Here is a 56,750-nt window from a genome sequence, read left to right on the forward strand (position 1 = left end):
CCCGGGGCTGGTGCCGGCCCCCCCCCCCGCCCCCCCCCCCCCGCCCCCACCCCCCCCCCCCCCGCCCCCCCCCCCCGCCCCCCCCCGGGCCCCCCCCCCCCCCGCCCCCCCGCCCCCCCGCCGGCACCCGCACCTCGGCCACGTGCGGCCACCGCACCTTGGCCACTTGCAGCCACTGCACCTTGGTGCCACGGGATTCCCTTGAGGGCCCGGCCGTCGGCTGACAGATTCATCAGGGCGAGGGCGGCCGGAATAGCCGCCGAAAAGCCGGGCGCGTCGAAACGTCGAGAATTCCGAAATCTCCGCTCCATGACTGGGAAAGGCTCCACGTCTATGAATCCTGGTGCGATGTCCAGCGAATCGCTCGACGATTCGCTCACCCTGCACGAGAACTTCGAGCGGATCGCCGCGCGGTTCCCGGAGTCGGTGGCGGTCACCGACGCCCGGTCGCGACTGACGTACCGCGAACTCGACGCGAAGGCAGCGCAGTTGGCCCAGGTCCTGCGCGGGGCCGGCGTCGGCCGGGACCAGCGCGTCGGACTCTGCCTGGAACGCGGCGCGGATCTCGTCGTCGCCCTCCTCGGCATCCTCAAGGCCGGCGCGGGCTACGTCCCGGTCGACCCCGCCTACCCCGCCGAGCGCCGGGACTTCGTCCTCGACAGCTGCGACGCGCCCGTCGTCGTGGCGAGCACGGCGACCGCCGCACTGGCGGCCGGCCGCACCGCGGTCCTCGTGGACGCGCTGCCCGAGAGCGCCCCAGACGCCCCCGCCGGGCACCGGGGCGCGGACGCGTCGAGCCTGGCGTACACGATCTTCACCTCCGGATCCTCCGGCGAGCCCAAGGGCGTGCTGGTCGAACACCGCAACGCGGTACGGCTGTTCACCTCCACCGCGCCCGTCTTCGGCTTCGACGAGACCGACGTCTGGTCGAACTTCCACTCCGCCGCCTTCGACTTCTCCGTCTGGGAGATCTGGGGCGCCCTGCTCCACGGCGGCCGTCTCGTCGTCGTCGACAACGACACGGCCCGCGACCCGCAGGCCCTCCACGCGCTGCTGCGCCGCGAGCGCGTGACGGTCCTCAACCAGACGCCGTCCGCCTTCCGCAACCTCATGAACGCCATGGCCGCCGACACGGAGCCCGGCTCGCTCAGCCTGCGGTACGTCGTCTTCGGCGGCGAGAAGCTGGACTACCGGGCCCTCACGCCGTGGACCGACCGGCACGGTCTGGACGCGCCCGTGCTGGTCAACATGTACGGCATCACCGAGACGACCGTGCACGTCACCTGGAAGCGGATCTCGGCCGCCGACCTGACCGCCGAACCGGCGCCCGAGGGGCTCAGCCCCATCGGCGAGGCCATCCCCGACCTGCGGATCGACATCCGTGACGAGGACGGCACCTCCCTCCCGGTGGGCACGGAGGGCGTCATCCACGTCGCCGGAGCCGGTGTCGCCCGCGGCTATCTGAACCACCCCGAGCTGACGGCGGAGCGCTTCTCCGAGCGCACCGAGGCCGACGGCACGACCGTGCGCTGGTACGACTCCGGCGACCGCGGTGTGCAGACCGCCCCCGGGGAGTTCGCCTACGCCGGCCGCGCCGACCGCCAGCTGAAGATCCGCGGCTACCGCATCGAGCCCGGCGAGATCGAGGCCGTGCTGAAGAAGCACCCCGACGTCAGGGACGCCGTCGTCCTGGCCGCCGACTTCGGCTCCGGCGAGCCGCGGCTCGTCGCCTTCCCGGTGACGTCCGCCGCGCCGGACCGGCTGACGGCGGAGCTCAAGGACGCCGTGGGGACCGCGCTGCCCGCCTACATGGCGCCCTCGGCCTATCTGCCCCTCGACGAGCTCCCGGTCACCGTGAACGGCAAGCTCGACGAGAGCGAGCTGCGCAAGCGCCTGGAGCTGAGGCTCGCCGAGGCCACCAAGGGTTCCGCCGACGTCCCCGTCGCGGCGGACGCGTCCGTCGAGGAGCTCCTGCGCGGGATCTGGGCCGAGGTCCTCGGCACCGACGACATCGCCGACACCGACGAGTTCTTCGACCTCGGCGGAACCTCCTTCTCGCTGATCCACATGCTCAGCGTCGTCAACGACCGCTTCTCGCTCTCCCTGAACGTCGGCACCCTCGCCGAGGGCGCGAACATCCGCGCCCTCGCCGCCGCCGTCAAGCACCAGCTCGCCCTCATCTCCCAGTAGGAGCGCCGGACATGACCACGGACAACCCGCAGGCACAGAAGTCGTTCGCTCTTTCCGAGGAGGAGATAAAGCAGTTCCACCAGCAGGGGTTCATCGGCCCCTTCACGGCGTACGAGCCCGACGAGATGCGGGAGATCTGGCGCAGGACCCGGCTGCAGATGCTCGACCGCAGCCACGCGGTCTACCCGGACGACGAGCTCTCCGGCGCCACCAACATCTCCAACTACGACCGCCACCTCGACAACGACTTCCTCGCCGCCCACGTCGGAAAGCGCGAGATCGTCGACCGGGTCGCCTCCATCCTCGGCCCGGACGTCATCTGCTGGCGTACGGAGTTCTTCCCCAAGCACCCCGGCGACGAGGGCACCGACTGGCACCAGGCCGACACCTTCGCCAACGCCTCCGGCACCCCGCAGATCCTGTGGCCGGACAACGCCGAGTTCGGCGGCACGATCACCGTCTGGTCCGCCTTCACCGAGGCGAAGGTGGAGAACGGCTGCCTGCAGTTCATCCCCGGTACGCACCAGCAGATGAACTACGACGAGACCAAGCGGATGCACTACGACCCGAACTCGATCAACGGGGTCGACAAGGAGGGCGTGCGCCGGGGCTTCTTCGGCTACGACTACCGCGAGCTGCAGGTCGACCCCGACTGGAAGCCCGACGAGGACGCGGCCGTCTCGCAGATCATGGAGCCGGGCCAGTTCATCATCTTCTGGTCGACCCTGATGCACGCCTCGCACCCGCACGAGGGCCTGACCAACGACATGCGGATGGGCTTCGCCACCCGCTACGTCCCCTCCTCGGTCTCCGTCTACCCGGGCAGCGACCACATCGAGGAGTACGGCGGCCGCATCAGCCTGGAGCGCTACGGCTCCGTGCTGGTCAGCGGCGAGAACAGGAACCCCGGAAACCGCATGGTCACGGAGACCACCCGGGGGAAGAAGTTCTGAGATGACCACGAAAACCCTGAGCGTGGTCGAGGTCCTGGAACTCTGCCAGCCACTGCTGGGCGCGGCCGCGGAGACCCTGCGGGTCTTCCCGGCCGGCGAGCGGGCCACCGAGGAGTACGGGCCGGAGGCCGTCGCGCGGTGCAACGAGGTCCTCACCGCCGTCGGCTCCGCCTACGGCCTGACGGTCCCCCGGTTCGTCTCGCCCGCGCCGGAGCGCCCGACCAGCCTCGAAGTCGCCCTCAGCACCTACTGCGACCTGGAGCTGGGCAGCTGGCGGCCGGTGGCCGAGAGCTCGGGGGAGTGGGACGTCCCGGCGGACGGCCTGGCGGGGCTCGCGGCCCTGCCCGGCCACCGCCGGATCGAGTCCGAGGGCGTTCCCGCCTTCGACTCCTTCGCGGCGGGGCCGGCCGGGGACGAGGCGATCGTCCTCGTCCTGCCCTCCGGGGTGCCCGCCACCCTCTTCCGGCCCTGGCTGGAGGAACTGTCCACGGACCGGCTCGTCGTCACCTACGAGAACCCGTACCTCTTCGGGCAGTGGCGGACCCTGGACACCCCGGAGGCGGACTTCGCCGAGGAGACCGCTCTGGTCGGCGCGCTGCTCACGGCCTACGGACTGCGGCGGGCGCACCTCGTCGGGATCTGCGGCGGAGCGCCGGTCGCCCTCGACGCGGCCGCCGCGTTCGGCGACCGGGTGGAGACGCTGACCGTGCTCCACCCCGACCTGAACTTCGGTGCCGGGGTCATGCGGACCCCGTTCCAGAAGCAGTTCCAGAGCGTGCTCGCCGGCGCGGCCTCCGGACCGCGCCGCGCAGGCGAGACGCTGAACCTGTTCCTCGACCCGAACATGCTCTTCGGAGTGCCGCCGCGCCTCGCCCCCTACGTCCTCTATCCGTACGGGGACGTGGAGCTGTTCCACCGGTACGCCAAGCAGAACCACGCGCTCATGGCGTACGACGCGAACGAGGCGGCCCGACGGGTCGGGCAGCGGGTGCTGATCGCCACCAGCCGCACGGACCGGATGACCCACCCCGAGACGGCCCACCACTTCGGTGAGCTGGTCGCGGGCGAGGCCACGGTCGTGGAGCGCGACTCCGGGAACCACCACGACATCCTGATCCCGGACGCGGAGGTCTACACGATGCTCCGGGAGTTCGTCGGCGGTGGGCTGTGAGCACGCCCGCGCCGTCGGCCGGGCGCGTCGCGGTGGTCACCCACGCGACGCGCTACGCCGGCCCCGGCTCCGTCGACGGCCTGCGCAAGGCCGGCTACACCGTCCTCTGCCACGACGAGGACTTCCTCGACGAGGCCGCGCGGACGGCCTTCGAGGAGGGCCGTGACGGGGCGGTGGCCTGCGACGCGAAGACACCGGCCGGGGCGGTCGGGCAGGCCGTCAAGCGGTACGGCCGGCTCGACCTCGTCGTCAGCAACGACGTCTACCCGGCCCGCTATCTGCCGGTGGACCAGGCCGACCCGGCGGAGCTGCGGCGGGCCGCGGAGGCGCTGCTCGTCGCCCCTGCCGGGGTGATCGCGAAGGCCGCCGCCCATATGAAGCGCCGGGGAGGCGGGCACATCGTGCTGATGACCTCCGCCGCGCCGCTGCGGCCGGAGAGCGGGTTCGCCGTCTACAGCTCGCTGCGCGCCGGGGCCTCCGCCTACGCCCGTGCGGCGGCCCGTGAACTCGCCCCGCACGGCGTCACCGTGCACGCGGTCGCCCCCAACTTCCTGGAGAGCGAGACCTACTACCCCGAGGAGCTGTGGGGGACGGAGGAGGGCCGGGAGCGCCTCCGCGGCCTGCTGCCGGCCGGCCGGCTCGGCACGGCGCGGGAGATCGGCGACCTGGTCGTCTTCCTCGGCAGCGGCTCGGCCGACTTCCTCACCGGCGACGTCATCAACTTCACGGGCGGCTGGGCCTGAGGGTGCCCCGCCCGGGAGCGTTCCGCCGCCCCAGTCCAGCCCGGCAAGCGACCAGAAAGAGAGTTCCGCTGTGAGTACTCGGCCGACAGCGCCCGAGGAGTGCGAGGTCACATCCGGGCACAGCCTGGTGGAACAGACCCTCGTCGAGATCTGGAAGACGACGCTCGACCGGCCGTCCGTCGGCCTCGACGACGACTTCTTCGCGACCGGAGGCGACTCCCTCCTGGCCCTGGTGACCATCGAGCAGATCAACCAGCGCCTGGGCTGGGCGCTCAACATGGGCGACCTGCTGCGGCACCGTACGATCGGCGCGCTGAGCGCGCACAAGGCGTCGGCGAAGGCCGCGAACACCGAGCGGGCCATCATCCGGATGAGCAACCAGGGCTCACGGACCCCGCTGCTCTTCATCCACCCCGGCCTCGGTCTCGTCGACGGCTACGCCCGTCTCGTACGGCTCCTCGGGACCGACCGGGGCTGCTACGGCCTGCAGTCCCCGCACATCAGCGCGATCGACGTGCCGGACGACATGCGGGAGCTCGCCGCGCTCTACGCGGACCTGATCGAGGACGAGTTCGGCGAGGACGACTTCCATCTCGTCGGCGCCTGCGCGGGAGGGGTGATCGGCTACGAGATCGCCCGCATCGCCGAGGAGCGCGGGCTCGGCCTGCGGAAGCTGGTGATCGTCGACGGCTATCTCGACGGCTCGGCCCCCGAGGTGGACGAGGCGCGGCGGCTGGTCGACTACCGCGACGACGTGCTGCGGATCGTCGCCCCGCACACCGCCCACCCGCCGCTCGCCCCGGCCGACGCCACCCCCGAGGGCGTCTACCGCGAGATCGCCGCCGCGCTGTTCGGCACCGGCTGGGAGGCCCACGGCGACAGCGGGACCCAGTTCGCCGAACGGCTGCACAAGGCGTTCCGCACCACGGCCCGCGCCTTGGAGACCTACCGTCCCGAGCCGTTCGACATCGACGCGCTGATGCTGCTCGCGCAGGACAACGAGACGCTTCCGGACTGGCGCGAGGCGATCACCGGCGAGCTGACGGCCGAGGTCATGGACTCCGAGGAGCACGGCCTGCGGCTCTGTGTGACCGACGCGGCGCACATCGCCGCGCGCATCGACGACTTCGTGGGCGAGGGACAGTGACGATGGACCAGTCAGGAACCAACCCCTTCGAGAACGAGTCGGGCGTGTACCGCGTCCTGACCAACGCGGCCGGTGAGCACTCGCTCTGGCCGGACTTCGTCCCCGTCCCCGAAGGCTGGGACACCGCCTTCGGCCCGGACGCACGGACCGCCTGCCTCGGCTACGTCGAGGAGCGCTGGACGGCCCTCGCCCCCGCCGGCTCCCGGGGACGGGACGCGCGCTCATGACCGCCCCGGTGGAGAACGCCACGGACACCGGCGCCCGGACCTCGGGTCTCGTGACGCGGTTCGAGGAACAGGCCGGCCGGGCGCCCGGCGCCGTCGCCGTACGGTGGGGCGCCACCTCGCTCTCGTACGCGGAGCTGAACGCCCGGGCCAACCGGATCGCGCACCGGCTCATCGCCCGGGGCATCGGCCCCGAGGACATCGTCGCCGTCGCCCTGCCGTCCTCGCCCGAGCTGGTCGCGGCCCTCCTCGGCACGCTCAAGGCCGGCGCGACCTACCTCCCGCTCGACCCGGGCTATCCGGCCGAGCGCCTCGCCTACATGGCGGCCGACGCCCGCCCGCGCGCGCTGATCACCAGCCCCGGGACGGCGGCCGCGCTCGGGCCGGTGGAGGCCGCCGCGGCCACGCTGTACGTGGACGAGGAGGGCACCGAGCCCGACACGAACCCCGTCGGCCGGTCCGCCGGGCCGGACACGGCCGCGTACACCATCTACACCTCCGGTTCGACGGGCCGCCCCAAGGGCGTGGTCGTCCCCCACGGCTCGCTGGCGAACTTCCTCGGCTTCATGTCCGCGCACCACCGGGTGCGGCCGGACGACGTCGTGCTGTCCACGACCCCGGTCTCCTTCGACATCGCGGGACTCGAACTCTTCCTCCCGCTGGTCTGCGGAGCCACGCTCCACCTCGTGCCGCGCGGCACCACCGTCGACGGCGCCGCGCTGCGCCGCCTGCTCGCCGAGGCCCGCCCCACGCTGATCCAGGGCACCCCCGCCCTCTGGCAGCTGCTCCGCGAGGCCGGCTGGACCCCCGCCGAACTGGAGCGCGGCACACGGGTGCTGTGCGGAGGCGAGGCGCTGCCGCAGGACCTGGCCGACTTCCTCTCCGCCGACGGTCACGCGCAGGTGTGGAATCTGTACGGCCCCACCGAGACGACCATCTGGTCCCTGCTCGCCCCCGTGCGCGCCGGTGAACCGGTCACCATCGGGTCCCCGCTGTGGAACACCGGCGCCCACGTCCTCGACGAGCGCCTCACCCCCGTCGCCGACGGTGAGCCGGGCGAGCTGTACCTCTCCGGCGACGGCCTGGCGCGCGGCTACCACGGCCGCCCCGCGCTGACCGCCGAGCGGTTCGTCGCCTGCCCCTTCGGTGTCCCCGGCGCCCGGATGTACCGCACCGGCGACATCGTGCGCCGCCGCCCCGACGGCGCCCTCGACTTCCTCGGCCGCGTCGACGAACAGGTCAAGATCCGCGGCTACCGCATCGAACTCGGCGAGATCGAGGAGGCGTTGCGCCGCCTCCCGGAGGTCGCCCAGGCACGGGTGGTCGTCCGCGCGGACGCGGGCGACCACCGGCAGCTCGCCGGCTATGTCGTCGCCGCACCCGGCCGCACCCCCGAACCCGGGGCGCTGCGCGCCGCGCTCGCCGCCTGGCTCCCCGACCACATGGTCCCGGCCGGCATCGCCGTCCTCGACCGCTTCCCGCTGACCCCGGCCGGCAAGGTCGACCGCAAGGCCCTGCCGCCCCTGGAGTTCGCGCACTCCACCCCGTACCGCGCGCCCGGCGACGACCGCGAGCGGGCCCTCGTGGAGCTCTTCCAGGAGGTCCTGCGGGTCGAGCGGGTCGGCGCCGACGACAGCTTCTTCGACCTCGGCGGCAACTCGCTGCTCGCCACCCGCCTGCTCGCCCGCGTCCGCGCCACCCTCTCCGTCGAACTCCCCATCCGTACGGTCTTCGAGGACCGGACCCCCGCCGCGCTCGCCCTCCGCCTGGCCGAGGGCGCCCCCGCCCGGCCCGCGCCCCGGGTCATGGCACGCGCAGAGCGCGTCCCCGTCTCGTACGCCCAGCAGCGCCTGTGGTTCCTGCACCGGCTCGAAGGGCCCAGCACCACCTACAACCTGCCCATCGCCGTCCGGCTCACCGGAGAGCTGGACCTCGACGCGCTGCGCGCCGCCGTCGACCACCTGCTCGCCCGCCACGAGAGCCTGCGGACCTACTTCGCCGAGGGGCCCGGTGGAGCCGAGCAGATCGTGCTGCCCGCCGCCGAGGCCCGTGTCGACGTCACCGTCCACGACGTGCCCGAGCGGGACGTCCAGGCCGCGATCGACTCCGCCGCCGGGTACCTCTTCGACCTGGCGGCCGAGATCCCGACCCGCGTCGACCTCTTCCGCACCGGCCCCCGCGACCACGTCCTGCTGCTCTGCATCCACCACATCGCCAGCGACGGCTGGTCCCTCGCCCCGCTCGTGAAGGACCTCTGCGAGGCGTACGGCGCGCGGCGCCGGGGCGAGGACCCCCACGCGCCCCAACTCGCCGTGCAGTACGTGGACTACACGCTGTGGCAGCGCGAACTCCTCGGCTCCACGGACGACCCGGCCTCCGCGATGTCCCGGCAGCTCGGCTACTGGCGCGAACGGCTCGCGGGCGCCCCCGAACTGCTCGACCTGCCCACCGACCGGCCCCGCCCCGCGCTCGCCACCTTCCGCGGCGACGTGGTCCGCTTCGAGGTCCCCGCCGGGCTGACCGAGAGGCTCCAGGACCTCGCGCAGCGGGAGCGGGCCAGCCTCTTCATGGTGCTCCAGGCCGCCGCCGCGACCCTGCTGACCAAGCTCGGCGCGGGCACCGACATCCCGCTCGGCTCCCCGCTCGCGGGCCGCGCCGACAGTGCGCTCGACGAGCTCGTCGGCTTCTTCGTCAACACCCTCGTGCTGCGCACCGACACCTCGGGAAACCCCGCCTTCACCGAACTCCTCGCGCGGGTGGGCGAGTCGAACCTCGCCGCGTACGAGCACCAGGACCTGCCCTTCGAGTACCTCGTCGAGGTGCTCAACCCGGCCCGCACCACCAGCCACCACCCGCTGTTCCAGGTGATGCTGGTGCTGCAGAACAACGTCGAGCCCGAGTGGCGGCTCGACGGACTGGCGGCCGTCCACGAGACCGTGCCCACGCACACCGCCAAGTTCGACCTGACGATCGAGCTCACCGAGCGCTTCGACGCGCGGGGCGGGCCCGACGGGCTGCGGGGCGAGATCGAGTACGCCACCGACCTGTTCGACCGGGAGACCGTCGAGCGGTTCGCCCGCTACCTGCTGCGGATCCTCGACGCCGTCGTCGCCGACCCCGCCCGCCCGCTGGACACCATCGACCTCCTCGACGAGGCCGAGCGCACCGCGCTCCTCGACAGCTGGAACGCGACCGAGCGGGAACTCTCCGACGACTGCTTCCCCGCCCTCTTCGAAGCGCGGGTCGCCAGGACGCCCGACGCGCTCGCCCTCGTCCACGAGGACACCGAGCTGAGCTACGCCGAGCTCGACCGGCATGCCAACCGGATCGCCCACTGGCTCATCGAGCGGGGCGTCGGCCGGGACGACGTCGTCGGCCTGTCGCTGCGCCGCTCGCCCGAGCTGCTCGCCTGCCTCCTCGGCATCCTCAAGGCCGGCGGCGTCTATCTGCCGCTCGACCCGGAATACCCCGCCGAGCGGCTGGCGTTCATGGTCGAGGACACCCGGCCCAAGGTGCTGATCACCACGGGCGACGTCCTCGCCAAGCTGCCCGCGGAGGCACAGGACGTGCTCCGGCTCGCGGTCGACGACCCGGGCCTGCGGGAGGAACTGGCCGCCCTGCCCGACCGGGCCCCCACCGACGCCGAGCGGCGCGTCCCGCTGCGGCCCGAGGACCTGGCGTACGTCATCTACACCTCGGGCTCGACCGGCCGGCCCAAGGGCGTCGCCGTCACGCACCGCGGTATCCCGAACCTGGCCCGCAGCTACATCGAGCGGTTCGCCCTCGACGAGGAATCCCGCTTCCTGCAGTTCTCCTCGATCAACTTCGACCCGACCTTCTGCGAGATGTGCTGCACCCTGCTCTCGGGCGCGGCCGTGATCCTCACCTCGCCCGAGGAGCTGCTGTCCCCGGACCGCCAGCGCGCCCTGACCGCCCGCCACCGCCCCACCCACATCACCTTCTCGCCGACGATCCTCGGCTCCATGGCCGAGGACGCGCTCGCGGACGTCCCGTACGTGATGGTGGCCGGCGAGGCATGCCCGCCGGGCCTGGCGGCGACCTGGTCGCGCGGCCGGACGATGATCAACGCCTACGGGCCGACCGAGGCGACCGTCGACACCCTGTACTGGGAGTGCGGCAGCGCCGGGCCCGCCTTCGAGGCCGACTCGGTGCCGGTGGGCCGCCCGGTGCACAACACCCGGGTGTACGTCCTGGACGCCGCGCTGCGTCCCGTCCCCCCGGGTGTCACCGGCGAGCTGTACATCGCGGGGCACGGCCTCGCCCGCGGCTACCTCAACCGGCCGGGCCTGACCGCCGAGCGGTTCGTCGCCTGCCCGTACGGTCCTCCGGGCTCCCGGATGTACCGCACCGGCGACCTCGCCACCTGGCGGACCCTGCCGTCCGGAGAGGGCGTCGTCGACTTCGTCGGACGCGCCGACGACCAGGTCAAGATCCGCGGGATGCGGATCGAACTCGGCGAGATCGAGGCGGTGCTCGACACCCACGAGGGCGTCTCCCAGGCGGTCGTCGTCGTCCGCGAGGACACCGCGCGGCACCAGCAGCTCGTCGGCTACGTCGTGCCGAAGGCGTCCGACGAGGCCGGCCGCGCCCGCGACCTCGCCGACGACATCGCACACGTCGACCGATGGCAGGAGATCCACGAGCAGGGCTACAGCGAGCAGCGGGACCTGGGTGTCGAGCAGGACTTCACCGGCTGGAACAGCAGCTACGACAACCGGCCCATCCCGCTGGAGGAGATGCGCGAGTGGCAGGCCGCCACGGTCTCCCGCATCCTCGACCTGAGGCCCCGCCACGTCCTGGAGGTCGGCGTCGGCTCCGGCCTGATCCTGTGGCAGGTCGCCCCGCACGTCGAGACCTACGCGGGCGTGGACTTCTCGCCCTCGCTGATCCAGACGCTCGGCGGCCGTGTCGAGGCGTCGGAGCTGCGCGACCGGGTGCTGCTGCGCAGCCTCGCCGCCCACGAGATCGGGGACCTGGCCGGCCGTCGCTTCGACACCGTCGTGATCAACTCGGTCGCCCAGTACTTCCCCAGCGTGTCGTACCTGATCGACGTGCTGAGGCAGGCCATGGACCTGCTGGAGCCGGGCGGCCGGATCTTCCTCGGCGACATCCGCCATCTGCGGCTCCTGCACCCCTTCCTCACCGCGACGGCCCTGCACGGCGGGGCACACGCCGACGAGCCGGTCGCGGCCGTGCGCGACCTCGTGGCGCACACCGTGGAGCTGGAGAGCGAACTCCTCCTCGACCCCGCCTTCTTCAGCCGGATCGGCGAGGAGCTCGCGGACGTCGTCGGCGTCGACATCCAGCTCAAGCGCGGCCACCACGCCAACGAGCTGACCGACTTCCGCTACGAGGTCGTGCTCCACAAGCGGGGCGCGCAGGTGCGCTCCGTACGGGACGCGGCCGAGCTGCTCTGGCAGGAGGCGGGCGGCCTGGACGCCGTCCGCGCGTTCGTCGAGTCCGCGCGGCCGGCGACGCTCCGCGTCACCGGCATCCCGAACCGACGGGTCGCCGCCGAGGTCGCCGCGGCCCACCGGATCCGTACCGATTCGGCGGGCCGGGTCGCCGACCTCGGGCTCGACGGCGCGCAGCGCCCAGGCATCGACCCGGAGGCCGTCCACGCCCTGGCCGAGCGGCTCGGCTACCGCGCGAAGGCCACCTGGACCGACGCCTCCGAGGGCGACCTCTTCGACGTCGTCCTGATCCAGGACGGCGCCGAACAGCCCTTCCTGACCGACCTGTTCCTGCACAAGGCGACGGGCGGGCAGTCCCTCCACGACCAGGGCAACGACCCGCGCGCCGAGGACCACGGCCGCAAGCTCGCCCTCGACGTCCGCCGGCACGCCGCCCGGCAGCTCCCCGAGCACATGGTGCCCGCGGCCGTCGTCCTCCTCGACAAGCTGCCGCTCACGCCGAACGGCAAGCTCGACACCCGCCGGCTGCCCGCCCCGGACTTCACCTCCCGTGCCGTCCGCCCGCCGCGCACCGAGCGGGAGATCGCCCTCGCCCGGCTCTTCGCCGAGGTCCTGGGCCTGGAGAGCGTCGGCGTGGACGACCAGTTCTTCGACCTCGGCGGCGACTCGATCCGCTCGATCCAGCTGGTCAGCCGGGCCCGCGCCGAGGGCTTCGTGATCACCCCGCGGGACGTCTTCCAGCACCAGACGGTCGAGGCGCTGATCGCCCGCGCCGCGCAGGCGGCCGAGACGCTCGACCCGACGGCCGTGGCCGCCGGCGAGCTGCCGCACTGGCTGAAGACCCTCGAAACCCCCGACCCCTCCTACGGCGAGCCCGGCGGCACGTACGCCTGGTCGACCCGCACGCTCCCCGCCGGGCTCGCGGACGCGCTGCTCACCGACCTGCCCCGGATGTTCCACGCCGGACCCGAGCACATCGCGCTCGCCGCGCTCGCCCCCGCGCTGATCGAATGGCGCGGCCGGCGCATCCCGGAGGCCCGGTCCGCGCTCCGGGTGGATCTCGCGACCGCGGCCGTCCCCGGGCCGGTGCCGGTCCGGCTCACCCCGGGCCTCGCCGACCTGGAGAAGAGCCTGGCGGACCCGCGCGGACTGGCCCGCGCGCTGAAGCGGGTGAAGGAGCAGATCCGCGCCCTGCCGGCCGACGGCCGCAACTACGCGGAGCTGCGGCAGGGCGGCGAGGACGTCCGCCGGCAGCTGGCGGAGTTCGCGCCCTCGCAGGTCTGCTTCCGCCACGAGGGCTCCGGCGACACCCCGCCGTACCCGCTGCTCGTCGACGTCCGGCGAGGGGAGGACGGCTCGGTCGCCACCCGCTGGCAGTGGGACACCGCGCTCTTCCACGAGACGGACGTCGCCGCGCTCGCCGACCGGTGGACCCGGACCCTGACCGCCCTCGCCGGCCTGACCGCCCACCCGGAGCTGGGCGGCCTCACACCCTCCGACGTACGGCTGCTCAGCCTCAAGCAGTCCACCCTCACCGACCTGGAGCGGACCTACCCGGGGCTGCGGGACGTGCTGCCGCTCGCCCCGCTCCAGCAGGGCCTGCTGCTGCACGCCGGCGCCGCCGACCCGGAGACGGACGACGATCCGTACCAGGGACAGACCGTCTTCGACCTGGAAGGACCGCTGGACGCCGACCGGCTCCGGCGGGCCGCGCACGGCCTCCTCATGCGCCACGACAACCTCCGGGCGGGCTTCGCCGTCCGCGGTCTGGAGACACCCGTCCAGGTCGTACGGGACACCGTCGAGGTGCCCTGGACGAGCCACGACCTGTCCGCGCTCGACCCCGCCGGGCAGGCCGCCGAGCGCGCACGGATCGTCGCCGAGGACGCGGCGCTCCGCTTCGACCTGACGACCGGTCCGATGCTCCGCTTCTCCCTGCTGCGGTTCTCCGGCACCCGGCACGAACTGCTCGTCGCGGACCACCACATCCTCCTGGACGGCTGGTCCATGCCCGTGGTCTGGCACGACCTGTTCGCGCTGTACGAGGGCAGGGAGCTGGCACCGGTCACGCCGTTCCGGGACTACCTGGCCTGGCTGGCCGAGCAGGACAGGGACGCGGCCGCCGAGTCCTGGCGGACGTACCTGAAGGATGTCGGCGCGCCGAGCAGGGTCGGCCACGCCGGCCTCTCCCCGCACGTCCTGCCGCGCACCTCCTCCGCCGTCCTCCCGGCCGGCCTCACCCGCGAGCTGACACGGGCCGCCGCCCGGCTCGGCGTCACCCTGAACACGGCGCTGCAGACCGCCTGGGGCCTCCAGCTCGGACGCCTGACGGGCGGCGGGGACGTCCTCTTCGGCACCACCGTCTCGGAGCGGCCGGCCGAGATCGACGGCATCGAGTCCGTCGTCGGCCTGCTCATCAACACCGTGCCGCTGCGGGTCCGTACCGAGCCCGGCGAGCCGCTCGCGGCGACCCTGAGCCGGGTCCACTCCGCCCAGCTGGAGGTCTTCCCGCACCGCCACCTCTCCCTGACCGAGATCCAGCGTCTGGCCGGTGCGAGCGAGCTGTTCGACGCGTACTACGTTTTCCAGAACTACCCCGACCAGGAGGATCCGGCCGACGGGACCGGCGGGCTGGTGGTGAGCGAGCGGACCGACGGCGCCAAGGGCGTCTCGCACTATCCGCTCGGCATCACGGTCCTGCCCGGGCATCGTCTGGAGATCCTCTTCGGTTACCACCCCGATCTGTTCGACGAGCGGCGGATCGACACCATCAAGGAATCCCTCATCGAGATCATCGAGGCCATCGCGGCGGAGGGCTCGGCATGAAGAGCTTCTTCCGTCTGATCCGCGAACTGCCCATCCCCGTGAAGATCCTGCTGCTGTGCGCGATGGCGCGCGCGGTCAGCTTCTTCGCGATCCTCGCCTACCTCCCGATCTACCTGCACGACGCGCTCGACATGAACGGCGCCACCATCGGCTACGTGCTGGGGGTCTGCCTGATCGTCGGCACCGTGGTCAGCGTGTACGGCGGCTATCTCGCCGACCGCTTCGTGAAGGTCCACTTCATGATCGCGCTCGACGTGGTGCTCACCCTCCTGTACGGCGGGCTCCCGCTGATCGGCTCGCCCGTACTGGTCATCGGCGTCCTGCTGGCCGCCAACATCGCCTCCTCGTCGATGAGCGTCACCGCCAACGCGCTCCTCGCCGATCTGCTGCCCTCGGAGAACCGCGCCAAGGTCTTCTCGCTGCGGTACTCGCTGCAGAACATCGGCGCCGCCGTCGGCCCGTTCCTGGGCGTCTGGACCGTGCAGGCCGGCCAGGGCGGTCCGTTCCTGCTCTCCGCGGGAGTGATCTTCGCGGCCCTGCTGCCGCTGCTCGTCTTCCGCAGGCTGTTCACCGGAGCCGCGGCCCAGGAGGCCGCGGCACGGCGGGAGAAGCCCGAGGAGGCGGCGGACGACGAGTCGATGAACTTCCGCGAGGTGCTGCGGGTGATGCGGGCCGACCGGCGGCTCGGGCTCTTCACCCTCGGCGGCATCCTCAGCATCGTCGTCTACGGCCCGCTGCTGACGTACATGTCGCAGTACCTGGTGACCGTCGAGTCCCGCGACACCGCCTACCAGCTGGTCGCCTACATCTCGGCCGCCAACGCCATCGTCGTGATCTCCACCCAGTACGTCATCGGCAGCAGGCTCAAGGAGAAGACGCTGCTGCGCTGGCTGACCTGGGGCACCGGGGCGTTCGTGCTCGGGCTCGTCGGCATGGCCCTGTCCACCGAGGCGTGGATCATCGTCGCCGCGATCGTCGTCTTCACGATCGGCGAGGTGATCGTCGTACCCGCCGAGTACATGTTCATCGACGCCATCGCCCCCGACAACCTGCGCGGCAGCTACTTCGGCGCACAGAACCTCGTCCACATCGGCGTGGCCATCGGCCCGATCATCTGCGGCTTCCTGCTCGTGCACGCCACGCCCGCGGCGATGTTCGCCGCGCTCGTCGCGCTCGCGATCGCCGGCTGGTGGTTCTACGTCCTCGGCTGCCGCGCCACCGCACCCAGCACCGCCACCGCCGTCGGTGCCGACGCTCAGAAAGTGAATCCGTGAGGTAGACCATGAGCTTCGACGAGATCGTCCGCAAGACCCTCTGCCCCTTCGCCAAGCCGTCGAGAATGGGACCGGCCCTCACCGTCACCACGGCCGACGTCGAGCGGGAGCTGGGTGACCACAGTGCAGCCATCGCCGACTTCTTCCGGACGGCGAGGGAAGCGCGGCTCGACGGCATGGTGATCACCTTCGAGGACGAGACCCTCGGCGCGTCACTGGCGTCGCTGACCCGGCTGACCAGGCGGTTCTTCGAAACGCTCTGCACGCTCTGGCCGAGCGTCTACATCCAGGACTCGCCCGAGCCGGACGAGACCTGGTACGCCATGATCGAGGGCGAGCGGTTCTTCGTCGTCTCCTTCGCCCCCTGCTATCCGGAGCACTCGCCGCGCTACAACCACGGAAGCCCCCACACGTACTTCCTGCTCCAGCCGGCCTCCACCTTCGAGCGGCACGCGGAGGCGATCGACAGGCGCAGGCAGCGGATCCACCGGGCGTTCACGGCCGTGGGAAAGCCCTACGACGCCCAACTCGCCAACGTCGAGAACGACATGTTCAAGTCCGTCATGCCGATCGCGCCGATCGACCGGCACATCCCGTGGTGGGAGGCCGCCGTTCCGGCGGAGCCCGGCGGGGCGAGGCGGGCGGGGTAGATGATCGAGACGCTCCTGCCCCGGCCGGTCGCGACCGCGGAGGCGTTCGGCGACCCGCCGGGGGAACCGGTCCCCTTCCCCGGGGAGGAGCATCTTCTGCCCGGCGCCGTGCCCTCGCGGCGCCGGGAGTTCATCACCGCGAGGGACTGCGCGCGGCGGGCGCTCGACCGGCTCGGCGTGCCGCCCGTACCCCTCCCGTACGACTCCTCCCGCGCCCCCGTCTGGCCGGCCGGCTTCGTCGGCAGCATCACGCACTGCACCGGCTACCGGGCCGCGGCCGTCGCGCGGGCGACGGACGTGGCCGCCCTCGGTGTCGACGCCGAGCCGCACGGCCCGCTCGACGGCACCGGCGTGCTGTCCATGGTGAGCGGTGCCGAGGAGCGGGCCCACCTCGCCGAGCTGGCTGCCGTGCGGCCGGACGTCCACTGGGACCGGGCCCTGTTCAGCGCCAAGGAGAGCGTGTTCAAGGCGTGGTTCCCGCTGACCGGGCGGTGGCTGGACTTCTCCGAGGCCACCGTCGCCTTCCAGCCGCGCACGGAGACCTTCACCGCCCGCCTGCACGTCGAAGGACCCCTGGTCGACGGCGTACGGACGGCCGTCTTCGAGGGGGGTTTTCTGGTCGGCGACGGGCTGGTGATCACCGCGACGGCGGTGCGCCGGGCGACCCTGACGGGGCGGGGTGCGGAGAATGACCCCGATCCGTCACGACCGAGAGGGCCCCGATGACGCGTGTGACGCTTCCGGCCTATGGGTGGGACTCCGACTGGGCGGACGCGTTCGCGCCGTACGAGGGAACGGGTCTCGTGCCCGGCCGGGTCGTACGGGTGGACCGCGGGCGCTGCGAACTCGTCCTGGACGGCGCCGAGGTGGGGGAGGTGGCGGCCGAGGACGCCGCCGTCCGTACGGTACGGGCCGACACCGAACCGGTCCTCGGCTCCGACCCGCGCGACGCCCCCTGTACGGGCGACTGGGCCGTGGTCGACACCGCTCCCGCGAGCGGCCCCGTCGTCCGCGCGCTGCTGCCCCGCCGTACCCGCTTCACCCGTTCGACCTCCTCCGCCCGCTCGGAGGGGCAGGTCCTCGCGGCCAACATCGACCTGGCCCTGATCGCGGTCTCGCTGGCCGTCGAACTCGACCTGGGCCGGCTGGAGCGCTTCCTCTCGCTGGCCTGGTCCAGCGGAGCCCAGCCCGTCGTCGTCCTGACCAAGACGGACCTCGTCCCCGACATCACCCATCTCGTGAGCGACGTCGAGCGGGCGGGCCCGGGGGCCGCCGTCTTCCCCGTCAGCGCGGTCAGCGGCGCCGGTCTCGACGTCCTGGCCGGCGAACTGACGGGCCGCACCTCCGCGTTGCTCGGCCAGTCGGGCGTCGGCAAGTCCACGCTGGTGAACGCCCTGCTCGGTGTCGCGGAGCAGGAGTCGGGCCCGGTCCGGGGCAGCGACGGCAAGGGCCGCCACACCACCACGACCCGCGATCTGCTGCTCCTGCCCCGCGGCGGGCTGCTGATCGACACCCCGGGGCTTCGCGGGGTGGGGCTGTGGGAGGCCAACGAGGGTCTGTCGCAGGTGTTCGCGGAGATCGAGGAACTGGCCGCTCACTGCCGCTTCCACGACTGCGAGCACCATGCCGAGCCGGACTGCGCGGTGCTCGCGGCGGTCGAGGACGGGACGCTGTCGCACCGCCGGTTCGAGAGCTATCGCAAACTCCTGCGCGAGAGCGCCTGGATCGCCTCACGCACCGACGCGCGACTGCGCGCCGAACTGAGCCGGGAGTGGAAACGCCGGGAGGCGGCAGGTCGGGAGATGTACGAACGCAAGCGTGGCGGGAAACACCGTAAGGCGTTCTGACGGTGGTCCGAGCACCGTCGGAGCCGTGGATCTGGCCACTTGCAGCCACTGCACCATGGTGCCATCCGAACTTCTTGTAGCGCCCGTTCGGCCCCTGGCAGATTACTCAGCGGCGGCCGCCGGCCGACAGCCACACAATGGCCAGCTCGCCGGCCCGCCTGCGGAATTGAGTATTTCACTCAGGTCACTTCGATGGAATCGGACGGGAAAATGCGAAGCAAGGCATTCGTCTACCTGATCTCGTGCGCCGCGGCCGTGACGACGACGGTCCTGGGGGCCACCACCGCGCAGGCGGCGCAGACCCACGAGGTCGCGTCCGCTCCGGCGGCCGGCACGACCGCAGTCACCCCCGTTCCGAACGGCGACGGCGGCGACAGCTGGGGCTGGGACTGACGGCCGGATCCCCAGGCCCCGACACCCATACCCCAGAGAGGGCGAATTCCGTGACCATTGACCAGGGCGTACTCCACTACGACTTGTCCGCCGACGAAGTCGCCCAGCTGGACGTGCTGATCGCCGGACTGGCCGGGACGGGCTGCGATCCGGGCGGCCCGCGCTTCCACGACGAGGCATGGGAGCTCGCCGCGCGACTCCCGGTGGGCGTGCGGAAGTTCCTCGCGGAGTTCCGGCGCGACGATCCGGCCGCCGCTTTCAAGATCAGGGGATTCGCGGTCGACGACAGTGCCGTGGGACCCACTCCGCGGAACTGGGCGGAAGCCGCCGCGTCGCTGCGCACCCGGCGTGAGGAACTCTTCCTTTCCTTGATCGGCAAGTGCCTCGGTGAGGTCTTCAGCTGGCCGACTTTGCAATCCGGAAGAATGATCCAGAATGTGCTGCCGATCGCCGGTGAGGAGAACGAGCAGAGCGGCCACGGCAGCGACGTCCTGCTCGAATGGCATACCGAGGACGGGTTCCACCCCTATCGTTGCGACTATCTCGCCCTGTTCGGAATCCGTAACCACGACCGAGTTCCGACCACCGTCGCCTCCATACGCGATGTGACGCTGAGTGCGGAAACGCGCAGGGTCCTCGGTGAGCCGCGGTTCTACATTCTTCCGGACGACGAGCACCTGCGGCAGCTCGCCGCGCAGCAGCCGGACCACCCGGGCCTGTTGCGGATGCGGGCGATGCGCGAGACGCCGGAGCCGGTGGCGGTGCTGTTCGGCGCGCCGGACTCGCCGTACCTGCGGATCGACCCCTTCTTCATGCGCTGCGTGGAGGGGGACGCCGCGGCCGAACAGGCGCTCAAGGAGCTCGTGCGCGAGCTGGAGGCGGCGACCCGCGACGTGGTCGTGGAGGCGGGCTCGCTCCTCGTCGTCGACAACTACCTCGCCGTGCACGGCCGCAAGGCGTTCACCGCCCGCTACGACGGCACCGACCGGTGGCTGCAGAAGGCGATCATCACCCGTGACCTGCGCAAGTCCCGCGACACCCGGGACACCGCCGCCGGCCGGGTGCTGATCTGATGCCCGTGGAGCGAAGCGGAAGAGAGGTGTGATGGCGGCGTCCGAAGGTGTCCCCGTGGACGCGATCGTCCTGGCCGACGTCGCGATCGTCCTGGTCGTGGGTGCCGTGATGGTCCGGCTCGGCCGGCGACTGCACCAGCCGCCGGTGGTCGCGGAGATCGCGGCCGGTCTGATGCTCGGCCCCAGTCTGCTGGGGCTGCTGCCCGGTGACCTGCCCTCGCTGCTGTTCCCGCCCGAGGCCCGGCCGGGCCTCTCCGCCCTCGCGCAGCTGGGACTCGCGCTCTTCATGTTCCTGGCGGGCTGGGAGCTGGACCTGGGCGTACTGCGCGGCCGGATCAGGTCGGTGGGGTCGACGGCCTTCCTCGCCATGGCCGTCCCCTTCGTGGTGGGGGCAGGGGCGGCGGCGCTGCTGTACCGCTCGTCGGCGCCCGAGGGCGTCGGCTCGGAGATGTTCGTGCTCTACATGGCGACGGCGTTCTCCATCACGGCGTTCCCGGTCCTCGCCCGCATCATCCGGGACCGTCGGCTCGGCCACACCCGCGTGGGCACGACGGCGATGGCCTGCGCGGCGGCGGGCGACGTGGTCGCCTGGTGCGTGCTGGTCCTGGTGGTGGCGCTCGCGGGCACCGGCGGTGCCGGCGACTCCGGCGGCGCGGCCGACGGCATGGGCGGGCTGCTCACGGTCATCGCCCTGACCATCGCCTACGCGGCCGCCATGGCCCTCGTCGTCCGACCCCTGCTGCACCGGGCGCTGCGCCTCGCGGCCGGAGGCCGGCAGGAGACCGGCGTACGGCTCGTGCTGATCGTCGCCGGTGTGCTGCTCTCCTCGTACGCCACCACCTGGATCGGCATCCACGCCATCTTCGGGGCCTTCGCCTTCGGCCTGGTCATGCCCCGCAAGGACGCTCCGCGGCTGCACCGGCAGATCGGCGCGCCGCTGGAGAAGGCGGCCGGGCTGCTGCTCCCGGTCTTCTTCGTCATCACCGGCCTCTCCGTCGACATCGGCGGCCTCGGCTGGTCCGGGCTGCTCGCGCTGCTGCTCATCCTGGTGACCGCGGTGGTCGGGAAGTTCGCGGGTGCGGCGATCCCCGCGCGACTCTCGGGGATGAGCTGGCGGGACGCGGGCGCGTTCGGAACGCTGATGAACACCCGCGGTCTCACGGAGATCGTGATCCTCGGAATCGGCCGGGACCTGGGCCTGATCGGACCCGAGCTGTTCACCGCCATGGTGCTCATGGCCCTGGTGACCACGGCGATGGCGGGCCCGCTGCTTCGCCTGCTGGGGATCGGGGAAGCCTCCTCGTTGTCGTTGCCGGAGCAGCCGGCAGGAGACCGCAAACAGCCGATCGGAGCCAAGGGATGAACCCCGCACGGTACTTCGGTTACGAACTCCGCCCCGACGGCACGGTCGTCCTCACGCGCCGCTGCCGGATCATCGGGGTGGTGCGGGGCGACGCCGAGGTCGGGCGGTTCCTCGACGAGATGACGGGTGCGGGCGACAACCGCCAGGAGGCCCTGGCCCGCTGGGCGGCCCGGATCTCGGTCTAGGGCCGCCGTCGATCCGGTCCCCGTCGGCGTGGGCCGTTCGCCGCGGGGCTCAGTCGGGCAGGAACTCCAGTTCCAGGCGGTGCAGATGGACCGTGTCCATCAGGATGTCGACGGCCGTGACACGGGCGTCGAGGACCGTGAAGGTGAGCACCGAGGCCGCGGTTCCGGTGGGGGACACCAGGCCCGCGGCGCCGTCCACCAGCGCGACCCGTGCCGACCCGGCCCGCTCCGCGAGACGGGCCGCCACCGCCTGGGCCCCGTGCGCGGTGGTCGCCCCGTTCCGTATCGCCTCCGGGTCCGCCCGCAGCACCGCGTCGGGGTCGAGGAGCGCGAGCAGCGCGTCGGCCTCGCCGGCCCGGGACGCGTCGCGCACCGCCACGACGACCTCGCGCTGGTGCGCCAGGTCCGGCTCCGGCATCTCCTCCGTGCCCTGCATCCGCCGCCTGGCCCGGGCCGCCAGCTGCCGAGCGGCGGCCGGGGTGCGCTCCACGACCGGGGCGATCTCCTCGAAGGGCACCTCGAACATGTCGTGGAGCACGAAGGCCACCCGCTCGGCGGGTGTCAGCGTGTCCAGGAATTCGAGCAGCTCCCGCTCCTCGGGGTCGACGCTCCGTCCCGGCTCGGCCGCGCCCCACGGGTTCCAGGGGTCCTCGCGCTGCGACTCGCGTGCGCGGAGCCGGTCCAGACAGACCCGGGCGACGGCCGCGGTCGGCCGGCGGCCCGGATCGACGTCGTCCTCGTCGGTGTGTTCGGGACCGGTGCGGCCCAGCCGCTGCTCCGCCTCCCGCACGGCGTCGTCCGCCGAGCCGAAGGAGCCGAGGAGCCGGTGGGCGACGGCACGCAGTCGCGGCCTGTGTTCCTCGAAGCGGTCCGTCAGGGACGCATGCCCGTCTTTGTTCACCGCGTGATCGGCCACCTGTCGCAACCTCCGTGAGGCAGGGCGTCACGGTCATCGGGCCCGGAAGGAGCGGCACCCGCTCGTCGGGCCGTGTCGGGCGGAGCCGGGGGGCGCCCCGGGGGGGCGTCCCGCGCGACATCCCGTCCGCGACGGAGTTCAGTCGCCGTGCCCCGTTCCGCCGCTGCCGAAGCCCCCGCTGGAGATCCCGCCCCACTTGCGCTTCTCCTCGCTGGGCGGGTCCGGCGATTCCTCGCCGCCGTGCTTCAGCTCGTAGGGCATGAGCCGGTGCTCACCGTCGGTGTGCGGCATCTCGTGGGGCCTGCGGTACTCGGACGTCTCACCGGGCAGGCCGCCCTCCGGCCGGTGTGGCTGCTCCTCGGGCTTGGGCGTCGGGGACTCCTTGTCCCTGACCCGCATCCCCAGCCAGAACGCACCCATCAGTACGGCGACCAGGACCAGGCCACCGAGAACCTGTGCCATCCCCGACTGCCAGACTCCGGCCGCCGTGGTGACCTCCGCGGAATCCAAGAGAAAAGCGTTCATGCTTCAGGGATACCCCCTTTCGGCCACTATGGACATTTCAAGCCACTCGAACTCGTGTGAAACATTTCCGCGCCCCCGTCGCGTCAATGAGGTGAAGGACGACAGCGACGGGGGGAAGGGGTATGGGACATGCCCGAGCGGAGGAGTTCCTGGAGTTCGCATCCGCGCGGACGGGGCACCTGTTCAGGTCGGCATGCCTGCTGACCAGCGGTGACACCCACCTCGCGGAGGACCTGGTGCAGGAGACGCTGGGCCGGATGTACGCGCTGTGGGGACGCGTCCAGCGGATCGGCAATCCCGCCGCGTACGCGCACACCGTTCTCGTGCGCACCTTCCTCAGTCATCAGCGGCGACGCTCCGCGACCGAGCGCCCCCTCGGCGAGCTGCCCGACCGCGCCCCGGAGACGGGGGACGACCCGGCGCTGCGGATCGCGCTGCTCGACGCCCTGGCCTCACTGGCGCCCAAGGACCGGGCGGTCGTGGTGCTGCGGTACTGGGAGGACCGCAGCGTGGAGGAGACCGCCGAGGCGCTGCAGGTGAGCTCTGCCGCGGTACGCACCCGCTCCGTACGGGCGCTCGGCCGGCTCAGGGAACGGCTCGGCGGCGGCATCGCCGAGTTCGCACGCCTCTGACCAGGCACGTCAGAACTTCTGGACCTTTCATTCACCCATGGATCGGAGACGGTGATTCGGCATGCCCCTGAACGAGGGACACGAACGCTTCGAGGAGGAACTCGGCGCGGTCCTGCGCCGCACCGGCGAGGGCTTCGCCACCGACGACAGCCGCGGCCTGGTGGCCGGCGGGCTCGCCCGCGGCAGGCGCCGCCTGGTGCGCCGCCGCGTGGGCGCGATCACGGGCAGCGTGCTGGCGCTCGCGGTGGTCGCCGCCGGCGGCGCGTACGGCGGCGGCCTGCTGGGCCGGGGCGGGGGAGCCGAGGGCTCCTCCGTCGCCGCGCCGGCGCCGCCGCGGGACGGGGGAGGTCAGGACGGCGCCGGGGGCCGGGCCGTACCGGTGGAGACGCACGCCCGGGACAAGGCCGCACCGGCCGACAACCCCACGGCCACGGCGCCCGCCGACGGACCCACGTCCACGGCACCGGCCGGCAAGCCCGAGGCCACGACGCCCGCCGACAAGCCGGGAGCCACCGCGCCGGGCACCGACACCGCACCGCCGGTGCCGAGCGGCCAGGGCGTCACGGCCACGCTCCGCTCGCTGCTGCCTAAGGGCCTGAGGGTGACCTCGCAGGGCGGCGACGGCGAGTACGGATACGTGGTCGTCGACGACGGCAAGGGCAAGAGCCTCGTCCAGGTCAACGTCCAGCACGACATGGGCGACCAGTCCTGCGCGCTGTACTGCGAGGGCTCCACCACCCTGCCCGACGGGGGTTTCCTGAAGCTGACCCAGCAGCGCGGCGAGAAGGGCGGCGCGGGCGTGGTCTGGTGGTCGGCCGACACCATGGACAAGGACGGCTTCCGCGTCGTGGTCTCCGCCTTCAACTCGGGCGCGCAGAACACGAAGGCGACGCGGGCCGAGCCCGCGCTGACGATGGCGCAGCTCAAGGCGATCGTCCTCGACCCGAAGTGGACGAAGACCTACGCGAACTAGGGAGCGTCCGGAACGTATCGTCCTCCGCCCGCAGGGCGTCGCGGGGCGGGCGAGACTCTCCGGACGACACGCCCAGGGCGTCGATCCCCGATTCGGCGGCCGGCCGGACCCCGGCGGGGGCCCGGCCGGCCGCTCCTTCCGGCCGCGTGACGGCCGAAGCGGGCCGTCGGACCCCCAGCGGCGTGACAGGCGCGGAAGGGCCGGTGGACCTCGCGTCGCACACCGTCCGGCCCGGGGCGGGACCCGCGAGCCGGCCCGCTCCGCCCGGCCGCTACTTCGCGTCCGCGTACCGCTCCACCGTCGCCGTCGTGAAAGGGAAGCGCACCGGCGTCGTGCCGAACGCGATCCGGCCCGCCTCGTCCCCCGCCGCGCGGATCGCCGCCGTGACCGCCTCGGCCTCCTCCGCCGGACAGTGCACGATCACCTCGTCGTGCTGGAAGAAGACCAGCTCGGCCCGCATCCCCGCGGTGGCGCGCCGCAGCGACGCCAGCATCAGCAGCGCCCAGTCCGCGGCGCTGCCCTGCACCACGAAGTTCCGGGTGAACCGCCCACGCGCCCGCGCGTTTCCGGAGGCGTACCCCGGAGTGAACCCGTCCTCCGCCACGACCTCCTCGGCGCCCTCCTGAGGGATCCCCGCCTCCTCGTCCTCGCCCGCGCCGACCGCGCGCGGACTGGTCCGGCCGAGCCACGTCCGCACGAGCCGGCCCTCCTCGCCGGCCTTCGCCGCGTCGTCCACGTAGGCCACCGCCCGCGGGAAGCGGCGGCGCAGCGCGGCCAGGTTCTTCAGGCCGTCCCCGCTGGTCTGGCCGTAGATCGCGCCGAGCAGCGCGATCTTCGCGTGGTCGCGGTCGCCGGAGAACGCGCGGTCCGACAGCCGGGTGTACAGGTCGTCCGGGTGCCCGGCGACCTCCATCAGACCGGGGTCGCGGGAGATCGCGGCCAGCACCCGGGGCTCCATCTGGTCGGCGTCGGCGACGACCAGCCGCCAGCCCTCGTCGGCCACGACCGCGCGCCGGATGACCTTGGGGATCTGCAGCGCGCCCCCGCCGTTGGTCGTCCAGCGGCCGCTGACCGTCCCCCCGGGCAGGTACTCGGGGCGGAAGCGGCCGTCGCGCACCCAGTCCTGGAGCCAGGACCAGCCGTGAGCCGTCCAGATCCGGTACAGCTTCTTGTACGCGACGAGCGGCGCGACCGCCGGGTGGTCCAGCTCCTCCAACTCCCAGCGGCGCGTGGACCGCACCCGGATACCGGCCTGTGCGAAGGCTTTGACGACATCGGCGGGCAGGTCGGGTCGGACGCGCCGGCCGAACGCGGCGGAGACCTCGTCGGCGAGTTCGGCGAGCCTGCGCGGCTCGCCGCCTCCCGCGTACCGCTCGCCCAGCAGCTCGTGCAGCACCTCCCGGTGCACATCGGCTCGCCAGGGGAGCCCGGACCGGTGCATCTCGGCGGCGACGAGCATTCCCGCGGACTCGGCGGCCGTGAGCAGCCGCATCCGCCCCGGATGCTCGGTCAGGTCGTGCCGGCGCTGCTGCTCCGCGTACACCGCGAGGAGGTCCTCGAAGGAGACGGCCGTGGCGCTGGGTCTCGCCTCGAAGAGGGAGTCCTGCGAGCCGGGCTCCGCGGCCCGCTGCGGCGGGTCGGGCGGCACGGGACCGTTCCGCAGGCGCGCGAGGGCGGCGGCAGCGGACCGGGGCTCCCCGAGGCGCCCCTCGTGGCCGAGGAGGAGCTGCTCGGCCACCTCGATGTCGTAACAGCGCTCGACGCGGACGTCGGCGGCGAGGAGCCGTGGATACACCTCGGCCGTCGACCGCCACACCCAGCGGGTGACACCGGGCCGCGCCCGGACGGCCTCGGCGAGGTCCGGCTCGCGGACGACGGGCCCGGTGGGCAGCCCGTCGGGGCCGAGCGGGACGAGCCGCGCCCCGTCCCCCTCCGCCTCGGCGGCCAGCGCCCACCTCTCGCTCATGGGTGCGAGTCTGGCACCCGCCACTGACAGCGGCCCCGATCACGCGCCGCGCGCGCTCAGGCCGCCTTGTGGAACAGCGCCGCGGCCTCCCCGCGCGAGCCCACCCCCAGCTTCGTCAGGATCTTGGCGACGTGGAACTTCACCGTCGACTCGCTGATGTGGAGTTCCTGGGCGATCTGCCGGTTGCGGTGGCCGAGCGCGAGGTGGGTGAGGACCTCCAGTTCGCGTTCACCGAGGTCGGCGAGCGGGTTCACCGCGCCGTGCGGAGCGTCCGGGGTGGCGAGCGGGATCACGGCCGTCATGGTCGTGCCCCAGCCCCGGACCGCCTCCATGTCCAGGTGTCCCCCCAGCACCTCCAGCCGGTCGGTGACGCTGCCCGCCCCCAGGTCGCAGCGCTCCAGCGCGCCCGACCCGTCGTCCCGCACGGTCGCCCGCAGCTCGTGCTCGGTGAGCTGCCAGCCGACATGGACCCGGCGCACGGAGTCCTGCTCCAGCACCACCAGCAGCAGCGCCCGCACGATGGCCCGGGCGCTGTGCGCCACGTCCGCGGCGAGGGAGCGGCCGGAGTCCGGCGGGCCGAGTTCGAGCCCGACCGGCGTGTGCCGGAGCATCGGCCGCAACTCCTCGGCGAGCCGGGCGAAGGCGTCCGGGGCCGGCTCCTCCGCGATCGCCCGCTCGCGCGTGGTGGCGGCACGCATCTCGATCAACGCGGAGGCCGCGAGGTCGGTGGCGGTCGCCCGGGCCGTCGCGTCGTCGAGCGCCCGGCTGCGCAGCACCCCGAGAACACCGGAGACGGCGGCGGCGTGGGCCGTCGAGAGCTCCGCGACGACCCGGGCCCGGGTGTCGGCCGCGGCGCGCGAACGCGCCAGCGCCCCCGGCATCGCCTCCACCGCGAACCGGTCGAAGTGGCTGGTCACCAGGTCCCAGAGCGCTTGCACCACGCCGAGCCGGTCCTCGTCGACGCGCACCGAGCCCTCGTCCCGGACGAGGACGAGGACGGAGCGGCGCGCCGTCGCGTCGCTGGTGACCGCGACGACCTCGCGCTCCCGCCCGCCGATCGTGGCCCGCCCCTGCCACGGGCTTCCGGGGGTGCCGGTGGCCAGCATCGTGGTGAGTTCGGCCGCGACGAGCAGCTCGGTCTCGCCGACGGTCTTGAACGGCGAGTGGGCGCAGTGCGTGGAGAGTTCGGCGGCTCCCCGGTGTGGGATCAGGGGCGCGAGGGCGGCCGAGAGGCGGGGCAGGATCTCCCCGAGCGGCTGCCGGATGATCTCGTACGCCGTGGTCAGCGTCGTCGCGTCCATGGACGCAGCGTAGTCAGGGGGCTGGTCCCGGGGACTGTCCTTTCGGCCAGGTGGGACTGGCCGTTGGGAGGGCGGAGCGGGGGCGGTGGCGATCGCAGGCTTGGTCCATCGAAGCAGCGAGCGTTCGACGAGGGTCCACGGAGGCGGAGATGGAAGCGATCACGTACGAGGAGTTCGGCGGACCGGAGGTCCTGCGCCACGAGGCAGGGGTGACCGTGCCCGAGCCCGGTGCCGGCGCGGTACGGGTGAAGGTGGCGGCTGTCGGCGTCAACCCCGTCGACCACAAGCGGCGTCACGGCTGGGTCGAGGCGTTCTACCCGACGACGTTCCCGGCCGTGCCCGGCCTGGAGTTCGCCGGCACGGTGGACGCGCTCGGGGAGGGCGTGACGGGGGTCGAGGTCGGTGACGAGGTCTTCGGCTGGACGACGACCGGCGCCTACGCCGAGTACGCCCTGGCCGAGGTCTTCGCCCCCAAGCCGGCCGGTCTGACCTGGGAGCGGGCCGCGAGCCTCCCGGTGGCCGGCGAGACCGCCCAGCGGGTCCTGGACCTGCTCGGGGTGGAGCGGGGCGAGACGCTGCTGCTGCACGGCGCCGCGGGCGTCGTCGGCTCGGTGGCCGTCCAGCTCGCGGTGGCGGCCGGGGTGACGGTGGTCGGCACCGCCTCGGAGCCCAACCACGCGTACCTGCGCTCGCTGGGCGCGATCCCGGTGGCGTACGGCGACGGGCTCGCCGACCGGGTCCGCGCGGCCGCGCCCCAGGGCGTCGACGCGGTCTTCGACGCGGCGGGCCATGACACGCTGCCGGTCTCGGTCGAGCTGACGGGCGGCGCGAAGGAGCGCATCGTCACGATCGCGGCGGTGGACGCGGAGGAGCACGGCATCGTCTTCAGCGGGGTCACGGTCGCCCCGGAGACCGCCCGCACCTGGCTGGCCGCCCACGCCCGGCTGGCGGTCGAGGGCACCTTGGCGGTCCGCGTCGCGGAAACCCTCCCGCTGAAGGAAGCGGCACGGGCGCAGGAACTCAGCGAATCGGGCCATGCGCGCGGCAAGGTGATCCTGCTGCCTTAGAAGATCACTGCAGGACTGCCTCGGCCCGCATGGAGAGGAAGTTCGCCTTGTAGGCGTCGTGTGCCGCCGCGCCGGCGAGGCGGATCAGTGCCTCGTCGTTCTCCCGCAGGGAGGAGGTGTCCAGGTTGTGCGAGCCGGTGAAGGTCCACTTCGTGTCCGGGTGGCCCGCGTAGTTGCCCTCGACGAGCAGGTACTTGGAGTGGACGAAGTAGCCGCCGGCGTCGAGGCGGTAGGGCTTGATGCGGGGGTGGCCCTGCAGCGTCGCGAGATCGTTGGAGTCCTTGTAGACGATCTCGATCCAGCAGTCCTGGTCGGCCAGCGAGCGCAGCTTGGTAGCGATCTCGTCCCGGTGCAGGGCCCACGCGGCGATCCGCACGATGGTCTTGTGGGAGGTCGTGCCGGTGGTCGTGTTCCCGGTGCAGGAGACGTTGTTCAGGAAGCCGAGCACGATGTCGCCGCTCTGCTGCGGGAAGAAGTAGTACTTCGCGTCGCCGGCTTCGCCCGTCCGGTAGTAGTCGCTCGTCTTGCTCATCGCGGCGAGATCGTTGAAGTAGTCGGTGTACGCCGTGTAGAGGGCGGTGTTGCCGACCACGGTGTACGCGTTGTTCCACTGCCGGGTGGTGGCCGACGCCGTCTGGTTGGCGGAGCTCTGGATGACCACGTCCTCGGCGACGCCCTCATCGCCGACGCGGGAGAAGGTGAAGAACTTGTTGTGGTTGATCGGGTTCGTGCCGCCGGCCGCGATGCAGGCGCCGCCTGCGGTGCACACCTGAACCCAGGAGCGCTGGGACCTGTCGGTCCCCAGGGCGGCGATCAGGTTCTGCGCGGGTGCCGGGGTGGGCGATTCGACGGACTTGTGATCCAGGACCACGCGGACGTTGACGCCGCGCAGGTGCGCGGCGACCAGGGCATCGGTGAAGTCCTGGTCCTGCATGACGTACAGGGCCGCCCGCAGGGTGCGATCCCCTTGGGTGCGGTCGATGGCCTGGATGATGTGGTTCTTCACGGCGTCCTGTTCGGCCGCCGTCCCCTTCGGGTTGTTGAAGACGGCACCGGTGACGACGGGTGGCGCGTCGTCGGCGGCGGCGGGGGCGATGCCTGAGATCACAAGGGCGAGGGCGACCGCAACGGTCGCCCAGAAACGCTGGTGTATGACTCCTCCTGGGCTCGATGGTGGCATGAGCCTGCCATGCGTCCTCCGTGAGTGGGAACGAAAGGCTCCGCTGGGTGCGGGGTCAGGGGGACAGGAGGAGATCCGGACGCCGTAGCCCTTCGTGGCAGCGAGCGCCGCTCCGGCGGCGGCTCCCGCCTTGCTCCCGGAGCTGGGTTGGGGCGAACGTTGCCTGATGCGGCACTAGGCGGCCTCTCTTCGTTCGGCGTCGCAGTCGCGGCAGCGGCCGGGCTCCGGGGAGCGGAAGGCCCGGTCGCACTCCTCGCAGGTCTGGAAGGGGTCGGGTGCCGGTGGCCGGGCGGGCAGGGGTGGCGGCAGCAGGGCCGTGAGTCGGTGGGCGACGAGCCCGGCCGGGCTTCTGAGCTGGTCGGGGAGGCAGGCGGAGAGGGTGCGGCGGACGGCGTCGGGGTGGGCACCGCGCTCGAACCAGGCGGTGACACCGGGGGCGAGGCGTCGGACGTCCCGCTCGGCGAGGAGAAGCCGGGGTTCGTACAGGCGCAGCCCGGCGAGGAGTTCGGCGGCGGGGCGGTGCGCCTGAGGAAGCGCGGGCGGGGGCGGCGGGGGCGGCGGCGGAAGTTTCGGGGCCGGGCGCGGGGCGGGGGCCGGAGGCGACGGGGGTGTCTCCGGTACGGGCTCCTGGTGCGCCGGCGGCGTGGGTGGCACCGGCGGCGTGGGTGGCGTCTCCGGCGGGGGCTCCGGTTCAGCCCCTGGTCGGTTGTACGAGACCGTGCGCGGAACCAGCCGCCCGTTGGGCAGACGCTCGTTGAAGCGCTTCAGGTAGCCCGCCGCCTCCAGCTCGCGCATGGCGGCGGCGACACGCAGCTCTCCCTCCGGGAAACGGTCGGCGATGGCCTTGATGCCGACGGAGGCCCCGGCGGGCAGCGACTGGATGTGGACGGCGAGTCCGATCGCCAGCAGCGAGAGCTCGTGGTGCTGGGCGAGGTGGTTGCCGACGACCGTGTAGCCGGTCGTGAGGCGGACATTGACGTGAATGAGTCCGGCGGGGCGCGAGGTCGCGCTAGGCTGCTGATAAGCCATCGGGAAGCTACTACTTCCTACTGGTAAGCCATCGGGGAAGCTACTACTTCCTCGTTGGTCAGGCCCTCGGTCGGGATCGCTAGTCCCGTCGAGGGCCGACGTCTGTCTGGGGTCGGCGAGAGCATATGCCAGGCAACCAGTCCCAAATCCAGCCCAGTTGGCACAGATCACCCGTGTGAGTGACCGGTGATCGACGGGGAGGCTGGAGGGGTGGGGTGGGTACTTTCCCCCGGTTTCTTTAAAGCTTTTCCGTCGTGGCCTGCCGCGTCGCGGCCCCCCGCTACGCGGCGGGAACGTCCTCACGGGAGCCCGATCACCGCCCAGACCGTCTTGCGCGGCACGGGCCCCGACGACACGCCCCACTGGTCCGCGAGCGCCTCGACGAGCAGCAGCCCCCGCCCCGACTCGGCCACGCCCGCACCCCTCAGGACCGGGACGCGGTCGCCCCGGGTGTCGGTCACCTCGATACGGAGCGTGGTCGCCGTCGCCGAGAGCGCCAGGTGGAAGTCCCGTCCGGGCACCCGACCGTGGGTCACCGCGTTGGCGGCGAGCTCGGCGACGACATGGGCCGCCTTCTCCGTGACGGCCTCCAGATCCCAGGACCGGAGCTGTTCGACGGCCAGGAGCCGGGCGAGGCGGGCGCCCCTGCGCGTAGCGGAGAGCTGAATTCCGAACTGGCGTACAGACGCCAACACTTGGGGGGTTTCTTGATTCATGTCACTCAGCGTGGTGGGCCGTACGTACGCTGCCCAGCGAGGACGCCCTTACGTACGGTGATTGTCCCGAGACTGTCCGGTGCTGTCCCGGCTGTCCCGCGCGGCCGTCGGGTACGGCGGCGCTGAGCACAGGTACGGCATCACGGAGGTGGGCGGGCGTGAGCGTGAGCGTGGACGAGACGGAAGAGCCGGGCTGGGAGGTCGACCCGGAGGACGAGCCGGGCGCGGCGGTGGTCGCGGCGGTGGGGCGGCAGATCAGGAAGTGGCGCGAGTCGAAGGGGCTACGGGCTGCCGAGCTCGGCGAACGGATCGGATACGGCGAGGACTTGATCCGCAAAGTGGAGCGCGGCGCCCGCATTCCTCGCACCGAGTTCCTGGACAAGGTGGACGACGCCCTGGGGGCGGGCGGGCTCATCTCGGCGATGAAGCAGGACGTGGTCGAGGTTCGGTATCCGAAGAAGCTGCGAGATCTGGCGAAGCTGGAGGCGCGGGCCGTCGAGTTCGGGCTCTACAGCAACTACAGCATGCACGGTTTGCTGCAGACCGAGGAGTTCGCGCGGGCGCTGTTCCGGACGCGACGGCCGGCGTACGGGCCGGAAGAGCTGGAGCGGCTCGTGGCGAACCACCTGGCCCGCCAGTCGGTCTTTGCCTGCCCGCCGGGGCCCGATCTCAGCTTCGTCCAGGAAGAAGTGACGCTGAGGCGGCCGGTCGGAGGGAGAATGGTGCTGCGACGTCAGCTCGAACGTCTGCTGGAGGTGGGTGAGTTGCCCAACGTCGAGATCCAGGTGATGCCGACCGAGCGCGCCGACCACCCGGGCAACGGTGGGCTGATCGAAGTGTTGAAATTCGAGGACGGTACCGCCGTAGGACGCTCCGACGGTGCTTTCAACGGCCGTGCGGTGTCCGACCCAAAGCGGCTCCGGATCTTGGAGTTGCGCTATGGCATCATCCGGGCTCAGGCTCTCACCCCCGGGGAGTCGCGGGCCTTCATCGAGGAACTGCTGGGAGAGACATGATCCGCAAGTCCGAGCTGGAGTGGTTCAAGAGCAGCTACAGCAGCAACAGCGAAGGCGATGACTGCGTCGAGGTCGCCACCACCCCCGGCGCCGTCCACGTCCGTGACTCCAAGGACACCGACCTCCCCCACCTGGGCCTCGCGCCCTCCGCCTGGGCCGCCTTCGTCCCGTACGCCGCGCAGGGCTGAACAGGGCGGGGCGGTGACCCGGCTCCGACCCCGGTCACCGCCCCGTCCACCCACCTTCGCCGGTCAGCGCGTGGCGCGCCACGCGGGGAGCGCCGAGGCGGTCATGGCGACCGCCGCGCACACCCCCGCGGCGGTGCCGACCGCCGTCCACGGCACCGAGAGGGACACCGGTGCGGACAGGGCCGCGAGGCCCGCGCCGAGGGCCCCCAGATTGACGGCCGTCACGGCCAGGCCGAGGGTCGCCCCGATCGCCACCGCCAGGGCCGCCTCGCCGGTCACGACCCGGATGATCTGCGTGCGCGTGGCGCCGGCCAGCCGGAGCGCGGCCAGCTCCGCGCCCCGTACCGATGTCGCCATCAGCAGGGTGTTGGCGAGCGCGATCACGGTGTAGACGAGGGCGATACCGAGGACCAGGAGCAGCCCGAGCCGTGTCTGCGGGCTGGTCGTGGGGTACGTGGCGGCAGCCCACTCCGCCACCGTCCGCACCGTCCCGCCCGCCGCCGCCAGCGCTGCGGGATCGGACGCCTCGATCCGGTCCACGGCCGCGCCGGGGGCGTTCGCCCGCGTCACGTACGGGCCGTTGTCGCCCGTCCCGAGTGCCAGGACCGCCACCACCCGCAGCCTCACCGGACCGCTGCCGTCCGCGAGCCACACGTCGACGGAGTCGCCGACGGACCGCCGCTCCCACTCCTCGTTGACGACGATCGACCGGTCGTCGAGATCGGCCACGTCGCCGGCGACCACCGGCAGCCGCGCCAGGTCCGCGAAGGCGGCCGGGTCCAGGACCGCCCGTGCCCCGTACTTCACCAGGGCCGCGTCCCCGTCCCGGGAGAAGACGGACGTCGTCGCGGTCGCCGAGGTGCCGGGGACCGGCCGCAGGTTCTCGCCCGTGACCACGTACCGGGCGGCGGTCTGTTCCCGCGCCTCGGCGGCCTTCGTGCTCGTCACCGTCGCCGCCGAGCCCAGGAGCGAGCCGGCCAGCGCCACGGTGACGAGGACCGGCGCGGCCACGGCGGCGGTACGGCGCACGGCGGCGGCGCTGTTCTCCCGTACGAGCAGGCCCGTCGCCCCGGGCAGCCGCAGGGCGCGCGCCACCGGGCGGACGAGCAGCGGGGAGAGCAGGGCGACGCCTGTGATCAGGAGCATCGGCAGCGTCGTGTACGTCTTGCGCTTGAGCAGCGACGACGGGTCGGTGACCCCGGTCCACACGAGCAGCCCGGCGCCGGTCAGGAGCAGCCCCGTGCCGAGCAGCGCCCGGCCGAGCGGGAGCACGTCGGTGTCGACGTCCGCCTCGCGCAGCGCCGCCGTCGGGCCCACCTTCCCGGCCCGGCGCGAGGCCGCCACCGCCCCGGCGAGGGCGACGGTCACCCCGGTCCAGAACGCGGCATGCAGGGGCCAGGTGGCGCTGCCGATCGCGAACCAGTCGGGGGCGAGGGCCCCGTCGACGAGCACCCCCGCCAGCCGGGGCGCGCCCCACGCGCCGAGCGCGCAGCCGGCGGCCGAGGCGACGACGCCGACGCCCGCGGCCTCGGCGAGCAGCATCCGCCGGACCTGGCCGGGGGTGGCACCGGCGGTGCGCAGGAGACCGAACTCCCTCCGGCGCAGCGCGACCGCGAAGGCGAACGTGGAGGCGACGACGAAGACGGAGACGAAGGTGGTGACGCCGCCGGCGGTGCCGAGCAGCGAGTTGAGGGCGATCAGCGCCTCGGCGTCCCGCTCGGGCTCCGGATCGGCGAGCCGCCGTTCGTTCCCCGTGAGGACCCGGGCCCGCTCGCCGACGAGGGCACGGACGTCGTCGGCGGGGCCATCGACCCCGACGGCGTCGGGGCCGCCTGCCGTGGTGACGGTCCAGCGGGCCTTCAGCTCGGCGAGCAGTTCGATATCCACAGGCTGTGGACGGTCGAGCGGGCGGGATACGGAGGCCGTGCCCGGCCCCCGCCGGACGTCGACGGTGACCGCGTCCTTCCCCTTCACCACCACGGGCGCGGAGGCGAACCTCCGCGGTTCCCGCTCCGGTGCGTCGAAGGTCGAGGCGAGGCCGAGGCCCATGGTGGTGAGGAGCCCGACACCGAGGGCGAGGGCGACGAAACTGCCGAGGAAGGCGGCCCAGCGGGCGCGGAGACCGGAGAGGACGACGGTCAGCACGGGACGGCCTCCGTCCCGGACGTGTCCGCCGCTGCGGTCTCCAGACCCGCCATCCGGGCCGCGACCCGCTCGACCGTGGGCCCGTACAGCTCGCCCTCGACCCGCCCGTCGACCAGGAACACCACCCGGTCCGCCCGCGCGGCCGCCACCGGGTCGTGCGTCACCATGACGATCGTCTGGCCGTCCCGGTCCACCAGCTCCCGCAGCATGGTCAGCACCTCGCGGCTGGTGGTGGAGTCCAGCGCGCCGGTCGGCTCGTCGCCGAAGAGCACCGCCGGCCGGGTGATCAGCGCCCGGGCGATCGCGACCCGCTGCTGCTGTCCGCCGGACAGCTCCCCGGGGCGGTGCGACTCCCGCCCGCCGAGCCCGACCCGTTCCAGTGCCGCGCGCACCTCGCCCCGGGACACCCGGCGCCCGGCGAGGCGCAGCGGCAGTGCCACGTTCTGCGCGGCGGTGAGCGAGGGCAGCAGGTTGAACGACTGGAAGACGAAGCCGATCCGGTCGCGGCGCAGCAGGGTGAGCCGTCGCTCGCTCAGCCCGTCGAGCGCGACCCCGCCCACCTCCACGCTCCCGCTCGTGGGCCGGTCGAGACCGGCCGCGCACTGGAGCAGCGTGGACTTGCCGGAGCCCGAGGGGCCCATGACGGCGGTGAAGGTCCCGGTGCGGAAGTCGAGGTCGACGCCGTCCAGGGCGCGGACGTCACGATGGTGGCGGTGGAGGTCGGTGAGCCGAACGGCGGTGTCGGAGTTCGTCGTTGGTGACATGGCTCAAGCGAACCGTCTCGCGCGCCGGTGATCACGACCGCTGGAGGGCGTCTTGGGGGTATGCCTGGCCCTACCCCGGCCGTACGCCCGGCCCCCGCTCCGCCGTGCGCGTCACCCCTTGCGTACGGCCGCCGCGAACACGGCGAGCGGGTCCAGCGGCTCGCGGCCCAGGAGCTCGCGCAGGCTGTTCCTCACCCCCGTGCCGTCCATGAAGCCGTGCGCGATGGCCGAGTACGTGCCCGTCAGCATCGGGACCTGGAACGCCTCGGCGCCGGACGCGGCGTGGGCGGCCCGGGCCCCGGCGAGCGTGCCGGGGGCGTACTCGGCGCCCAGCGCCCGCGCCAGGTCGGCACCGCCCAGCGGGCGCTCGCCGACGAGCTCGTACGTGCGGCCCGCGTGGGCGGCCGGGTCGGTGGCGACGGTGACGGCGACCTCGGCGAGGTCCTCGCGGGCCACCGCGGCGAGCCGGCCCGTGCCGAGGGGGCCGGTGACGCGGTTGTCGGCGTCAGGGGCGGCGATCCAGGTGAGGAACTCGGCGTACAGCCCGTTGCGCAGGACGGTCCATGCCACGCTCGACCGCCGGAGCCGCCGCTCGGTCCAGCGGTGGGCGAGCGCGTACGGGAGGTGGTCGCCGTCGCCGGAGAGGCTGGTGTAGACGATGTGCCCGACGCCGGCCCGCTCGGCGGCGGAGACGGCGGCCTCGTGACGGGCGACGACCGTGTCGTCCTCGCCGTATCCGGCGGAGATCAGCAGCAGGGTCTCGACCCCCGCGAAGGCGTCCGGCAGCGTCCCGGGCTCGTCGAAGTCGACGAGACGGGTGCCGGGCAGACCCGCGCGCGTGCCGAGGACGACGTCGTCGCGACCGGCCAGACGCTCCGCGACGAGCGAGCCGAGACCGCCGGAGACACCGGTGACGAGCAGCATGATTCCCCCGATTTCGTGATCGTGTGCGGTGACACTCATTCTTGGACCAGCGCGCGGATCCCGTAAGGAGGCACATTCATGTCAGTGGGGCACACGGAGGTAACCACCGACCCGGTCGTGAGCTGCGCCGAGGAGTGCGGGGTACGGGATGTGCAGGACCGGCTGGGCGACAAGTGGACCGTCCACGTCGTCGTCGAACTGGCCGCGGGGGCACGCCGGTTCAAGGAGCTGCAGCGGCTGGTCACCGGCATCTCGCAGCGGATGCTCACCCTGACGCTGCGCCGCCTGGAGCGGGACGGTCTGGTGACGCGGACGGTGTATCCGACGACGCCGCCGCAGGTGGAGTACGCGCTGACGGAGACCGGCCACAGCATGACGCACCTGATCAAGCAGCTGGTCGACTGGTCGCTCGACCACCGCGCGGTGATCGGCCGGGCGCGCGAGGAATGGGACGCCAAGCAGTCGTGAGCGAGACGAGAACGACGGTCGAGCGGGCCTTCGAGGCCCTGTACACGGACGACGACACGGCCCTGGACTCGGCGGCGTCCCTGCTCGCGGCGGACCGGGCGGCGGACGCGGAACTCGCCCTCCGGGGTGAGGAGTTCGTGCGGCGGGCATGGGAGCGGGGCTGGCAGCCCGCGGACCTCGTACGGCTGGTGCGGCGGGATCTCGCCGAGGAGCACGTGCGACGGGCGGGGGCCCTGATCGCCTCGGAGACGGGGCGGTACGAGCGGCTGCCGCACCGCTGGGCCGCGCAGCTGGCCGACCTCGACACCGGCCCCGTCCGCGCGGACCGCTTCTCCTCGGCGACGACGACCCTGGAGCTGTACCGGCTGCTCGTCAGGCTGCCGTCCCTCGAACCGGTGGGCCCGGTGCCCGGTGACGTGCTGCCGGCCGCCGTGGCGGGGGAGCCGCGGATGCTGACGCGCGTGCGGGCCCTGCTCGCCAAGGCGGAGGCGACGGGCTACCCGGAGGAGGCGGAGGCGCTGACGGCCAAGGCGCAGGAGCTGATGGCCCGCCACAGCCTGGACGAGGCGGCGCTGGAGTCCCGTACGCCCTCGGGGGACGTGCCGGGAGCGATCCGGATCGGGGTGGAGCCGCCGTACGAGCAGGCCAAGGCGATCCTGCTGGACGCGGTGGCGACGGCCAACCACTGCCGGGCGGTGTGGAACGAGCCGTACGGCTTCTCGACGGTCGTCGGCTTCGAGGCGGACCTCGACCCGGTGGAGCTGCTCTACACCTCGCTCCTGGTGCAGGGCACGGCGGCGATGACGCGGGCGGAGGCGGAGCAGCGGGCGGGCGGCCGGAAGCGTACGAAGTCCTTCCGGCAGTCGTTCCTGCTCGCGTACGCGAACCGGCTCGGCACCCGCCTGGCGTCCACCTCGCGCCGCGTGGCCTCCGAGACGCCGACGCTCCTCCCGGCCCTGGCCTCCCGCGAGGTCGCGGTCACGGCCCGCGCGGAGGAGATGTTCCCCGAGACGCGGACGACCCGCGTCCGCGCGATGTGGGACGAGGCGGGCTGGACCCACGGCACGACCGCCGCCGACGCGGCGGGGCTGGGGCGGGGACGGAAGGAGATCGAGGACCGTCCCTGACGGGCTCCCGGTGCCGCCCGCTCCGCCCGAGGACCTCGGCCCTCACCACTCCTTCAGCGCGGCCAGCCCCGCCGCGCAGTCCGGGTATCCGGGAGTCCAGTCGAGCTCGGCCTCGGCCCTGGCGTTGGAGACCCGCATGCTCGTCGTCGAGATCTTGTGCGCGTACGGCATCGGGCGCGTCACCCACGCCGGGACCGTCATCGGCTTCGGGGTGCCGAACACCTCGGCCACCGCGCGCACATGCGCGCCGAAGCCCATCGGGGCGTCGTCCACGATGTTGTACGCCGACCCCGGCCGCCCGCCCTCGACCGCGAGCGCCACCGCGCGCGCCGCGTCGTGCAGATGGACCCAGGGCAGCACCCTGCCCCGGTCCGCGACCGCCGGCAGCTTCCGCTTCCGCAGCAGATCCACGATGGCCTCGGTGCCACCCGGCCCGTAGAACAGCCCGAACCGCAGCGCGACGCCCTCGATCCCCTCGGCGCCGAGCATCAGCTCCTCCTTGGTCCGCATCGCGTCCACGTGCCGCTGCGACGGCGCGTCCAGGCCGGCCGGTCCGAAGACGTCGTCCTCCGTGATCACCCGGTCGCCGAAGTCCCGGTATCCGTAGCCGAAGATCATCGACTCGGCGATCATCCGCCGCGCCCCGACCACGCGCGCCGCCTCCACCAGATGGGCGGTCCCGACGACGCGCAGCGCGTCGGTCGCCGCCATGTCCTGGTGCCTCATCGGGGCCTCGCGCAGCGCGGTCGCCGCATGGACGACCGTGTCGACCTCCAGCCCGTCCACCGCCCGGAGCAGGCCGTCCCGGTCCATGAGGTCGGCGACGACCTCGCTCTCCGCCCCGCGTCCCAGTCCCAGCACGGTGTGTCCGGCCGCGGTGAGCTCCTCGGCGATGTGGCGTCCGAAGACCCCGCTCGCCCCTGCCAGCAGCACGTTCCTGGATTCAGTCATGCTCATGGGACGAGCATGGGCTCCCGGACGTGACATCGCGGGGAGGTGACCCGGGACACAGGGCGCCCGGGTGAAACATCCCTTTCGCCCACGCGCCGCGGCGGACGGCGCCGGGCACGCCCTCGCCCAGCTGAGCCGGGCCGCGATGCTGATGGAGGCCCATCTGCCGGAGCGTGGCGCGCCGCCCGTCCCGGAGGCCGCGGCGCTCGCCGAGGCGCTGCGCCGGTCGACGGAGCGCGGCGCGAAGGCGGTACGGGAGCGCCGGGTGCCGGACTGGGAGGAGCTCCGCGGGGCGGTGGCGAGCGGGCGGGTGCCGGGCGACCCGCTGCTGCGCAAGGGCGCGGGCCTGCTTCTGGACGCCCTGGACGAGCTGTCGCGCGCCCTGGCCGAGGAGGACGGCGACCGGCCATGACCGATACTCGCCGGTAGCACACACAGTCGCGTAGTCGCTACGCCACCCCGCGTGCACGTGCATCTGCTCACGCATTGGCATATGAACACAGCTATGATCCGAGGAAGTTGACACCTGCACCAAGCAACTCGGGGAGCTACCAGTGCATCATGCGCATCACGCGTACAACGGCATGGCGGCCACCGAACTCGACGGTGTCGTGTGGCAGAAGAGCCGGCACAGCAACTCCCAGGGCTCCTGTGTGGAGTTCGCCAAGTTGCCCGGTGGCAACGTTGCCGTTCGCAACTCGCGCCACCCCGACGGGCCCGCTCTCGTCTACACGCCCGCCGAGATAGAGGCGCTGCTGCTCGGCGTCAAGGACGGGGAGTTCGACCACCTGGTGTGAGCGGCCGCGGTGAGCGGTCGCGAGGAGAAGGGCCCCGGCCGGAGCCGGGGCCCTTCTCGTGTACGTCGGGTGCGCCGCGTGCGCCTCGTGGGCGGCCGTCACTCGGGTCCGAGCCGGAACAGCGCCCAGACCACCTTGCCCTGGAGCGTCCCGGCCAGCGGGTGCCATCCCCAGCCGTCGCTGAAGGAGTCCACCAGGAACAGCCCCCGGCCCGACTCCGCCGCGAAGTCCTCGTCGCCCTCGCGCGTCTCGGGGCTGCGGTGGCTGGGGTCGCGTACCGCGCACACCAGTCGGCTCGTCCAGCGCATCAGGTGCAGGCGGACCGGGGGAGCGTGCCGGCCGCCCTCGCCCTGGGGGGCGTCCGACGGCAGCGCGTGGCGCAGGGCGTTGGTGACGAGTTCGGAGACGACCAGCGCGACATCGTCGAAACGCTCGGTCAGCTCCCACTGCGCGAGCGTCGCCTGTGTGAACTTCCGGGCGCCGCGCACCGCTTCGTAGCGAGGTGGCAGTGCGCAGGAGGCGGAGGTGGAGACGGCCGCGGGATCGATCGGCGGAAGCCCCTGCCGTAACGGCTCGAGCATGGTCGATCCATTCGTCCCCATGCGAGGCACTCCCGGGAATCGCGACTGTGGTGCGACAACACGAACGAGTACGCAGCTGCGCGGGGTCCATGGTTCCGAATGCGACCAAGGGATGCAAGGGCAGATGCACGTGCACGCGCCCGTCCTGTCCGACCCCGTGCCGATTCTGTCGCATATCTTCTGCCGGGTGATTTCCCTCTGATCGTGAAGTCGCCCTGAACGTGCCGCCTTTCCGTAATCGAATGTGTACGGGCTGAAGCGTTTAGTGGCACAATCCGGGGGCCCGAGACCCGCGAAGGAGAGGCTGGAGCCGTGACCGCAGTCGAATCGAGCGGAGCGAGCGGGAGCGTGGTGCGGCGCATCCTGCTGGGTTCGCAACTGAGGCGGCTGCGCGAGTCGCGCGGCATCACCCGCGAGGCGGCCGGCTACTCGATCCGCGCGTCCGAATCCAAGATCAGCCGTATGGAGTTGGGCAGGGTGAGTTTCAAGGCCAGGGACGTCGAGGATCTGCTCACGCTCTACGGCGTGAGTGACGAGTCGGAGCGCGGCTCACTCCTCGGACTGGCCCGCGAGGCCAATGTCGCCGGCTGGTGGCACAGCTTCGGCGACGTCCTGCCCGGCTGGTTCCAGACGTACATCGGCCTGGAAGGCGCCGCCTCCCTCATCCGCATCTACGAAGTCCAGTTCGTGCACGGCCTGTTGCAGACCGAGGCGTACGCGCACGCCGTCGTCACCCGCGGCATCCCCGACGCCCCGCATGCCGAGATCGAGCGCCGCGTCGCGCTCCGCCTGGAGCGCCAGAAGGTCCTCGTCTCCGAGAACGCCCCGCACTTCCACGCCGTCCTCGACGAGGCCGCGCTGCGCCGCCCCTACGGCGACCGGGCGGTGATGCAGGGACAGTTGAGGCATCTCATCGAGATCTCCGAGCACCCCAACGTCACCCTCCAGGTCATGCCCTTCAGTTATGGCGGGCACGCCGGCGAGAGCGGCGCGTTCACCATGCTGAGCTTCCCGGAGTCCGACCTCTCCGACATCGTCTATCTGGAGCAGCTGACCAGCGCCCTCTACCTCGACAAGCGCGAGGAGGTCGCCCAGTACGCGCGCGTGATGGAGCGGCTGCGCGAGGAGAGCCCCGATCCGGCCGAAAGTCGCGACCTTCTCCGAGGACTCCTCCAACTCACGTAGCACGTAAGTACGATGACGTGACATCAGTGTTGCCACAGTGTCCGCCACCGCGGGTTAAGGGGTCTCCGTACATGTCCTACTTCACCGACCTGGCCCACCAGTACATCGACGGCGAGTGGAAGCCCGGCAGCGGCTCGTGGGACATCATCGACTTCAATCCGTACACCGGTGAGAAGCTCGCCTCGATCACCGTCGCCACCGCCGACGAGGTCGACCGCGCCTACCGTGCCGCCGAGCGCGCCCAGCGCGAGTGGGCCGAGACCAACCCGTACACCCGCCGGCTCGTCTTCGAGCGCGCCCTGCGGATCGTCGAGGACCGCGAGCAGGAACTGTCCGAGACGATCATGGCCGAGCTCGGCGGCACGCGCCTGAAGGCGGCCTTCGAGCTCCACCTCGCCAAGGAGTTCCTGCGCGAGGCGATCCAGCTGGCGCTGCGCCCCGAGGGCCGGATCCTGCCCTCCCCGGTCGACGGCAAGGAGAACCGCGTCTACCGCCTGCCGGTCGGTGTCGTCGGCGTCATCTCCCCCTTCAACTTCCCCTTCCTGCTGTCGATCAAGTCGGTCGCCCCGGCGCTCGCCCTCGGCAACGCGGTCGTCCTCAAGCCGCACCAGAACACCCCGATCTGCGGCGGCACGCTCGTCGCGAAGGTCCTGGAGGAGGCCGGTCTGCCCGCCGGGCTCCTCAACGTCGTCGTCACCGACATCGCCGAGATCGGCGACGCGCTGCTGACCCACCCGGTCCCGAAGGTCATCTCCTTCACCGGCTCGGACAAGGTCGGCCGCCATGTCGCCACCGTCTGTGCCCAGAACTTCAAGCACGCCGTCCTCGAACTCGGCGGCAACAGCGCCCTGATCGTCCTCGACGACGCCGACGTCGACTACGCGGTGGACGCCGCCGTCTTCAGCCGCTTCGTGCACCAGGGCCAGGTCTGCATGGCCGCCAACCGGATCCTGGTGGACCGCACCCTGGCGGCGGAGTTCACCGAGAAGTTCGTCGCCAAGGTGAAGACGCTGCGGGTCGGCGACCCCGCCGACCCCGCCACGCACATCGGTCCCCTGATCAACGCCCAGCAGGCGGAGTCGGTCTCCTCCGTCGTCGAGCAGGCGGTCGCGGGTGGCGCGACGGCCCTGCTGCACGGCTCGGTGGAGGGCAACGTCGTCTCCCCCTCGGTCCTGACCGACCTCCCGGCCGACGCGCCCGTGCTGAGCCAGGAGATCTTCGGCCCGGTCGCGCTCATCCTGCCCTTCGACGGCGAGGAGGAGGCGATCCGGATCGCCAACGACACGCCGTACGGCCTGAGCGGCGCCGTCCACACGGGTGACATCGAGCGGGGCGTACGAGTGGCCCGGCGCATCCACACCGGCATGATCCACATCAACGACGGCACCGTGGCCGACGAGCCGATCGTGCCCTTCGGCGGCGAGAAGCACTCGGGCATCGGCCGGCTCAACGGCGACGCGATGATCGACGCCTTCACGACCCAGAAGTGGATCTCGATCCAGCACGGCCGGAGCCGGTTCCCCTTCTAGGACAGAAGCTGTCCTCAAGTCTGCATAACGTGGTGGGTGTCGGGAGAGGAAGCCTCCCCGACACCCACCATCTCTTTCGCGCCAGGAAGGCGGACAGCATGGTTGCTCTTGTTCCCGCGGAGGCCCAGGGTGACGAGCGCGGAGCGTTCCTCAACTTCATCGAGGCCCAGCGGGCCGCGATCCGCCGCGCCGCCCTCGGTCTCACCGAGGAGCAGGCGGCGAGCCGCCCCAGCGCCAGCGAGCTCAGCCTGTCCGGGCTGATCAAGCATGTCGCGGAGGTGGAGCTGAACTGGCTCCGGCTGGCCCAGGGGCGCCCCAACGAGAAGCAGCGCTCGCGGGACACCTGGGGCGACGGCTTCCGGCTGGTCGACGACGAGACCGTGCCGGAGATGCTGGCCTTCTGGGCCGGCGTGGCCAAGGAGACCGAGGAGTTCGTCCGCTCCGCACCGAGCCTGGACGACACCTTCCCGCTGCCCCCGGCTCCCTGGTTCCCGAAGGACGGCCGGGTCTCGAACCGCTGGATGCTGCTCCACCTGGTCCAGGAGCTGGGGCGGCACGCCGGGCACGCGGACGTCATCAGGGAGTCGCTGGACGGGAAGGACTCCTTCACGCTGATCGCCGAGGAGGGCTGACCGGCGAGGAGGGCCGGCCGGCGAGGGAGGCTGACCCGGCGAGGGACCGGCGGGGAGGGCTGACCGGCGGGGAGGGCTGACCGGCGGGGAGGGCTGACCGGCGGGGAGGGGGGACGGGGAGGGCAGACGCGCGTACCTTAGTCAAAATTGACTAGGAGGTACCAGGATGTCAGCGATCCGGCTTCTCGTCCTCGGCGCGGTCCGCCAGCACGGACGGGCCCACGGCTACCAGGTCCGCAACGACCTGGAGTTCTGGGGCGCGCACGAGTGGTCGAACGCCAAGCCCGGCTCGATCTACCACGCGCTCAAGCAGATGGCGAAGCAAGGTCTGCTGCACGCGTACGAGATCGCGCCGAGCACGGCGGGCGGCCCGCCGCGGACCGAGTACGAGGTGACGGAGAAGGGCACGGAGGAGTACTTCGCGCTGCTGCGCGAGGCGCTGACCACCTACGACCAGAAGATGGACGTCCTGTCGGCGGGGATCGGGTTCATCGTCGACCTCCCGCGGGCGGAGGTCGTGGAGCTGCTGCGCGCGCGGGTGCGGGCGCTCGACGAGTGGCGCACCTCCGTCACCGAGTACTACACGCCGGAGGGCGGCCCGCAGCAGCTCGGGCACATCGGCGAGATCATGCACCTCTGGATCCACTCGTCGGACGCCGGCAAGGAGTGGACGCTCGGCCTGATCGAGCGGATCGAGGCGGGGGCGTACTCCTTCGCGGGCGAGGGCGGGGACCCCTTCGTGGGCGTGCTGGCCGAGGGTGAGGAGAACCCGTTCGCGACGGGCGACCCGGACCCGGAAAACGACTAATCAAGTTTGACTAATCGATCGAACGGGCATACCTTCATCGAGTGGTCAAGTTTGACTACTGGCTTGGAGGGCTGGAAATGACTGACGCGATCGTCGTAGCAGGCGCGCGGAAACGGTACGGCGACAAGTCCGCGCTCGACGGTCTCGACCTGGCCGTCGGTGCCGGCACGGTGCACGGCCTGCTCGGCCCCAATGGCGCGGGCAAGACCACGACGGTGCGGATCCTGGCCACGCTGCTGCGGCACGAGGAGGGCCTGGTGCGGGTCGCGGGCTTCGACGTCCGGACCCAGGCGGCCGAGGTGCGGCGCAGGATCGGGCTCCTCGGGCAGCACGCGGCCGTCGACGAGGAGCTGGGAGGCCGGCAGAACCTGGAGATGTTCGGCCGGCTGTACCACCTGGGAGCCCGGCGGGCGGGCGCGCGGGCCGACGAGCTCCTGGAGCGGTTCGGGCTCGCGGACACCGGCCGCAAGCCCGTCAAGCAGTTCAGCGGCGGCATGCGCCGCCGGCTGGACCTCGCGGCCTCGCTGATCACGGAGCCGGAGGTGCTCTTCCTGGACGAGCCCACGACCGGACTCGACCCGCGCGGCCGCGGCGAGGTGTGGGAGTCGGTGCGCTCCTTGGTGGGCGGAGGCACGACCGTGCTGCTCACCACGCAGTACCTGGAGGAGGCCGACCAGCTCGCCGACCGGATCTCGGTCGTCGACCACGGCCGGGTCGTCGCCGACGGCACGGCCGACGAGCTCAAGGCCAGGGTCGGCGGCGACCGCATCGACGTCGTCCTGCGGGACGGACGGCGGCTCGCCGAGGCGACGCGCCTGCTGCCCGTGCCCGGTGCCGAGGTGACGGTGGACGCCGACCGACGCCGGATCAGCGCCCCCGTCACCGACCGGATGGCGGCCCTGGCCGAGACCGTACGGGCCCTGGAGGCGGCCGGGATCGAGGCGGAGGACATCGCCCTGCGGCGGCCGACCCTCGACGAGGTCTTCCTGCATCTGACCGGCGACGCACAGGACGAGGGCGCGGACGACGCGCGCGGCGAGAAGGCGGAGGCGGCGGCATGAGCGTGGCGTACGTGATGAGCGACTGCTGGACGATGACCCGGAGGGAACTGGCCCACTGGGCGCGGCAGCCGGTCGTGATGCTGGTCGGCCTGGTCTTCCCGGTCATGATGCTGCTGATGTTCGGCTATCTCGTCGGCGGTGGCCGGGGGATCGAGGGCGACTACGTCGACTACCTCGTGCCCGGGATGCTCACGCTGACGATGGTCTTCGGTCTCGAAGGCACGATGACCGCCGTCACCCAGGACCTGAACAAGGGCGTGATCGACCGCTTCCGCTCGATGCCGATGGTCGACGGCGCGGTGCTCGTGGGGCGTTCGGCGGCCGACATGCTCCAGTCCGCGGCCGGCCTGGTCGTGATGGTCGGCGTCGGGTACGCGATCGGCTGGCGGGCGCACGGCGGATTCGGCGCCTTCCTCGGGGCCATGGGACTGCTGCTCCTGCTGCGCTTCGCGATGCTGTGGATCGGCATCTTCCTGGCGATGGTGGCGGGGCGGCCGGAGCTGGTCATGGCCGTGCAGATCCTGGTCTGGCCGATCGGCTTCCTCTCCAACGCGTTCGCCGCGCCCGGGTCCATGCCGGGGTGGCTGGGGGCGGTCGTCGAATGGAATCCGATGTCGGCGACCGCGACGGCGGTACGGGACCTCTTCGGCAACCCCGGAGGGGAGCCGGGGCACGTGATGGCCGCGGTGGTGTGGCCGCTGCTGCTGCTCGCGGTCTTCTTCCCGCTGGCGGTGCGGAAGTTCAGGCGGCTGAGCGTCTAGGGGGAACCGCGACCGGTCGAGCGGTGTACCTAGGGCAGACGGTTCACCGCGGACCGGGCGAGGGGACGGGGGACGTGCGATGCGCAGGCTCGGTGGAGTGGCCGGCGCCGTCGTGGCGCTGGTGCTGACGGCTTGTACGGGCGCGGGGGCGCCGGGCCCCGGACCGGCGGGCTCGGGGGCTTCTTCGGCTGGGGGGTCTTCGGGCTCGGGTTCCTCGGGTCCGGGGTCCTCGGGCTCGGGTTCCTCGGGTCCGGGGTCCTCGGGCTCGGGCTCCGAGGGCCCGGGTGCGCCCGGAGCCTCGGGTGGAGGCGGGACGGCGGGTGCCGGTGCCGGGGCGTCGGCCGTCCCGCCGCCGCGGATACCGTCCGGGCGGCAGCTCCCCGGCTGGTCGCACTCCCTGGGATTCGCCTCCGACGGCAGCGGGTTCGCCCTGCTGGCCGACTGCGTGACGGACGAGCGGGTCCCGGAGGACGGCTTCTGCAGGCAGCGTGTGGCCGTCCTCGACCGGGGCGCGACGAGCTGGGTGCTGCGTGGCTCCCCCCTTCCCGAGACACGGGGGACGGAGGGCATCTCGTCGAACCTGCTGGCGCTCGGGCCGGGACGTGCCCTGATCGAGGAGGGCGGCGCGGAGCCGGAGAAGCGCCGGGCCTGGTTCACCAGGGACGGCGGGCGCAGCTGGCGCGTCGGCGATCCGCGGACGGTCGGGGTGACGGAGGCGATCCCGGCCGGGGCCGTGCTCACCACCGACTGCGCGCGCCCCGCAGGGGCGCAGGTGGACGACTGCGTCCGGCAGCGGCTGGTCGTGATCTCCCCGGAGGACGGGCGGCGGCGCGCCCTCGCCGAGCAGCCGTTGCTCGGGGCGCGTCCGAGGCCGGCCGAGGTGGCGGAGCCCGACGGCTCGTGGTGGGTCTCGGGGACCGACCCGCTGTCGGGGCGGGCCGCCGTCGCCGTGTCGCGGGACCAGGGGCGCAGCTGGTCGGTGAGCCGGCTGCCGAGCCCGACCTCCGAGCCCGGCTGGTACACGGCGGTGGCGGTCGGCCGGTCCGTCGTCTACGCGGCGGAGATGGGGGAGTTGAAGGGCGGAGACCCCGTCAAGAACCCCATGCGGGCGCTGCACCGCTCGCTGGACGGCGGCCGGACCTGGCAGCGCATGTGGACCACGGGGCCGACGACCGAGCCCCGCACGCTCCTCGGGATGCCGGTGCCCGGACCCGATGGCCGGGTGCTGATCGGAGCCGAGGACCGGGAGTACGTGAGCCTCGACGGCGGCATCGGGTTCCGCCCCTCGGGCGGGGGCTCGACCTTCACCCGCCGCACGCCCCTCGGGCTGCTCCGCCACAGCACGGGCTGTCTCTACGGGATATCCGTGGACGGCGAGCGCTGGGCGGAGTTCGCCCTGGCCTGTGAGGACGAGACGCCCTGACGAGCGGTCAGTGGTGGAAGGAGGTGGCCGCGGCCTTGTCGTGGCTCAGTGGATGCGGCTGGCTGCGCAGTTCGGGCAGCAGGCGCTTGAGGTCCTCCATGAACAGCTCGGCGAGGTCGGCGGAGAAGCCGTTGCGGCAGACCACGCGCAGGACGGAGAGATCCTCCCGGTTGGCGGGGAAGGTGTACGCCGGTACGAGCCAGCCGTGTTCGCGCAGGCGACGCGAGACGTCGAAGACGTCATAGGCGGTGATCTCGGGCGCGGTGGTGAAGGCGAAGACGGGCAGCTGATCTCCCCGGGTCAGGAGCCGGAAGTCGCCCAGCGCCTCGATCCGTTCGGCGAGCCCCCGTGCGACGTCCCGGGTGGTCTGCTGGACCGCCCGGTAGCCCTCCCGGCCCAGCCGCAGGAACGTGTAGTACTGCGCGACGACCTGGGCACCCGGCCGGGAGAAGTTGAGGGCGAAGGTGGGCATGTCGCCGCCGAGGTAGTTGACCCGGAAGACGAGCTCCTCGGGGAGTTCGGCGGGCGAGCGCCACAGCGCCCAGCCGACACCCGGGTAGACCAGGCCGTACTTGTGACCGGAGGTGTTGATCGAGGAGACCCGGGGCAGCCGGAAGTCCCAGACCAGGTCCTCGTCCAGGAAGGGGGCGACCATCGCGCCGGAGGCGCCGTCGACATGGACCGGGATGTCGAGGCCGGTCCGTTCCTGGAGGGCGTCGAGGGCGGCGCAGATCTCGGCGACGGGCTCGTAGGAGCCGTCGAAGGTCGAGCCGAGCACGGCGACCACGCCGATGGTGTTCTCGTCGCAGAGTTCGGCGGCCGACTGCGCGTCCATGTGGAAGCGGTCGCCGTCCATGGGCACGAGGCGCGCCTCGACCTCCCAGAAGTTGCAGAACTTCTCCCAGCAGACCTGGACGTTGACGCCCATCACCAGATTGGGCTTGGCGCTGCCCGGATAGCGGTCGGCGTTCCTCTTGCTCCAGCGGCGCTTGAGGGCCATGCCGGCGAGCATGCACGCCTCGCTGGAGCCGGTGGTGGAACAGCCGACGGCGGCCGAGGGGTCCGGGGCGTGCCAGAGCTGGGCGAGCATCGCCACGCAGCGGCGCTCCAGTTCGGCGGTGCGCGGGTACTCGTCCTTGTCGATCATGTTCTTGTCACGGCACTCGGCCATCAGCACACCGGCCTGGGGCTCCATCCAGGTGGTGACGAAAGTGGCCAGGTTGAGCCGGGAGTTGCCGTCGAGCATCAGCTCGTCGTGGACCAGCTGATAGGCGCTCATGGGCGGCAGCGGGCCGTCGGGGAGCCGGTGGCGCGGCGGCGCCTCGGTCATGCCGCCGACCGGGTCGGTCGCGTAGAAGGGATTGATGGAAAGGTGCCGGTCCGGCTCCGGCTCGGCGTCGGCGGGACCCTTGTGCAGCGGCATGGGATTCCTTCCAGGGGTGTTCAGTGCAGAGAGGTGCCCGAATCGTCCAGTTCGAGCTGGGGCCGGCCGGTGACGACCAGCCAGGCGGGCAGGGTGGCCAGACAGAGCAGGGCGAGCAGGGAGGGCGAGGAGGCGAGCACGGCGGCGACGAAGAGGCTCAGCCAGCCCTGCCGGGTGGTCGCCAGCAGCACCCCGAGCACGGCGGAGGAGACGGCGACGGCCGGGTGGATCTCGGGGACGAGGGCCTGGGCCAGCAGGCCGAAGGCGGCCCCGATGAAGACGGCGGGGAAGATCCGGCCGCCGACGAAGCCGCAGGAGGAGGCGACCAGCAGGGCGACGAGCTTGACCACGGCCATCTTGGCCAGCTCGCCCGAGGACCAGCCGCCGATGTTCGCGGTCAGTTCCTTCATCTCGTCCAGGCCCTTGAAGAGCGTCAGGGACCCGCCGAGCACGCCCAGCAGGCCGAGGACCAGGCCGCCGACCGGCAGCCTCAGCATGGGGTGCTTCAGCCGGTGGAAGGCCCGGTGGACGTAGGGGAGGCCGTAGCAGCAGAGGAGGCCGAAGAGGGCCGCGACGGTGGCGACGACCATCGCGGCGAGCAGGTCGCCCCATCCCGGCTCGGGCAGCGGCGGCAGGGACAGGTCGAAGCTGGGGTGCGCCAGGAGTGTCGTGGTCATCGACCCGGCCCCGGCGGCCATCAGCGGGGCGAAGAGCCGGTCCCACAGGGAGCCCTGCCCCTGGCCCGGCTTGTGGACCAGGGCCTCGGAGATGACCAGCGCCGCGGCGACCGGGGTGCCGAAGAGGGCGCCGATGGTGGCGGAGGAGGCCAGCACGACCCAGAACGCTCCGGGCACGGACGGTGCCGCCTTGCGGCCGAGCCAGTAGGCGAGCGCGCCGTTGGCCACGATGATCGGGTTCTCCGGGCCGAGGCTGACGCCGCCGGCCAGGGTGAGGGTGCCCGCGATCAGCAGCCCGGGGACCACCATCGGTGACACCGGGGCGCTGTCGAGTCCGCCCTCCGCCGGATCCCCTCCCGCGTGCCCGGGAACCTTCCAGATGACGAGCCCGACCGCGATCCCGGTCGCGGTGAGCATGACGATCATCCAGAGGGCGGAGAAGTCCCCGATGCCCAGTGCGCCCGGAAGGGTGTCCCACAGGACGTCCTTGAGCTCCTCGGACAGCCACTCGATGGCGAGGAACAGCAGACTGGCGCCGACCCCGATCACGAGGGCGGGCAAGACCTGCGGCAGCAGAGCTCGTGCGGGCGACCGGGGGGCGGGGGGCGGGGGCCCGGACGACGGGTTATCGATGGCCACCGCCCCACCATAGGGGTACAAATGCCGCATAACACCCCGAGAGTTGGGGGTGTCGCCGTCCGTTCAGGCGCGAGGAGCGATGACGGCCGCCGTGCCGTAGGCGCAGACCTCCGTCCCCACGTCGGCCGCCTCCGTCACGTCGAAGCGGAACATCAGCACGGCGTTGGCCCCGCGCGCCTTCGCCTGCTCGACCAGCCGTTCCATCGCCTGGTTACGGGTCTCCACCAGGGTCTTCGTCAGACCCTTCAGCTCCCCGCCGATCATCGACTTCAGGCCCGCGCCGATCTGGCTGCCCAGATGCCGGGAGCGCACGGTCAGGCCGAACACCTCGCCGATCACCTGCCGGACCTCGTAGCCGGGAACGTCGTTCGTCGTGACGACCAGCACGTCGGGCTGCGGTCCCTGACCGCCCCCGTACTCGTCGATGCCCATGAGCATCCACCTCCTGGCCCCCAGCCTCGGCCCGGCCGTCCCCCCTCGCATCCCGGAGAGGACCGGTGGGAGCATGGAACCCGGGGCCGTAAGAAAGCGTTGATACTTTGGGGCAGCCGTCCCACGCCCCCCTCACACGCAGGAGCCCGGAACCCGTGAACACGCTTGCCCTCGGACCGAGCTGGCTGGACCCGGATTATCTGATCCAGACCTTCGGCCTGATCGGTGTCCTCGTCATCGTCTTCGCCGAGTCCGGCCTTCTCATCGGGTTCTTCCTGCCCGGCGACTCGCTGCTCTTCACCACCGGCCTGCTGGTCACCACCGGCAAGCTGGACACGCCCCTGTGGATCGTCTGCACGCTCATCGTGGCCGCGGCGATCATCGGCGACCAGGTGGGCTACCTCTTCGGCCGCAAGGTCGGCCCGGCCCTCTTCAAGCGCCCCGACTCCAAGTTCTTCAAGCAGGAGAACGTGGAGAAGGCCCACGAGTTCTTCGAGAAGCACGGCCCGAAGTCGCTGATCCTGGCCCGCTTCGTCCCGATCGTGCGCACGTTCACGCCGATCATCGCCGGTGTGAGCCGGATGAACTACCGCTCGTTCATCACGTTCAACATCATCGGCGGCGTGCTCTGGGGCGCCGGCGTCACCATCCTCGGCGCCTCCCTCGGCAAGATCGACTTCGTGCACGAGCACATCGAGGCGATCCTCATCCTGATCGTCCTGATCTCCGTGGTCCCGATCGTGATCGAGTACCTCCGCGCCCGCTCGCAGTCCAAGAAGGCCCGCGCCCAGGGCGACCAGGGCGACCACGACACCCCCACCGAGCGCGGCCGCCACGCCAAGCGCTAGCCGGCGGCCCGGTGCCCGTCCGACGGACGGGCACCGGGCGCCCCGGGCCGGACGCCCGCCCGGCCCGCACCCCGCCCGGCAAGGCCAAGTGCGCCCCGCCCGGCAAGGCCAGTCGCACCCCGCCCGACAAGGCCCCGCTGAGCCGCGCCCCGCCTAGAAACCACGCGTACGCTTCGCGGCCCGGCGGGCCGCCGCGGCGCCCGGGGCCTGCATGAAGAGGCGGGCCAGCTCGCCTCCCAGGTTCACCCCGATCGCGATCGCCAGCGCCAGGGCCGCCGCCTTGGCCAGATTGGCGAAGCCCTGGTCCAGGTTGTTCTGGGCGATCGACAGCACCCCGAAGTACGTCGCCGAACCCGGCAGCAGCGGTCCGATCGCCGCCGTCACGTACGGCAGCGACGAGGTGTGCTCGTACCGGGCGATCAGCTGCCCGAAGAGGCCCACCAGGCCGGCCGCCACCGCGGTCGCCATCACTGCGGAACCGTTCGCCGTCACCGCGATCGACGCGTAGATCACCCAGGCCACCCCGCCGTTCAGCGTCGCGAACAGCACCGTCGCCCGCGACTGCTGCAAGAGGATCGCGAACGTCGCGCACAGCACCATCGCCGCCAGGATCTGCACCACCGGCCGCTCGACCAGATCCAGCGTCCCCTCGGGGTTCAGCTGCGCGTCGAACTGCACGGCGACGTACAGCACCGACAGCACACCCACCACGATCGCCACGAAGAAGTACCCGACCTCCAGGAGCCGGGCCGAGGCCGTGATGTAGAAGCCCGTCAGACCGTCCTGGACGGCCGCCACCAGCGCCCGTCCGGGGATCAGGGCGAACAGACCACCGGTGATGACCGCCGAGGGCCGCAGATCGGCGTGCAGCAGCGTCAGCAGCACCCCCATCGCGGCCGGCGGCATCGCCGCCACCAGGAACTGGTAGAACTCCGGCAGCCCGCGCCCCGCGCACAGCCACGCCAGCCGGTCGCCCAGCACCGCGCCCAGCGCCGCCACCAGGAAGACCGTGAGGCCACCGCCCAGCAGCACCGAGGCCGCACCCGCCAGCACACCCGCGGCCGACGTCAGCACCCATCCCGGGTACGGGTGGCGGTTGCGTCGGATCTCCGCGAGCCGCCGGTACGCCTCCTCCGGCGTGACGTCGTGCTCCTCCGTGTTGATGTCGGCCAGCAGCTGGTAGACCGCCGCCAGCCGGGTGTAGTCCGTGCCCCGGCGCCGTACCGTCCGGTTCGCCGTGATCGGATCGTCCACCAGCGACGGCTGGTACGTGATCGACAGCAGTGTGAACGTCACCGTCGGCTCGCACCGGTCCAGACCGTAGCTGCGGCAGATCGCGAACATCGCCGCCTCGACGTCCTCCGCGCCCTCCCCGCCTGCGAGCAGCAGTTCACCGATACGCAGGGTCAGGTCGAGCACACGGCCCACCGCGGGCCCCGCCTCGTCCTCCACCTTCCGCTTCTCCGGCACCGGCCGGTCGCCCACCGGAAGTCGCAGCATGGTCCGCATCCGGTCCTGCCACGGCGCGTCCTTCGACAGCCGCACCATCGGCAGGCCATGGGCGGGCGTGAAGGCCGGCGGCGCATGCTTCGCGGAGTACGTGGAGGGCGGCGCGAACGCCGAACCCTCCGGCTCCGCGGGCGGCTCAGGGGCCAGCCCCTCGGGAACGGCGAACTCGGAGGTCGGATGCTCCTCCTCCGGGACCACCGGCTGCTCGACCCCCGCCGGCGGCGCGAAGGCGCTGCGCGCCTCGTCCGACTGCGGCTTCCGGTCCTCCGGGCCGTCCGCCTCCACGACCACTGTCTTCGCCCTCACTCCCATTCGCGCCGTCTGCCCAGTATGGGCACGGGCATACGACAGCACGCGAGACGGGCGGCGCACCCGTAGGTGCACCGCCCGTCACAACTTCAGCGAAGACCCACTCAGTGGGCGCCGCCCTGCGCCTCCAGGCGCTTGTAGGAGGCCTCGATCTCGGCCTCGGCCTCGGCGCGGCCGACCCAGTCGGCGCCCTCGACCGACTTGCCGGGCTCCAGGTCCTTGTAGACCTCGAAGAAGTGCTGGATCTCCAGGCGGTCGAACTCCGACACGTGGTGGATGTCGCGCAGGTGCTCGACACGCGGGTCCGACGCGGGGACGCAGAGCAGCTTGTCGTCGCCGCCGGCCTCGTCCGTCATGCGGAACATGCCGATGGCGCGGCACTTGATCAGGCAGCCCGGGAAGGTCGGCTCGTCCAGGATGACCAGCGCGTCCAGCGGGTCGCCGTCCTCGCCGAGGGTGTTCTCGACGAAGCCGTAGTCGGCCGGGTAGCTGGTCGAGGTGAAGAGGCGACGGTCCAGGCGGATACGACCCGTCTCGTGGTCGACCTCGTACTTGTTCCGCGACCCCTTCGGGATCTCGATGGTGACGTCGAACTCCACGGGTGGCTCCTCCTGAATCAACACATGTGAATGCCTGCGGCAACGCGCAGTGATTAAGTGTCCCTCACGCCTGTGTGTGATCGCGAAAGGGGCTGGTCAGCAATGCCGGAGCCGAGGACGTGGCAGGTCACGGCCGGATCTGCCGTGCTCGGTCTGGCCCTGGCCGCCGGAGCGGTTTCCGCCGCCGGCCCGTGGGACAACGGCCAGCGTAAGGCCGAGCGGGCCCGCGCGGCCGCCACGACCCCGACAGGTGGCGCACATCACGCGGAATCCCGGCCCCCGGCGGGCCCGCAGCTGCCCGCCCCCGCCCCGAGTGCCGCCGGGGTGCTCCGGGCGCTCGACGCCCCGGCCGCCGGCCGCCCCGGCGACCTCGCCACCACCCTCGTGCCGCTCCTCGCCGACCCCGGCCTCGGCACGCTGCGCACCGCCTCGGTCGTCGACGTGGCCACCGGCAAGCAGCTCTTCGGAGAGGGCGCCGCCACCCCCATGACCCCGGCGTCCACCATCAAGATCGCCACCTCCGTCGCGGCGCTCTCCGCCCTCGGACCCGACCACCGCATCCCCACCACCGTCGTCGCCTCCCCCGACGGCCGCACCGTCACCCTCGTCGGCGGCGGCGACCCCACCCTGGACCGCACCCGCCTCAAGGCCCTGGCCGACGGCACCGCCCGTGCCCTCAAGGACCGGGGCGTCACCGGCGTACGGGTCGCCTACGACACGAGCCTCTACCAGGGCCCCGCCCGGCACCCCATAGGCCCCAACGACAACATCGCCCCCGTCAGCGCCCTGATGCTCGACGAGGGCCGCCTGGACCGCTCCGACCGCGGACCCGCGCCGCGCACCCCGGACCCGGCGGGAGACACCGCCGACGCCTTCGCCGAACTCCTCGGCAAGGCCGGCGCCAAGGTCCAGGGCGCCCCCACCCCGGCCCGCGCTCCCAAGACACCCCAGCGCCCCGAGGCCACCAAGGACCCCCAGGCGGGCCAGGGCCCCAAGGACGGCACGGACCGCGCCACCACCCTGGCCCGTACCGAATCCGCCCCGCTCTCCGCCCTCGTCGAGCGCACCCTCACCCACAGCGACAACGACCTCGCCGAAGCCCTCGCCCGGCAGACCGCCCTCGCCCACGGACAGCCCGCCGGCTTCGCGGGCGCGGGCAAGGCCGTACGCGACGAACTCACCGCCCTCGGCCTCCCCACCACCGGAGCCCGCTTCGCCGACGGCAGCGGCCTCTCCCGCGACGACCGGATCTCCGCCGCGCTGCTCACCGGCCTCCTCACCCGCGCGGCCGACCCCACCCGCCCCGCACTGCGCCCGGTCCTCACCGGCCTGCCCGTCGGCGGCTTCAGCGGCACCCTCGAAGGCCGCTTCGACACCGCGCCCGCCACCACCGGCGCCGGCCTCGTCCGCGCCAAGACCGGCACCCTCACGGGCGTGAACACCCTCGCCGGAACCGTCGTCACCGCCGACGGCCGGCTCCTCGCCTTCGCGTTCCTCGCGGGCCGGACCCCCTCCCCGTACCAGGCGCAGCCCGCCCTCGACCGGCTCTCCGCCGCCCTCGCCCCCCGAGCCGGAACCGCACCGAACCTGCCCTGATCGGGCCCCGAGAACGTACGGTTGACGCATGACGAGCATCGGTGGAGCCGAGATGGTCGACTGGAATCTCGCGGTCGCGACCGCGACCCGACTGGTGAAGGCGGGCCCCGAGGTCAGCCGCGACGAGGCCCGCGACGTCGTCGCGGAACTCCGCCGGCACGCCAAGGCGTCCGAAGAGCACGTACGGGCCTTCACCCGGATGATCCCCGAAGGCCACGAACCACGGGACACCCCCGTCCTCGTCGTGGACCGGGCCGGCTGGATCAGGGCCAACGTCGCCGGCTTCCGCGAACTGCTCTCCCCGCTCCTCGGCAAGATGCAGGAACGCCGCTCCAGCACCCCCGGCGGAACCGTGCTCGGCGCGGTCGGCGGCAAGGTCACCGGCGTGGAGCTCGGCATGCTCCTGTCGTTCCTCGCCTCCCGGATCCTCGGCCAGTACGAGACCTTCGCCCCCGCCACCCGCGAATTCCCCGCCGGGGACAACGGCGGCGGCCGCCTCCTCCTCGTCGCCCCCAACATCGTCCACGTCGAGCGCGAACTCGCCGTCGACCCCCACGACTTCAGGCTCTGGGTCTGCCT

At 72.3% G+C, this 56,750-nt stretch carries 50 protein-coding genes and 1 pseudogene (1 of these 51 running past the window's edge); 34 read left to right on the top strand and 17 right to left on the bottom strand.

Translation table 11 applies throughout. From position 1 onward, the window contains the following. The first annotated feature begins 348 nt into the window (after window positions 1-348). The 15 genes from AB0D99_RS21590 (at window position 349) to AB0D99_RS21660 (ending at window position 21,474) form a co-directional block, all read left to right on the top strand. Window positions 349-2,190, top strand: a complete 1,842-nt coding sequence (locus tag AB0D99_RS21590; protein WP_362364349.1) for an amino acid adenylation domain-containing protein — start codon at window positions 349-351, stop codon at window positions 2,188-2,190. 11 nt (window positions 2,191-2,201) lie between these two features. Then, window positions 2,202-3,143 (top strand): chlorinating enzyme, encoded by a 942-nt coding sequence (locus AB0D99_RS21595; RefSeq protein ID WP_362364353.1) that lies wholly within the window; start codon window positions 2,202-2,204, stop codon window positions 3,141-3,143. Window position 3,144: 1 nt separating this feature from the next. Continuing rightward, window positions 3,145-4,314 (top strand): alpha/beta hydrolase, encoded by a 1,170-nt coding sequence (locus AB0D99_RS21600; RefSeq protein ID WP_362364356.1) that lies wholly within the window; start codon window positions 3,145-3,147, stop codon window positions 4,312-4,314. Continuing rightward, complete coding sequence (locus AB0D99_RS21605) at window positions 4,311-5,057, top strand: SDR family oxidoreductase (RefSeq protein WP_362364359.1); 747 nt, start codon at window positions 4,311-4,313, stop codon at window positions 5,055-5,057. Before AB0D99_RS21600 ends, AB0D99_RS21605 begins: the two co-directional genes overlap by 4 nt. A 70-nt stretch (window positions 5,058-5,127) precedes the next feature. Continuing rightward, complete coding sequence (locus tag AB0D99_RS21610; RefSeq protein WP_362364362.1) at window positions 5,128-6,204, top strand: alpha/beta fold hydrolase; 1,077 nt, start codon at window positions 5,128-5,130, stop codon at window positions 6,202-6,204. A gap of 2 nt (window positions 6,205-6,206) precedes the next feature. Further along, window positions 6,207-6,431, top strand: a complete 225-nt coding sequence (locus tag AB0D99_RS21615) for an MbtH family protein (protein WP_362364365.1) — start codon at window positions 6,207-6,209, stop codon at window positions 6,429-6,431. Beyond that, entirely contained in the window at window positions 6,428-14,689 is an 8,262-nt protein-coding gene (locus AB0D99_RS21620; RefSeq protein WP_362364368.1) for an amino acid adenylation domain-containing protein, read from the top strand. The genes AB0D99_RS21615 and AB0D99_RS21620 overlap by 4 nt, the downstream gene beginning before the upstream one ends. Beyond that, complete coding sequence (locus tag AB0D99_RS21625) at window positions 14,686-15,963, top strand: MFS transporter (RefSeq protein ID WP_362364371.1); 1,278 nt, start codon at window positions 14,686-14,688, stop codon at window positions 15,961-15,963. The genes AB0D99_RS21620 and AB0D99_RS21625 overlap by 4 nt, the downstream gene beginning before the upstream one ends. Window positions 15,964-15,971: 8 nt before the next feature. Then, window positions 15,972-16,613 carry a hypothetical protein gene (locus AB0D99_RS21630; protein ID WP_362364374.1) on the top strand — a complete coding sequence of 214 codons (642 nt, stop codon included), beginning with the start codon at window positions 15,972-15,974 and terminating at the stop codon, window positions 16,611-16,613. Next, window positions 16,614-17,339: a 4'-phosphopantetheinyl transferase superfamily protein gene (locus AB0D99_RS21635; protein WP_362364377.1), complete on the top strand. Its 726-nt coding sequence runs from the start codon at window positions 16,614-16,616 to the stop codon at window positions 17,337-17,339. Then, window positions 17,336-18,460 carry a ribosome small subunit-dependent GTPase A gene (rsgA, locus tag AB0D99_RS21640; protein ID WP_362364380.1) on the top strand — a complete coding sequence of 375 codons (1,125 nt, stop codon included), beginning with the start codon at window positions 17,336-17,338 and terminating at the stop codon, window positions 18,458-18,460. Before AB0D99_RS21635 ends, rsgA begins: the two co-directional genes overlap by 4 nt. A gap of 210 nt (window positions 18,461-18,670) precedes the next feature. Then, window positions 18,671-18,853 (top strand): hypothetical protein, encoded by a 183-nt coding sequence (locus AB0D99_RS21645; protein WP_362364383.1) that lies wholly within the window; start codon window positions 18,671-18,673, stop codon window positions 18,851-18,853. Window positions 18,854-18,903: 50 nt separating this feature from the next. Next, window positions 18,904-19,926: a guanitoxin biosynthesis L-enduracididine beta-hydroxylase GntD gene (gntD, locus tag AB0D99_RS21650; RefSeq protein ID WP_362364386.1), complete on the top strand. Its 1,023-nt coding sequence runs from the start codon at window positions 18,904-18,906 to the stop codon at window positions 19,924-19,926. A gap of 55 nt (window positions 19,927-19,981) precedes the next feature. Next, window positions 19,982-21,289: a cation:proton antiporter gene (locus AB0D99_RS21655; protein WP_362364389.1), complete on the top strand. Its 1,308-nt coding sequence runs from the start codon at window positions 19,982-19,984 to the stop codon at window positions 21,287-21,289. After that, the gene (locus tag AB0D99_RS21660) at window positions 21,286-21,474 is read left to right on the top strand and encodes a hypothetical protein (RefSeq protein ID WP_362364392.1); all 189 of its coding nucleotides are present in this window, start codon (window positions 21,286-21,288) and stop codon (window positions 21,472-21,474) included. The genes AB0D99_RS21655 and AB0D99_RS21660 overlap by 4 nt, the downstream gene beginning before the upstream one ends. A 49-nt stretch (window positions 21,475-21,523) precedes the next feature. On the opposite strand, the gene AB0D99_RS21665 is transcribed toward AB0D99_RS21660, so the two are convergent. Then, entirely contained in the window at window positions 21,524-22,390 is an 867-nt protein-coding gene (locus tag AB0D99_RS21665) for a sigma factor-like helix-turn-helix DNA-binding protein (protein WP_362364395.1), read from the bottom strand. A gap of 138 nt (window positions 22,391-22,528) precedes the next feature. After that, window positions 22,529-22,915 (bottom strand): DUF6479 family protein, encoded by a 387-nt coding sequence (locus AB0D99_RS21670; protein ID WP_362364398.1) that lies wholly within the window; start codon window positions 22,913-22,915, stop codon window positions 22,529-22,531. A 122-nt stretch (window positions 22,916-23,037) separates the two neighbouring features. Between AB0D99_RS21670 and AB0D99_RS21675 the strand changes: the two genes are divergently transcribed. Both AB0D99_RS21675 and AB0D99_RS21680 read left to right on the top strand, forming a co-directional pair. Further along, entirely contained in the window at window positions 23,038-23,547 is a 510-nt protein-coding gene (locus tag AB0D99_RS21675) for a SigE family RNA polymerase sigma factor (protein ID WP_362364401.1), read from the top strand. A gap of 61 nt (window positions 23,548-23,608) precedes the next feature. Further along, window positions 23,609-24,520, top strand: coding sequence for a hypothetical protein (locus AB0D99_RS21680; RefSeq protein WP_362364404.1), 912 nt, complete (start codon window positions 23,609-23,611; stop codon window positions 24,518-24,520). Between the two features lie 271 nt (window positions 24,521-24,791). Here AB0D99_RS21680 and AB0D99_RS21685 read toward each other — a convergent pair whose 3' ends face one another. Together AB0D99_RS21685 and AB0D99_RS21690 are read right to left on the bottom strand one after the other, a co-directional pair. After that, entirely contained in the window at window positions 24,792-26,486 is a 1,695-nt protein-coding gene (locus tag AB0D99_RS21685; protein WP_362364407.1) for a bifunctional 3'-5' exonuclease/DNA polymerase, read from the bottom strand. Window positions 26,487-26,542: 56 nt separating this feature from the next. Continuing rightward, window positions 26,543-27,787, bottom strand: coding sequence for a LuxR C-terminal-related transcriptional regulator (locus tag AB0D99_RS21690; RefSeq protein WP_362364409.1), 1,245 nt, complete (start codon window positions 27,785-27,787; stop codon window positions 26,543-26,545). A gap of 149 nt (window positions 27,788-27,936) precedes the next feature. On the opposite strand from AB0D99_RS21690, the gene AB0D99_RS21695 reads away from it, so the two are divergent. Further along, window positions 27,937-28,854, top strand: a complete 918-nt coding sequence (locus AB0D99_RS21695) for an NADP-dependent oxidoreductase (protein WP_362364412.1) — start codon at window positions 27,937-27,939, stop codon at window positions 28,852-28,854. A 4-nt stretch (window positions 28,855-28,858) separates the two neighbouring features. Here AB0D99_RS21695 and AB0D99_RS21700 read toward each other — a convergent pair whose 3' ends face one another. From AB0D99_RS21700 to AB0D99_RS21710, 3 genes are all read right to left on the bottom strand, one after another. Next, entirely contained in the window at window positions 28,859-29,962 is a 1,104-nt protein-coding gene (locus AB0D99_RS21700; protein WP_362364415.1) for a phospholipase D-like domain-containing protein, read from the bottom strand. A 246-nt stretch (window positions 29,963-30,208) separates the two neighbouring features. Next, complete coding sequence (locus tag AB0D99_RS21705; protein ID WP_362364418.1) at window positions 30,209-31,063, bottom strand: helix-turn-helix domain-containing protein; 855 nt, start codon at window positions 31,061-31,063, stop codon at window positions 30,209-30,211. 299 nt (window positions 31,064-31,362) lie between these two features. Further along, a complete protein-coding gene (locus AB0D99_RS21710) occupies window positions 31,363-31,779 on the bottom strand; it encodes an ATP-binding protein (RefSeq protein WP_362364421.1) in 417 nt (138 codons plus the stop codon). A 158-nt stretch (window positions 31,780-31,937) separates the two neighbouring features. On the opposite strand from AB0D99_RS21710, the gene AB0D99_RS21715 reads away from it, so the two are divergent. After that, on the top strand, window positions 31,938-32,795 hold the full coding sequence (locus tag AB0D99_RS21715; protein ID WP_362364424.1) for a helix-turn-helix transcriptional regulator: 858 nt from the start codon (window positions 31,938-31,940) through the stop codon (window positions 32,793-32,795). Continuing rightward, a complete protein-coding gene (locus tag AB0D99_RS21720; RefSeq protein ID WP_362364427.1) occupies window positions 32,792-32,983 on the top strand; it encodes a DUF397 domain-containing protein in 192 nt (63 codons plus the stop codon). The genes AB0D99_RS21715 and AB0D99_RS21720 overlap by 4 nt, the downstream gene beginning before the upstream one ends. A gap of 63 nt (window positions 32,984-33,046) precedes the next feature. Here AB0D99_RS21720 and AB0D99_RS21725 read toward each other — a convergent pair whose 3' ends face one another. From AB0D99_RS21725 to AB0D99_RS21735, 3 genes are all read right to left on the bottom strand, one after another. After that, window positions 33,047-35,128, bottom strand: a complete 2,082-nt coding sequence (locus AB0D99_RS21725; protein WP_362364430.1) for an FtsX-like permease family protein — start codon at window positions 35,126-35,128, stop codon at window positions 33,047-33,049. Next, complete coding sequence (locus AB0D99_RS21730) at window positions 35,122-35,892, bottom strand: ABC transporter ATP-binding protein (RefSeq protein WP_362364433.1); 771 nt, start codon at window positions 35,890-35,892, stop codon at window positions 35,122-35,124. Before AB0D99_RS21730 ends, AB0D99_RS21725 begins: the two co-directional genes overlap by 7 nt. A 111-nt stretch (window positions 35,893-36,003) precedes the next feature. Next, window positions 36,004-36,816: an NAD(P)H-binding protein gene (locus tag AB0D99_RS21735; protein WP_362364436.1), complete on the bottom strand. Its 813-nt coding sequence runs from the start codon at window positions 36,814-36,816 to the stop codon at window positions 36,004-36,006. Between the two features lie 78 nt (window positions 36,817-36,894). Between AB0D99_RS21735 and AB0D99_RS21740 the strand changes: the two genes are divergently transcribed. Next, window positions 36,895-37,284 (top strand): helix-turn-helix domain-containing protein, encoded by a 390-nt coding sequence (locus tag AB0D99_RS21740; RefSeq protein WP_362364439.1) that lies wholly within the window; start codon window positions 36,895-36,897, stop codon window positions 37,282-37,284. Further along, window positions 37,263-38,411 carry a DUF2786 domain-containing protein gene (locus AB0D99_RS21745; protein WP_362364442.1) on the top strand — a complete coding sequence of 383 codons (1,149 nt, stop codon included), beginning with the start codon at window positions 37,263-37,265 and terminating at the stop codon, window positions 38,409-38,411. Before AB0D99_RS21740 ends, AB0D99_RS21745 begins: the two co-directional genes overlap by 22 nt. Window positions 38,412-38,453: 42 nt before the next feature. Here the strand turns inward: AB0D99_RS21745 and AB0D99_RS21750 are convergent, their stop codons facing one another. Beyond that, the gene (locus AB0D99_RS21750) at window positions 38,454-39,368 is read right to left on the bottom strand and encodes an NAD(P)-dependent oxidoreductase (RefSeq protein ID WP_362364445.1); all 915 of its coding nucleotides are present in this window, start codon (window positions 39,366-39,368) and stop codon (window positions 38,454-38,456) included. An 85-nt stretch (window positions 39,369-39,453) separates the two neighbouring features. On the opposite strand from AB0D99_RS21750, the pseudogene AB0D99_RS21755 reads away from it, so the two are divergent. Further along, window positions 39,454-39,774 (top strand): annotated as a pseudogene (locus AB0D99_RS21755) (FUSC family protein); the annotation flags it as partial. 172 nt (window positions 39,775-39,946) lie between these two features. Further along, window positions 39,947-40,159, top strand: coding sequence for a DUF397 domain-containing protein (locus AB0D99_RS21760; RefSeq protein WP_329125573.1), 213 nt, complete (start codon window positions 39,947-39,949; stop codon window positions 40,157-40,159). A gap of 98 nt (window positions 40,160-40,257) precedes the next feature. Here AB0D99_RS21760 and AB0D99_RS21765 read toward each other — a convergent pair whose 3' ends face one another. Then, a complete protein-coding gene (locus tag AB0D99_RS21765; protein WP_362364448.1) occupies window positions 40,258-40,761 on the bottom strand; it encodes an ATP-binding protein in 504 nt (167 codons plus the stop codon). A 291-nt stretch (window positions 40,762-41,052) separates the two neighbouring features. On the opposite strand from AB0D99_RS21765, the gene AB0D99_RS21770 reads away from it, so the two are divergent. From AB0D99_RS21770 to AB0D99_RS21800, 7 genes are all read left to right on the top strand, one after another. Beyond that, window positions 41,053-41,925: a helix-turn-helix transcriptional regulator gene (locus AB0D99_RS21770; RefSeq protein ID WP_362364451.1), complete on the top strand. Its 873-nt coding sequence runs from the start codon at window positions 41,053-41,055 to the stop codon at window positions 41,923-41,925. 71 nt (window positions 41,926-41,996) lie between these two features. Then, a complete protein-coding gene (locus AB0D99_RS21775) occupies window positions 41,997-43,454 on the top strand; it encodes an aldehyde dehydrogenase family protein (protein ID WP_362364454.1) in 1,458 nt (485 codons plus the stop codon). Window positions 43,455-43,552: 98 nt separating this feature from the next. After that, the gene (locus AB0D99_RS21780) at window positions 43,553-44,086 is read left to right on the top strand and encodes a DinB family protein (RefSeq protein WP_362364457.1); all 534 of its coding nucleotides are present in this window, start codon (window positions 43,553-43,555) and stop codon (window positions 44,084-44,086) included. 166 nt (window positions 44,087-44,252) lie between these two features. Then, a complete protein-coding gene (locus tag AB0D99_RS21785; protein WP_362364460.1) occupies window positions 44,253-44,894 on the top strand; it encodes a PadR family transcriptional regulator in 642 nt (213 codons plus the stop codon). Window positions 44,895-44,971: 77 nt separating this feature from the next. After that, window positions 44,972-45,955, top strand: coding sequence for an ATP-binding cassette domain-containing protein (locus AB0D99_RS21790; protein ID WP_362364463.1), 984 nt, complete (start codon window positions 44,972-44,974; stop codon window positions 45,953-45,955). Further along, entirely contained in the window at window positions 45,952-46,716 is a 765-nt protein-coding gene (locus AB0D99_RS21795; RefSeq protein ID WP_362364467.1) for an ABC transporter permease, read from the top strand. The genes AB0D99_RS21790 and AB0D99_RS21795 overlap by 4 nt, the downstream gene beginning before the upstream one ends. Window positions 46,717-47,161: 445 nt before the next feature. Beyond that, window positions 47,162-48,139, top strand: a complete 978-nt coding sequence (locus tag AB0D99_RS21800) for a sialidase family protein (RefSeq protein ID WP_362364470.1) — start codon at window positions 47,162-47,164, stop codon at window positions 48,137-48,139. 7 nt (window positions 48,140-48,146) lie between these two features. On the opposite strand, the gene AB0D99_RS21805 is transcribed toward AB0D99_RS21800, so the two are convergent. Genes AB0D99_RS21805 through AB0D99_RS21815 form a run of 3 tightly spaced genes read right to left on the bottom strand, consistent with a single transcriptional unit; the run spans window position 48,147 to window position 51,310 of the window. Continuing rightward, window positions 48,147-49,562, bottom strand: a complete 1,416-nt coding sequence (locus AB0D99_RS21805) for a glutamate decarboxylase (protein ID WP_362364473.1) — start codon at window positions 49,560-49,562, stop codon at window positions 48,147-48,149. A gap of 20 nt (window positions 49,563-49,582) precedes the next feature. Next, window positions 49,583-50,908, bottom strand: coding sequence for an ion channel protein (locus AB0D99_RS21810; protein WP_362364476.1), 1,326 nt, complete (start codon window positions 50,906-50,908; stop codon window positions 49,583-49,585). 33 nt (window positions 50,909-50,941) lie between these two features. Next, the gene (locus AB0D99_RS21815; protein ID WP_362364479.1) at window positions 50,942-51,310 is read right to left on the bottom strand and encodes a YbjQ family protein; all 369 of its coding nucleotides are present in this window, start codon (window positions 51,308-51,310) and stop codon (window positions 50,942-50,944) included. A 155-nt stretch (window positions 51,311-51,465) separates the two neighbouring features. On the opposite strand from AB0D99_RS21815, the gene AB0D99_RS21820 reads away from it, so the two are divergent. After that, on the top strand, window positions 51,466-52,158 hold the full coding sequence (locus tag AB0D99_RS21820) for a VTT domain-containing protein (RefSeq protein WP_362364482.1): 693 nt from the start codon (window positions 51,466-51,468) through the stop codon (window positions 52,156-52,158). 153 nt (window positions 52,159-52,311) lie between these two features. On the opposite strand, the gene AB0D99_RS21825 is transcribed toward AB0D99_RS21820, so the two are convergent. Together AB0D99_RS21825 and AB0D99_RS21830 are read right to left on the bottom strand one after the other, a co-directional pair. Then, window positions 52,312-53,958, bottom strand: a complete 1,647-nt coding sequence (locus AB0D99_RS21825; protein ID WP_362364645.1) for a threonine/serine exporter family protein — start codon at window positions 53,956-53,958, stop codon at window positions 52,312-52,314. A 122-nt stretch (window positions 53,959-54,080) separates the two neighbouring features. Continuing rightward, window positions 54,081-54,575, bottom strand: coding sequence for an inorganic diphosphatase (locus AB0D99_RS21830; RefSeq protein WP_003968257.1), 495 nt, complete (start codon window positions 54,573-54,575; stop codon window positions 54,081-54,083). A 102-nt stretch (window positions 54,576-54,677) separates the two neighbouring features. On the opposite strand from AB0D99_RS21830, the gene dacB reads away from it, so the two are divergent. Both dacB and AB0D99_RS21840 read left to right on the top strand, forming a co-directional pair. Continuing rightward, on the top strand, window positions 54,678-56,171 hold the full coding sequence (dacB, locus tag AB0D99_RS21835; protein WP_362364485.1) for a D-alanyl-D-alanine carboxypeptidase/D-alanyl-D-alanine-endopeptidase: 1,494 nt from the start codon (window positions 54,678-54,680) through the stop codon (window positions 56,169-56,171). A 28-nt stretch (window positions 56,172-56,199) separates the two neighbouring features. Beyond that, window positions 56,200-56,750: the start of a zinc-dependent metalloprotease gene (locus AB0D99_RS21840; RefSeq protein ID WP_362364488.1), read on the top strand. It continues 580 nt past the right edge of the window; the window shows 551 of its 1,131 coding nt (coding positions 1-551); it begins with the start codon at window positions 56,200-56,202; its stop codon lies off the right edge, out of view.

Source organism: Streptomyces sp. NPDC047971 (assembly GCF_040653355.1).
Lineage (GTDB): Bacteria > Actinomycetota > Actinomycetes > Streptomycetales > Streptomycetaceae > Streptomyces.

Excerpts from the sequence above, each read along its gene's own strand:
- AB0D99_RS21590 (WP_362364349.1), top strand. The coding sequence starts at position 349 with ATGTCCAGCGAATCGCTCGACGATTCGCTCACCCTGCACGAGAACTTC.
- AB0D99_RS21595 (WP_362364353.1), top strand. The coding sequence starts at position 2,202 with ATGACCACGGACAACCCGCAGGCACAGAAGTCGTTCGCTCTTTCCGAG.
- AB0D99_RS21600 (WP_362364356.1), top strand. The coding sequence starts at position 3,145 with ATGACCACGAAAACCCTGAGCGTGGTCGAGGTCCTGGAACTCTGCCAG.
- AB0D99_RS21615 (WP_362364365.1), top strand. The coding sequence starts at position 6,207 with ATGGACCAGTCAGGAACCAACCCCTTCGAGAACGAGTCGGGCGTGTAC.
- AB0D99_RS21620 (WP_362364368.1), top strand. The coding sequence starts at position 6,428 with ATGACCGCCCCGGTGGAGAACGCCACGGACACCGGCGCCCGGACCTCG.
- AB0D99_RS21625 (WP_362364371.1), top strand. The coding sequence starts at position 14,686 with ATGAAGAGCTTCTTCCGTCTGATCCGCGAACTGCCCATCCCCGTGAAG.
- AB0D99_RS21630 (WP_362364374.1), top strand. The coding sequence starts at position 15,972 with ATGAGCTTCGACGAGATCGTCCGCAAGACCCTCTGCCCCTTCGCCAAG.
- AB0D99_RS21635 (WP_362364377.1), top strand. The coding sequence starts at position 16,614 with ATGATCGAGACGCTCCTGCCCCGGCCGGTCGCGACCGCGGAGGCGTTC.
- rsgA (WP_362364380.1), top strand. The coding sequence starts at position 17,336 with ATGACGCGTGTGACGCTTCCGGCCTATGGGTGGGACTCCGACTGGGCG.
- AB0D99_RS21645 (WP_362364383.1), top strand. The coding sequence starts at position 18,671 with ATGCGAAGCAAGGCATTCGTCTACCTGATCTCGTGCGCCGCGGCCGTG.
- AB0D99_RS21660 (WP_362364392.1), top strand. The coding sequence starts at position 21,286 with ATGAACCCCGCACGGTACTTCGGTTACGAACTCCGCCCCGACGGCACG.
- AB0D99_RS21670 (WP_362364398.1), bottom strand. The coding sequence starts at position 22,915 with ATGAACGCTTTTCTCTTGGATTCCGCGGAGGTCACCACGGCGGCCGGA.
- AB0D99_RS21675 (WP_362364401.1), top strand. The coding sequence starts at position 23,038 with ATGGGACATGCCCGAGCGGAGGAGTTCCTGGAGTTCGCATCCGCGCGG.
- AB0D99_RS21680 (WP_362364404.1), top strand. The coding sequence starts at position 23,609 with ATGCCCCTGAACGAGGGACACGAACGCTTCGAGGAGGAACTCGGCGCG.
- AB0D99_RS21685 (WP_362364407.1), bottom strand. The coding sequence starts at position 26,486 with ATGAGCGAGAGGTGGGCGCTGGCCGCCGAGGCGGAGGGGGACGGGGCG.
- AB0D99_RS21690 (WP_362364409.1), bottom strand. The coding sequence starts at position 27,787 with ATGGACGCGACGACGCTGACCACGGCGTACGAGATCATCCGGCAGCCG.
- AB0D99_RS21695 (WP_362364412.1), top strand. The coding sequence starts at position 27,937 with ATGGAAGCGATCACGTACGAGGAGTTCGGCGGACCGGAGGTCCTGCGC.
- AB0D99_RS21705 (WP_362364418.1), bottom strand. The coding sequence starts at position 31,063 with ATGGCTTATCAGCAGCCTAGCGCGACCTCGCGCCCCGCCGGACTCATT.
- AB0D99_RS21710 (WP_362364421.1), bottom strand. The coding sequence starts at position 31,779 with ATGAATCAAGAAACCCCCCAAGTGTTGGCGTCTGTACGCCAGTTCGGA.
- AB0D99_RS21720 (WP_362364427.1), top strand. The coding sequence starts at position 32,792 with ATGATCCGCAAGTCCGAGCTGGAGTGGTTCAAGAGCAGCTACAGCAGC.
- AB0D99_RS21730 (WP_362364433.1), bottom strand. The coding sequence starts at position 35,892 with ATGTCACCAACGACGAACTCCGACACCGCCGTTCGGCTCACCGACCTC.
- AB0D99_RS21735 (WP_362364436.1), bottom strand. The coding sequence starts at position 36,816 with ATGCTGCTCGTCACCGGTGTCTCCGGCGGTCTCGGCTCGCTCGTCGCG.
- AB0D99_RS21740 (WP_362364439.1), top strand. The coding sequence starts at position 36,895 with ATGTCAGTGGGGCACACGGAGGTAACCACCGACCCGGTCGTGAGCTGC.
- AB0D99_RS21745 (WP_362364442.1), top strand. The coding sequence starts at position 37,263 with ATGGGACGCCAAGCAGTCGTGAGCGAGACGAGAACGACGGTCGAGCGG.
- AB0D99_RS21750 (WP_362364445.1), bottom strand. The coding sequence starts at position 39,368 with ATGAGCATGACTGAATCCAGGAACGTGCTGCTGGCAGGGGCGAGCGGG.
- AB0D99_RS21760 (WP_329125573.1), top strand. The coding sequence starts at position 39,947 with ATGGCGGCCACCGAACTCGACGGTGTCGTGTGGCAGAAGAGCCGGCAC.
- AB0D99_RS21765 (WP_362364448.1), bottom strand. The coding sequence starts at position 40,761 with ATGGGGACGAATGGATCGACCATGCTCGAGCCGTTACGGCAGGGGCTT.
- AB0D99_RS21775 (WP_362364454.1), top strand. The coding sequence starts at position 41,997 with ATGTCCTACTTCACCGACCTGGCCCACCAGTACATCGACGGCGAGTGG.
- AB0D99_RS21780 (WP_362364457.1), top strand. The coding sequence starts at position 43,553 with ATGGTTGCTCTTGTTCCCGCGGAGGCCCAGGGTGACGAGCGCGGAGCG.
- AB0D99_RS21785 (WP_362364460.1), top strand. The coding sequence starts at position 44,253 with ATGTCAGCGATCCGGCTTCTCGTCCTCGGCGCGGTCCGCCAGCACGGA.
- AB0D99_RS21790 (WP_362364463.1), top strand. The coding sequence starts at position 44,972 with ATGACTGACGCGATCGTCGTAGCAGGCGCGCGGAAACGGTACGGCGAC.
- AB0D99_RS21795 (WP_362364467.1), top strand. The coding sequence starts at position 45,952 with ATGAGCGTGGCGTACGTGATGAGCGACTGCTGGACGATGACCCGGAGG.
- AB0D99_RS21805 (WP_362364473.1), bottom strand. The coding sequence starts at position 49,562 with ATGCCGCTGCACAAGGGTCCCGCCGACGCCGAGCCGGAGCCGGACCGG.
- AB0D99_RS21810 (WP_362364476.1), bottom strand. The coding sequence starts at position 50,908 with ATGCGGCATTTGTACCCCTATGGTGGGGCGGTGGCCATCGATAACCCG.
- AB0D99_RS21815 (WP_362364479.1), bottom strand. The coding sequence starts at position 51,310 with ATGGGCATCGACGAGTACGGGGGCGGTCAGGGACCGCAGCCCGACGTG.
- dacB (WP_362364485.1), top strand. The coding sequence starts at position 54,678 with ATGCCGGAGCCGAGGACGTGGCAGGTCACGGCCGGATCTGCCGTGCTC.